This is a genomic window from Dactylosporangium sp. NPDC049742 (genome assembly GCF_040674675.1).
Taxonomy (GTDB): Bacteria; Actinomycetota; Actinomycetes; order Mycobacteriales; family Micromonosporaceae; genus Dactylosporangium; species Dactylosporangium maewongense.
The window spans coordinates 166920-222023 of sequence record NZ_JBFANF010000007.1 but is presented as its reverse complement, the minus strand read 5'-3'; the positions used below and the strand labels follow the sequence as shown (position 1 = coordinate 222023).

Below are 55104 nucleotides of genomic sequence, written 5' to 3'. Positions count from 1 at the left end.
GGTTCTCGGCGAACGCGTCTGCGCCTACATCGTCACCCGCGACGAGCTGACCCTCGACGCCCTGCGGGTGCACCTGGACGCGGCCGGGGTGTCGAAGCAGAACTGGCCGGAGTACCTGGTCGCCCTGCCGTCGCTGCCCCTTGGCACCGGCGGCAAGGTGGACAAGGCGGCGCTGCGCGCCGACGCGGCCCGGCGCTTCACCGCCTGACGTCCGTGGCGCCGCGGGCACCGGACAGCGTGGCGGCCTGGCCGGTGACGTCACCACGTTGCGACTGCTCGCGCCGGGGCGGGAACCTGGATGCAGGGCACCGCCGACATCGCCGCCTTCCTACTGCGCCTCGCCCGCGTCGAGGACGAGGGGCTCACGGCCGCCGTCGTCGACCGGCCGGACCAGTGGTGGGCCGTGCCCGCCGAGCGACGCGTCACCGGGCGGCGGTGAAGCTGGCCCAGGTAGGTCAGCTTCAGTGCCTGATGAGGGTCTGGGCCACCTGGCCGTCACCGATGGGGCGGCCGTCGAGGGTGGCGTGCACGTCGAAGAGGTAGCGCCGGCCGCGGACGTCGGCGAGGACGGCCGTCACCACGAACTGCTGGCCGGTGCGGGCCGGGCCGGTGTGCCGCACCCCGATCCAGGTGCCCAGTGACGCGGTTGCCGGCGCGAAATGCGGGCGCAGGACGTCGGCGGCGGTGTCCTCCAGGCAGGCGATGAGCGCCGGGGTGCTCAGCACCGGCTCGGTGTCCGGGACGTGGTCGGTGGTCTGGTCCGCGGTGACCGTGAAGGTGCGGGTGCGGGAGGCGCCTGGGCCGAGGTCGGTGCGCAGCAGCCGGTGCGGTGCCTCGTCGCGGGGTGCGCCGTGGCGCACGCGGAGGTCGGCGACGAGCCGCTCACCCCGCACCAGCCGCAGCATCACCACCCGGCCGCCGGTCGCACCCTCCATGGAGGTGAGCCGCAGCGGGTCGTCGCCGTGACCCGCTGGGTCGCCGTGCCAGATGAGCTGCTCCACGTGGGCGTCCGCCGGGATGGGCAGCAGCGGCAGGATGCGAAGGTCCGCCGGGGTACCGGCGGGGGCAGTCCAGAGGTCCGGCACGCGGCGCTCCCTACCTTGACATGCTCGAAGGGCCAGGAACAGAATGGCACAACCAAGCGCTTGTTTGGTAGAGGTCTGGGGGTTCTTCGTGCACGACCTGTTCCCCGCCGGAGCCGCGCCGGCGCCCGGCAGCGTCCACGAGCGATACGTCGCCGACCGCCTTGCCGAGGTGCGGGACGGCGAGACGCTGCCCGACACCGTCCGCCGGCACGCCGCGGCGCAACCGGACGGCATCGCCTTCGTCGCCGGCGACGACCGGCTCACCTGGGCGCAGTTCGACGCCCGCTCCACCGCCTTCGCGCAGCGGCTCGCCGACGCCGGGCTCCCGCGCGGCACCCGCGTCGGGGTCCTGCTGCCCGACGGCGTCGAGGTGCACGTCGTGTACCTCGCCGCGATGAAGGCCGGCATGATCGTCGTCGCGATCGGCCCGCGGGCGGCCCGTCTGGAGGTCCGGCACCTGCTCACCGTCGGGGGTGCCACCGCGCTCGTCAGTCTGGCCCGGCACCGCGACGAGCCGGTCGCCGCGCTCGTGGAGGGGCTCGGCATCGTCGTACACCTCGAAATCCAGAAACTCGAGGACGGCACGGTCGCGCCGAAAGGGGCGCACGAGCTGCGCCGCGACGAGATCCACCTGCTGAACTCGACGTCCGGCACGACCGGCATGCCCAAATGCGTGGTGCACAACCAGGACCGCTGGTTCTACTACCACGAGCTCGCCGTCGAGTGTGGCGACCTGCGCCCCGACGACGTGTTCCTGACGCTGATCCCGGCGCCCTACGGCTTCGCGCAGTGGACCGCCAACTTCACCCCCACGCTGCTGGGCGCCCCGACCGTGGTCATGCCCCGCTTCTCCGCCGACGAGGCGCTGCGCCTCATCGAGCGCGAGCGGGTCACCGTCGTGTGCTGCGTCAGCACCCAGTTCATCATGATGCTCAACTCGCCGGTCGCCTCGGACGTGGACCTGTCGTCGCTGCGGGTCATGTTCACCGGCGGCGAGGCCGTGCCGTTCGAGCGGGCCGCCGAGTTCGAACGCCGCACCGGCGCCAGAGTGTTGCAGTTCTTCGGCTCCAACGAGACCGGCGCGCTGTCGCGGACCTCGGTCACCGACACCACCGACCAGCGGCTGCGCACCGCCGGGAAGGTCATCGACGCGATGCGGGTGCGGCTGTTCGCCGAGGACGGCACCGACGTCACCGCCGCCGGCGGCCCCGGCCAGGCCGCGTGCGCCGGCCCCGCCACGTGCCTGGGCTACTTCGCCGACCCGGCCGCCAACGAGGCGCTGTTCACGGCCGACGGCTGGATGCTCACCGGCGACATCTGCACCATCGACGCCGACGGCTACCTGCGGGTCGTGGACCGCAAGTCCGACTTCATCATCCGCGGCGGCAAGAACATCAGCGCCGCCGCCGTCGAGGACCACGTCGGCTCGCACCCCGCGGTCGCCATGGTCGCCGCGGTGGCAGTGCCGGACCCGACATTCGGCGAGCGGGTCTGCGCCTTCGTCGTGCTGCGCGACGCGGAGACCCTCGACCTCGACGGGCTCCGCCAGCACCTCGACGCGCGCGGGGTGTCCCGGGACAACTGGCCGGAGCGCCTGGAGATCGTGCCTGACCTGCCCCGCGGCTCCGGTGGCAAGGTCGCCAAGGCCCAGCTCCGCCAGCTCCTGCGTGCCTGAACGGCGTTGCCGGGCCGTCAGGCCTTCGGGTCGGTGAGCAGATCGCGCAGGCGGCCGCGCTGGATCTGGCCGGTCGCGGGGGTGCGGGGGATCGTGCTGGTCGTCGCGACTCGGCGGGGCACCTTGAACCCGGCGAGCCGGCCCTCCACATGCGACCGCACCTGGGCCACCGTCGGCGGCGGGCAGCCGTCGGGGACCACGAACACCGCGCAGACGACCTCGCCCCACCGGTCGTCGGGCAGGCCGACGACCGCCACGTCGAGCACGCCCGGCAGGTCGCGGAGCGCGTGCTCGACCTCCGCCGGGCCGACCGACTCGCCGCCGGTGCGGATCACCTCGCGGGTGCGGCCGGTCAGGAACAGGTAGCCGTCCTCGTCGAGGCGGCCGAGGTCGCCGGAGCGGTACTCGCCGGTGAGCGGGTCGGCGCCGAGGTAGCCGTTCATCAGCGCGGGGCCTTCGACGCAGACCTCGCCGTCGGCGGCCAGCCACAAGGCGTTCGGGGTCGCGGCCCGCCCGACGCTGCCGGGCTTGCGGGCCAGATCCCAGTCGTGCAGTGCCGCCATCCGGCCGGCCTCGGTGGAGCCGTACAGGATCGTCGTGGTCGTGCCGGGCAGCCTGGCCTTGATCCGTTCGACGAGGTCCGCGGCGACGCTGGACGTGCCGGTGTCGGCGTGCAGGAGCGAGCGCAGGTCGGCGGCGCGGTGCTCCCGGTCCAGCAGACGTTCCCAGACCGCCGGGATGCAGTACAGCGCCGAGGGGCGCTGCCGGCGGACCACGTCGATCACCTCGACGGCGTCGGCGCGGCGCACCAGGTGCACGGCGGTGCGGTGCTGCCAGGCCTCCATCACGTAGTGCCAGCCGCCGTAGTGGTACAGCGGGAACGTGCACACCACGCCGCCGTGCCCGCGCAGGCCGCTGGTGAACGTGCCGCCGCCGGGTGCCGCACGCAGCCAGCTCGCCCGGTGGCTGACCAGGGCGCCCTTCGGTGTGCCGGTGCTACCGCTGGTGAGGTACACGATGTGCGGCGCCGCGTCGTCCACCGGCCGCCGGTCCCAGACGCTGGAGCCGTTGCCGAGGGTTTCGTGGTGTACGACTCCCGCCTCGCCGAACGCCAGGTCCGACAGCACGAGCCGGGGGTCGAGGTACCGGCGGACCGCGTCGCGTTCGTGCACCGGCAGGGCGGGGTTCAGCGGGGCGAACACCGCGCCGAGCCGCGCGCAGGCGACGAACACGTCCAGGGAGCGCAGGGTGGGCGTCGCGCACCACAGCACGATGTCGCCGGTGCCGACCCCGCGGGCGGCGAGGGCGTTCGCGGTCCGGTTCGCGGCGACGTCCAGCTCCGCGAACGTCACCGCCTCCGCGCCGAGGGTGGCAGCGGTCCGTCCAGGGGCGGTGAGCGCGGCAAGCGTGACGATGTCCCCGATCAGCAGGCTCATGCGGCGTCCCAGGGGCCGATGCTGACCTGTGCGGGGCCGGCTGCGGCGTGCGCCGCCTTGTCGCGGGTGATCTCCAGAGCCTTCGGCAGCGCGTCGACGCCGTCGAGCCGGTGCGTCACCAGGCAGTCGAGGTCGACGTCGCCGCGGCGCACCAGGCGCAGCGCCTGCTCGAACGCGCCGCCGCCGGGGGAGTAGCCGCCCGCGCCGGACCGCGGGTGCAGCAGTGCCACGGCACGCTCCCGCAGCAGGCCCAGCGGTGCGCTCGCGTGCCGGGGCAGGACCGCGACCATGACGATCCGCCCGCCGCGCCGCACGCATTGGGCGGCCAGCTCCAAGGTGGACGTGCCGGCGAGTCCGGCGCTCGGCATGCCGCCCGCGGTCTCGAACACCACGTCGACGCCGATGCCGCCGGTCGCCTCCAGGACCGCGGCGTGGACGTCCTCGGCCGCGTCGATGACTGCATCGGCACCGGCCGCGAGAGCGAGCCGCCGTTTGGCGGGGCTGCGGCCGGTGACGATGATCAGGCCGGCGCCGCCGTGCCGGGCCACCTGCGTGTGCAGCACACCCATCACGCCGGCGCCGAGGATGAGGACGCTGTCGCCGGGCCGCACCTCGGCGATGGCGTGCCCGTGCAGCGCGCCGGCGAGGGGCTGCACGGCGGCGGCCTGCGCCGCGGTGACCCCGTCCGGGACGGTGACGACCGACTTCGCCGGCACGGCGACCCGCTCGGCGAACGCCCCCGCCCGGGTGAAGCCGAGCACACCGGGGGAGGGGCAGGCGTCCGGGCGGTCCCGGCGGCAGGCGGCGCAGGTGCCGCACGCGGCCGTCTCGACGGCGGTCACCCGGTCCCCGACCGCGTGCCCGCTTCCCGGCCCGGCGATGCTGATGACCCCGGCGAACTCGTGGCCGCCGAAGCGGGTCGGCCCGGCGGCGAGCCGGGCGGCGAGGACGTCGTGCATGGCGACCGGGTCACCGGCGATGAGCATGCACTCGGTGACGCTCGGCTGGACGCAGGCGACGTCGATGACGACCTCGTCCGGCCCGGGGACCGGGTCCGGGACCTCCTCGACGGTCGGATCGCCGAAGCCGTGCAGTACCAGTGCCCGCATCTCATGCTCTCCTCGGCCGTGCTTGACGGTGCGGTTAGATTTTGTATTCAATATTCAAATCTCGTCAAGGGAGGCTCGGATGGAGCGGGAGCTCATCGTCACCGGGGTCGGCGGGCAGGGCATCCAGCTGCTCGCGAAGACCCTCGCCCTCGCCGCCACCCGGGAGGGGCGCTATGCGATGCTCGCCGCGGACTACGGCGGCGAGATGCGCGGCGGGCCGTCCAAGGCCGGCGTCGTCGTCGGCGACGCCCCACTGCACGCCCTGCCGATCCTGCCGTCAGCCTGGTCCGCGATCTTCGCCCACCATCGCTTCGCCGAGGGCGTGCAGGACCGGCTCCGACCCGGCGGCATCGTCGTGGCCAACACCCCGCTCGTCGACCCCGACGGCTTCCGCGCCGACCTGCGGGTCTTCGCCGTCGACGCGATGGCCGCGGCCAAGGACTGCGGCGCGCCGAACGCGTCCGGGTTCGTCCTCCTCGGCGCCTACAACGCCCTCACCACGATGGTGGCGGCGGCGTCGCTGGTCGCCGCGATGGAGGAACTGCTGCCTCCCTACCGGCAGCAGCACGCCCCCGCCAACGCGCGCGCCCTCGAGGCGGGCGCCCTGACCGTGCAGGCCGGTGTGGCATGAGCCTGGAGCTGCTCGACGGCGGGGCCGCCATGGCTGAGGCGGCCATCGCCGCCGGGTGCCGGTTCTTCACCGGCTACCCGATGTCACCGTTCACCGGCCTGCTGGAGGAGATGTCACGGCGGCTGCCCAAGGCCGGCGGGGTCTGCCTCAACGCGGAGAGCGAGATCGAAGGCGTCAACATGACCCTCGGCGCCGCCGCGGCAGGAGCCCGCGCCGCGACCGGCTCGTGCGGGCAGGGCATCGCGCTGATGCAGGAGGCGATCGCCGAGGCCGCGCTCAACGAGACCCCGTTCGTCGTGTTCAACCTGGCCCGCAACCAGCAGGACTACTTCCAGGCCACCCGCGGCGGCGGCTGGGGCGACTACCGCACGATCACCCTCGCCCCGAAGGACGTCCCGGAGGCCGTCGAGCACACCCAGCTGCTGTTCCACCTCGCCGACAAGCACCGCGCGCCGGTCATGCTGTACGGCGACCCGCTGCTCGCGCAAACCCGCGTCGGCGTCGACGTCCAGGCCCTCGACTTCGGCCCGCTGCCGGCCAAGGACTGGGCGCTGGACGGCACCGGCGGCGGCACCGGCCGCAGCCGCCAGATCTGGACCTGGGCGATGGGCAAGGCCAACGACCCCGGGCCCGGCCCCGACGGGCACTGGCGCGCGGTCGCCGACAAGTTCGACCGGATCGCCGCGGAGGAGCAGCGCCACGAGGAGTCCATGGTGGACGACGCCGAGACCGTCGTGGTGGCGTTCGGCACGGCGGCGAAGTTCGTCGAGCACGTCGTGACCGAGCTGCGCGCCGAGGGCCACCGCATCGGCTGGTTCCGGCCCGTCACCCTGTGGCCTTTTCCCGGCGCCGCGCTGCGCCGTGCGACCACCGGCGCCCGCAACGTCCTGGTCTTCGAGCTCAACGCCGGGCAGATGCTCGACGACGTGCGCATCCACGCCGCCGACCGCGACGCCGTCCGGTTCGTCGGCGGGGTCAGCATCGCCGAGTCGGGGCTCTCCTACGGTCCCCTGCTCGATGCCCCCGTGATCCGCGAACGAATCCTAGGTGCGACATGATCATCGACACGTCCGGGCCGCCCGCCGTCCCGGCGAAACAGGTCGCCGACTTCAAGCCCAGTCTCCTGCTCGGCGAGCACTCGCTGTGCCCCGGCTGCGGCGAGCCCGTCGCCCTGCGGATCCTGCTGGAGGTGCTGCAGGAGCTCGACATCGTGCAGCGCAGCATCGGCGTCGTCGGGCACGGCTGCTACGGCAGCTTCGTGCGCATCATGGACGTCGACGTCCTGCAGTGCCTGCACGGCCGCGCCCCGGCGTGCGCCACCGGCATCAAACGGGTCCGCCCCGGCGTCGCCGTGTTCACCCTGCAGGGCGACGGGGACATGGCCAACGAAGGGCTGCAGGAGGTGCTGCACGCCGCCGCCCGCGGTGAGAACATCACCTGCGTGATGCTCAACAACGGGGTCTTCGGCGACACCGGCGGCCAGCAGACCGCCACCACCGTCCTCGGCCAGCGCACCAAGACCAGCATCGACGGGCGCGACCCGGACACCCACGGCTACCCGATCCCGGTCGCCGACCTGGTCGCGTCGCTGCAGGGCGTCGGCTACGTCGCCCGCGGCGCCGTCTCCAGCGCCGGTGGGGTGCTGCAGGCGAAACGGATGCTGCGCAAGGCGTTCGAGACGCAGCTCGCCGGCGGCGGGTTCAGCCTGGTGGAGATCCTCACCATGTGCCCGACCGGCTGGTTCGTGCCGACCGCCGAAGGACCGTCGTATCAGCAGGGCACCATGGAGCAGACGTACGGCATCGGCGAGCTGGTGACCCGGTGAAGCTGCAGCGGGCCAACACCAGCGAGGCGGTCGCGGCGCACGTGCTGGACCTGTTGTTCGCCGGTGAGCTGCGCAGCGGCCAGCGTCTCGACCTCGACGAGATCGCTTCGCGGCTCGGCGTGAGCCGGGTGCCGGTCCGCGAGGGCCTCATCCAGCTCGAACGCGACGGTCTCGTCGAACGCGCCCACTACAAGCGGGCGTTCGTCGCGGAGTTCGACGACGCCACCGTCCGGGAGGCGTTCGAGCTCTACGGCATGCTCAGCGCGTTGACCAACCGCCGCGTCGCCGCGCGCCGCGACCCGGCGGTCGTGGAGGCTCTGGGCAAGCTCGACGAGAGCCTGGCCGGCTGCGACGACCCGGCCGAATTCGAGTCCCTGGCCCGCGAGTTCCGCCGGGTCGTCAACGTCGCCGGCGCCCGCAACCACCTGCGGGCGCTGCTGCGCACCTTCAGCGGCCTGGTCCCGGCCGCGGCCCGGTTCTCCATCGACGACGCCCTGCCGGCCGAGCGCGCCGCCCTGCACGCCGAATACGCCGCGATCCGCGACGGGGACCCCGACGCCGCCGGCGCCGCGGCGCTCGCGCACCTGCGCCTCACCGCCGACAACGCCGTCGCCGCGCTGCGCCGCCGCGGCGTCTTCCCACCGTCCGTCGTGGACGGTGCAGAGTGGACGGACGCGGCGGCCGTCCTGAAGGGAACGACCCCGTGAGCCGTGGCACCCTCGTCATCGACACCGACCGCTGCAAGGGCTGCGAGCTGTGCCTGGCCGCCTGCCCACCCAGCGTGCTGAGCATGTCCGCGACCGTCAACGAGCAGGGCTACCGGTATCCGGAGCTGCACGACGGCTGCACTGGATGTACCGCCTGCCAGATCGTCTGCCCCGACTTCGTCATCGCCGTCTACCGATACACCCCGCCGCCCGCGTGAGGGCGGCGGGGCTCCCGACGGACGGTCAGTTGTTGGAGTTGGCGCTGATCAGGAAGCCGGCGTTGACCAGCGCGCCGCCGCTGTCGTAGCAGGCCACGTCGCGCGCATAGTCACACTGTGACGGTTTGCCGGCAGTCCGTGGCGCTGGTACTCGTTCACCATGTCCTTCGATACCTCGCGACGCCGCACCCGGCGCTGGTGGCTCGTGCTGGTGGCGGTCCTCGCCGTCGCCGTCGCCGCCGTGTGGTTCCTCGTCCGCGACGAGCCGGCCGCCCCCGACGCCGGTGACTGCCTGAGGAAAACCACCCCGTCGACGTTCGAGACGGCCGACTGCGGCGCTTGATGAAACGTCGTCTACCCGGTGGATCGGTGGTCCCAGCGGACCAGTATCCACCGGGTAGTCATGCTGCCGCCTTGCGCGGCGCCACGTCAGTGGCGAGGTGAATTCAACCAAGCGATTGCTTGATTTGCTGGCGGGGTGCGGCTTAATCTTCTAAAAGATTTGGAGGTGAGCCGTGACACTCACGACAGCACCGCCCGGCTCGACCGACGCGCCCATGCGCGACGGCGGGACCGCCACCTGGTCGCCCCGCATCACCCCGCCGATCGGCGTCGACCTCACCGACCGGCAGGCCCTGGCCTGCGCGTTCCGCATCCTGGGGAACAGCGGCTTCAGCGAGAACATCGCCGGCCACATCACCATGGTCAAAGACGGCCCAGGCGGCACCGAAGGTGCCATGTGGGTCAACCCGTGGGGCCTGTGGTGGGAGGAGATCTCCGCGTCCGACCTGTGCGTGGTCGACCGGGACGGCACCGTCCTGGATGGCCGGTGGGACGTCACCCCGGCCATCCACATCCACACCGAACTGCATCGGGTCCGGCCCGACGCCAGGGTCGTCGTGCACAACCACCCGTACTACGTCACCGTGCTCGCCGCGATCGGGGTGCTGCCGCAGATCGTGCACCAGACCGGGTGCATGTACGACGGCGACCTCGCGTTCGTGCACGAATACACCGGCGAGGTCGACGACGCCGCGCTCGGCGCCGACCTGGCCCGCCGGATCGGGGACAGCTCCGTGGTCATCCTCGCCAGCCACGGCATCATCGTCACGGCCCCGACGATCCAGGAGGCGACATACCGCTCGGCGAGCATCGACCGTGCCTGCCGCCTCGCCTACGACGTCATGCTGCTCGGCCGCGACCCCCTGGAGATCGCCCCCGGCCTGCGGCACGGCATGAAGAAGTCACTGCTGGAGCGCGGCACCGACGTGTTCTGGGCCGGCGCCGTGCGCTCACTGCTGCGCCGCGAGCCCGAAGTACTGGACTGAAAGGCAACGTCATGGCATCGATCGACGAGTTACTGCAGAACAGTTCGTTCACCATCGCCGACCGGTCGAAGGTGACCTTCCTGCCCGACCCGCCCCGCCAGCCCCGCAAGTACACGTTCATCTCCGTCGACGACCACATCGTCGAGCCGCCCGACGCGTTCGAGGGCCGCATGCCGGCGAAGTTCGCCGAGCAGACGCCCCGGGTCGTCGAACAGGACGGCAGCCACGTCTGGATCTACGACGGCAAGGAGTTCCCGAACGTCGGCTTCAACGCTGTCGTCGGCCGGCCGGTCGACGAGTACAGCATGGAACCGAGCCGCTTCGACGACATGCGCCGCGGCTCGTGGGACATCCACGAACGCATCAAGGACATGGACCTCAGCGGCGTGTACGCCTCGCTGTGCTTCCCGTCGTTCCTGCCCGGCTTCGCCGGCCAGCGCCTGCAACTGTCCACGAAGGACACCGAGCTGGCCCTCGCCGCCACCCGCGCCTGGAACGACTGGAACATCGAGGCGTGGTCCGGCGCCTACCCGGACCGCATGATCCCCTGCCAGCTGCCGTACTTCCTGGACCCCGAGGTCGGCGCCCAGGAGATCTACCGCAACGCCGAGCGCGGGTTCAAGGCCGTCACCTTCACCGAGGCACCGCACCTTCTCGGCATGCCGTCGCTGCACACCGGGCACTGGGACCCGATCATGCGCGCCTGCGAGGAGACCGGCACCGTCATCAACCTGCACATCGGCTCGTCGGGAACCTCGCCGTCCACCGCCCCGGACGCCCCGCCGGACGTCGTCGGCGTGCTGTTCTTCGGGTACTCGATGTTCTCCGCCGTGGACTGGTTGTACTCCCGTATCCCGGTGCGGTTCCCCGACATCAAGATCGTGCTGTCGGAGGGCGGCATCGGCTGGGTGCCCGGCCTCGTCGACCGGCTCAACCACATGCTGAGCTACCACGAGATGTACGGCACCTGGAAGGGCATCGACCTGACCCCAGCCGAGGTGCTGCTGCGCAACTTCTACTTCTGCGCGGTCGAGGACCCGTCGTCCTTCGCGCTGCGCGACGTCATCGGCGTCGACCACATCTTCCTCGAGCAGGACTACCCGCACTGCGACTCGACCTGGCCGCACACCCAGCGCACCATCGAGGAGGAGATCGGCGGCCTGCCCGACGCCGACGTGCGCAAGATGACCTGGGAGAACGCGTCCAGGGTATACCGGCACCCGGTCCCACCCGCGGTCCAGGACGACCCGGACGCCTACTAGACTCCGCCTCCATGGTCTCAGCCGACCGGCTCGCCGAGCAGGTGGCCGATCACATCCGCGGCCAGATCGTGCGCGGTGAGCTCGCAGACGGGGCCCCGCTGCCCAAGTCGGAGGAACTCATCCAGCGCTACCCGGTGAGCATGCCGACGTTCCGCGAGGCGATGCGCATCCTGGAGGCGGAAGGCCTGATCACGGTCCGCCGGGGACGGCTCGGCGGTGCGGTCGTGCACCGGCCCTCCCCGGCGAACCTCGGCTACAACCTCGGCCTCGTCCTCGCCGCGCAACGCGTCGGCATCGACGACGTCGCCACCGCGCTCCGCCACGTCGAGCCGGCCTGCGCCGCCCTGTGCGCCGGCCGGCCCGACCGGGCCGACACCGTGGTCCCGCGGCTGCGGGCGCTGCACGAGGAGTATCTGGCCCGCATCGACGACCTGGTCGAGGTCGTCGGCGTGTCCCGCCGCTTCCACGAGGCCCTCGTCGGTCTGTGCGGCAACCCGCCGCTGATCGTGCTCGCCGGAGCGCTGGAAGCCCTGTGGTCCAGTCACGAGCAGGACTGGGCCACCCGCATCCGGGAGACCACTGGCGTACCACTGCGCGAACGCCGCGCGGCCGGCGAGGTGCACGGCCGGATCCTCGCGCTCATCGAGCAGGGCGCCGCCGACGAGGTGCACCGGCTCGTCACCGAGCACCTGACGTCCGCGCAGCGCAACCCCAGCCCGGCCGGCCCGTCCGCCGTCATCGACGCGGCCCTGATCCGCCGGCAGCCACGCGGGTAGCGGTTTTTTTCGAACGCGGTTGGATCGCTGGCCTTTCGACACCCGCATGCGGTGCGATGCATTTGTAGGACCGCCCGGCGCGCGGGGTGGCGCTGTCACCTGAGCTCGGCGCGGTCCGGGACCGAGATCAACGTGGACTACCTGGCGGTGCACGGCTGCGACCTGACCGGCCGGACGCTCGTCGAGCGACGGGTCGGCTTCGACGCGCAGGGTCGCGACGTCGAGACCTGCCTGGCCGATCTGGCCGAGGCCGCCGCTCGTACCATCGCGGAACTGACGGATCATGGTGTGACGCCGGCGCAGCACCGACCGCGGCGGAGGAGACACAGCGGCACGTAACTACACGCCAGATAACCTCACCCCTGCCCCGACCGGAAGCAGGTAGTCACCGCTCCGTCGAAACGGGGGGAACTCAGATGGGCTAGGCGGGGATGGCGAGCTGGTCGAGCAGGGTGCGGACGCGGCGTTCGAGCTCGTCGCGGATCGGGCGGACGGCGGCGCCGACGAACTCGGCGGGGTCGTCCTCGACACGGCCATCGAAGTCCTCTCCGACGACGAGGAGAGCGGTACTACCTCCAGCAGTTGCGCATCATGGCCGCTACGGTGCTCGCCATGGTCGAGGCGTAGCCCGCAGGCTCCCCGGTGGTGTTGAACGCGGTGATGCGCGTCCCTTGCCGCGGCCAAGGACCGGCGTACCTGCGGGCGGAGCTAGCCGCGGGCATTGCTCACGACGAGGCGGTACACGGCGCTGGCCGCGGCGGTCGCCGGACGGTGTGCGGGGTCGATTAGTTCACTCGTTGGGTGAATTGTAGTGCCTGGGAGTGTGTGTAAGTTGGCGCTAGGTTTGCTGGTGTGAATCTTGCGGAGTGGGCGAAGGCGCAGGGTGTGCATCCGCATACCGCGTATCGCTGGTTCCGTGAGGGCACTTTGCCGGTGCCGGCCACGCGGGTCGGTCCGCGCACGATCCTGGTCAATGTGGACGCGGCGGTTGCCGTCCGAGAGTCGTCGGCTTCGGTCGGCTTGTACGCCCGGGTGTCGTCGCACGATCAGAGGTCGGATCTGGATCGTCAGGTGGTTCGTTTGTCGATGTGGGCGGCGCAGGCTGGGCTGCGGGTGGAGACCGAGGTCGGGTCCGGGATGAACGGTTCGCGGGTCAAGGTCAGGCGGTTGCTCGCCGACCCGGAGGTGGGCGTCGTGGTGGTGGAGCACCGCGACCGGCTGGGCCGGGTGAACATTGAGCTGGTCGAGGCGGCCCTGACCGCTGCGGGCCGGCGTCTGGTGGTGCTGGACGCCGGCGAGGTCGACGACGATTTGGTCCGGGACATGGTCGAGGTGCTCACCTCTTTCTGCGCGCGGCTGTACGGGCGGCGTTCGGCCCGGAACCGGGCGCTGAAGGCGTTGGCAGCGGCGGCCGGCGGTGGCTGAGAAGAAGCCGCTGCGCAGTATCGCTGCTGCGTTCGTGGCGCCTGGACCGTCCGGTGTGGCGATCCGTGACCGGCTCCGCGTGTCCGCCATCGACGCGGATGTGCTGCGCATGGTCGGCGTTCACTTGGGTTCGCTGGCGGGCCGGGATCTGGCGGCGCGCTGCCGCGATGGTATGGGGCACGACAAGGACAGCTGGGCGGTCCGTAAACGTGACCTGACTGCGGTGTCCTCGTCGCGGTGGGCCGGGTCGATCACCAAGTCCACCCACGATCAGTGGGCGCTGGCCCGCCGTGGCCTGGCCGCGCACCTGCAGCACCTGGACGCTGGGGTGGCCGCGGTGCGCCGGAGGCTGGCCCTGCCGGTTGGGGCGAAGGGCAGCTGCGGCGAGCCGGGCGGGTACCGGTCCCGGCGGGAGTGGCACGCCAAGTCCCGCCGCCTTGCCGTGCTGGAGCACCGCCGCCAGGCGGCCGGCGCGGACTGGCAGGCAGGCCGGGTACGGGTAGTACGCGGCGGTAAGAGGCTTGCCAACACCCGGCACCACCTCGACACTGCGCGGCTCACCGCGCAGCAGTGGCGCGAGCGGTGGACGCGGCCCGCATGTTCCTGTCTGCCGACGGGGAGTCCGGTAAGCGGTACGGCAACGAAACCATCCGTGTCACACCCGACGGGCAGGTGTCGCTGAAGCTGCCGGCGCCGCTGGCGCATCTGGCGAACTCGCCGCACGGCCGGTACACGCTGACGTGCGCTGTGGCGTTCCCGCACCGTGGCGAGGAATGGTGCGACCGGATCGAAACCAACGCCGCCGTCGCGTACACCATCCACCACGACCCGGACCGGGACCGCTGGTACGTCACCGCCGCCTGGCAGCGCAAAGCGCCGGTCACGGTGCCGCTGGACGCCGCGCTGGCGTCCGGCTGCATCGGCGTGGACACCAACGACGATCACCTGGCGGCGTGGCGGCTCGACCCGCACGGCAACCCGGTCGGCGAACCACGCCGCTTCTGCTACAACCTGTCCGGAGACGCCGAGCACCGCGACGCCCAGATCCGGCACGCCCTCACCAGGCTGTTGCACTGGGCCCGACGGACCGGCGTCGGCGCTGTCGCGGTCGAAGACCTCGACTTCTCCGACAGCAAGACCCGTGAGAAGTACGGCCGCAAGAGGCGGTTACGGAACCTGATCTCCCGCTTCCCCACCGCCCGGCTCCGCGCCCGCCTGATCTCGATGGCCGCCGAAGCCGGCATCACCGTGGTCGCGGTCGACCCGGCGTACACCTCCCGGTGGGGCGCCGAGCACTGGCGCAAGCCGATGACCACACCGACCCGCAACACCACACGTCACGACGCCGCGAGCATCGTGATCGCACGACGCGCCCAGGGGCATCCCGCCCGGCGTCGGACGTCACCGCCCCCACACCACCAGAGCGATGGTGCGGGGCATCGGAACGTCCAGGCCAGGCAGGACACCACCGGACGCGAGGAACCCCGCCGCCGCGACACCGGACCACGCCATGCAGACGTGTCACCGGACGCGGACCGAAAGCGGGCGACCAGCGCACCCAACACCGTTCGGGATGCGCGCACTGGCCAGGACTCAACCCTGCTCAGTGTCTAGGAACGGTTGGGGTCATGGCTGCTGGGGAGTGAGGACCTCCGTCAGGTCGCGGAGCATCTCGGAGGCGGTGACGGGGTCGAGGACGTCGAACGTGCGGGTCAGGGTGCGGGGGGTCCACGTGCCCCAGGGGTGGTCGTTGAGCCAGACGGTCCGGAGCTCCTGGTCGGTGAAGATGTCGTGGGCGCCGATCGGGATGCCGGGGTCCAGGTCGATGACGATGGCGCGGTTGTTCGGGGCGGGGCGCCAGATCCAGCACTGGACGCCGGCGTCCTGGGGCTCGCCGCGTTGCCAGCCGCGGCGTTCCAGGCCGAGGAGGGTCTTCGTGGGGACCTTCAGGTCGGTGAACCTGGCGAGGCTCGTCGACGCCCGCTCCGACGCGGTCAGTGTGTGCACCGTGCGGCCCAGCTGTGCGAAGGGCTGGAGGATCTCGTAGTCGGCGAACAGCGACACCCAGGCGGGCAGGTCCGCGCCGAGCAGGACGGGGTGGGCGAGGGCGACGGCCGCGGTGGGCGGGAGGGTGTACGAGTCGTCGGCGGCGTCGGCGAACGTGCCGTCCTCCGCGACACGGAAAGCGGTGACGCCGTCGCCCGCGACACGGAAAGCGGTGACGCCGCCGTCCGCGACGCCGAGCGTGGTCATGCCGCCGTCCGCGGCGCCGACGGCGGTCGCACCGGCGCTGGGCTCGGCCGGAGGGAGGGTGGCGGTCCACACCAGGCGACGGGCGATGTGCCGGAGCAGCGGGTGCGCTACGACGTGGTCCTGGAACGACGCGGCCGTCCAGCTGCGCTGGCTGACCATCGCGGCCTCCAGGCGGCGGATCTGGTCGGCGGCGATGGTGCGGACGTCCTTCTTGAGGCCGGTGTAGCGCTGGTACGCCGCGGGCGCCAGCTCCTGGTCGTCGCGCGCCCCCGGCTTCGGCAGGTCCTTGCGCGGCGCGCCGCCGTCCGCGGTGACATAGGGCTTGAGCTGCTCATCGAAGCCGACCACGAACTGGCGGGGTCCGTAGTCCAGCAGGAGCGAGCCGGAGGCGTCGAGGCCGAGGTCGGGGACCAGGCGGTCGGCGAGCTGCTCCTCGGTGAGGCCGAGCGAGGCGGCGACCTCGGCGACCTTCTCGGCAGCCCGCTCCTTGAGGCCCTTGAACTTGGCCTTCTGCGCGATCCCGCTCAGGTGCGCCAGCGCGAGGTCGGAGCCGATGCCGGCGAGGACGTCCAGGCCGGTGACGGCCTTCGCGTGGCCGCCCTCGCCGGGCCAGGCGCGGATCACGGGGGAGAGGCGGCGGACGGTGTCGTCGTCGCCGAGCCACTGCAGGGCGAGCAGGGGCCACGGCTCCTTCGGCGGGGCGCCGACCGACTGCCACTGGGTGAACACGGCCCAGGCGAACTGGGCGAGGGAGCGGCGGTCGAGCTGCTCGACGACGAGCGGCACACCCGCATACACCTCGTCGGGGCGGGAGATGGCGAGCATCGTGCACAGGTGGCGGGCCGGCTCGTCGCCGAGGGCGGCGGAGCGGTCCTTGAGCAGGATGCGGGGCATCAGCGAAGGGTCGGCCCAGGCCGGCAGGTCGGGGATCTTCGCCGGCAGGACGTCGAGGGTGCTGCCGCCGAGCAGCGCGTCCAGCGCCGCACCGGCGTCGGGGCCGGACGAGGTGCCGGCGGCGAGGACCTCGTCGCGGTGCCGGACCGCGAGCATCCGCAGCACCTCCTCGGCCGCCTGCCGGTCCGGGCCGGTCGGGCCCACCGCGGCCGGGGTCAGCGCCCGGGCCGCATACGCCGGATGCCGGTCGAGCCAGGCGAGCACGAGCGCCCGCAGGGACTTGAGCCGCCGCAGCGAGCGGGCCATGTGCGTGGCGACCTCGGGCGAGGCGAACGGCAGCAGCAGCTCGGTGCACGTCCCGGCCTGCTTGTCCGCGAGGTGCAGGGCGGCCGGCAGCGCGGCGAGGCCGAAGCGGGCGGCGATCGGCGGGAACCACTGCGGGGCGTCCCAGATCCGCTGGGGGCGCCAGCTGGGCAGCAGCTCGGCGACCACGTCGTCGGGGGCGGTCAGCATGAGCGTGACCTCGTGGTGCCCCTGCAGGGCGCCGGCGCGGTAGTGCTGCACCGCGGTCTCGATGGAGGTGTCGAGGGCCCACCAGGTCGCATTCGGCACGCGCCGCGCGGCCCACGCGTCCCGCTCGCCCGGTGCCCAGTCGAGCACGGGCTCGGCGGTGAAGGCGAGGCCGGGGACGACCTGCGGCCGCGAACGCGGGCGCCGCACCGTCCACGGCGGGGTGACCAGCAGCTCCGGCAGCGCCGGCGGCGACGCCAGGGGCACGGCGCTGTCGTCGGCCAGGATGGCCTCGACCCGCGCCTGCGAGGCGGGCGGCAGAGAGACGCCGGCGGCGAGGTCGCGGTGCGCGAGGACGTGCACCCGCAGCATGTCCTGCGCGGCCCGGCCGTCGTCGGCGGCGAGGATGCGCAGCGCCCGCTCCGGGAAGCGGCGGGCCGCGTCGAGGGCGGCGAGCGGCACGTACTTGCGGTCGAGGCGGGCGACCAGCCCCGCGAACGCCTCGTCGGTCGGGAACAGCGCCAGGGCGCTCACGAGCCGCTGCTGGATCTCGGCGTCGACGTTGCCCGTGTCCAGCCACTCCAGCAGGTGCGGCGTGACGGCGGGTCCGGTGCCGTCCACGGCGGTCGCGAGGGCCTCGGTGTCGCGGGCGAGCCACCAGCCGCCGGAGGCGGGCGCCGCCGTGGCCAGGTGCGCGCTGCCGGACGCCGCGCACCACAGCAGCTTGGCCCGGTAGTTGTCGGTGGTGCCGGCCAGCTCCGCGGCGACGCCGTCGACCCAGTCCCGCTGTGTGGGGACGAGGAACGCGGCGGCCGCCCGCCGGTAGGCCGAGTGGTCCCGGTGACCGGCGAGCATCGCGACCACCGCGGCGTGGTCGTCGTCGGACGCGACGGCGAGCGCCGCCCTGACCCGCCCGGCGAGCGCCACCCAGTGCGGGAAATAGCCCCAGCCGGGCACGGTCCGCCACGTCACCCGCGCCGGCACCTGGACGCCGTTGTGCATGTAGCCGCCGGTGTCCAGGTCGACCGCCTCCATCGTGGCGGCAGCGGCGAACAGCAGCCCCCTTGAGGGGATCCACAGGTCGGCGAGCCGGGCCAGCCGGCCCGTGTCCTTCCACGACACGTAGGGGGCGACGAGCGCCGCCACCACCCCCGCGCCGGCGGCGGGGCCGCTGGACGGGTCGGCGAGATACGCCCGCGCGGGCGCCACGAGCGAAGGGTCGCTGTCGGGATGGTCGAGCCGGGCGTCGATCATGCCCCGCGCGGCGGAGATGAGGTCCGTGCCCCGGGCCCGGTCGTGCTTCAGTGCGGGCCCGGGGGTGCCGCCCCGGCGGGGGATGAACACTTTGCGCCAGGAGGCCGGAAACTCGAAATCCACGCCGTCACACTAACGACGAGGTACGACAGAAAATCAGGCGCCGACGTAATCCGCCAGGTGCTGGCCGGTCAGCGTCGCACGGGACGCCACGAGCGCGGCGGGCGTCCCGGTGAACACGACCTGCCCGCCGTCGTGCCCGGCCCCCGGCCCGAGGTCGATGATCCAGTCGGCGTGCGCCATCACGGCCTGGTGGTGCTCGACCACGATCACCGACTTGCCCGCGTCCACGAGCCGGTCGAGCAGCCCCAGCAGGTGCGACACGTCCGCGAGGTGCAGGCCCGCGGTCGGCTCGTCCAGCACGTACACGCCGCCCTTGTCGCCCATGTGCGTGGCCAGCTTCAGCCGCTGCCGCTCACCGCCGGACAGCGTCGTCAGCGGCTGCCCGATCGTCAGGTACCCGAGCCCCACGTCGACCAGCCGGCCGAGGATCATGTGCGCCGGCGGCGTGTGCGCGTCGGTGCCGGGGCCGAAGAACTCGAACGCGTCGGCGACCGACATCGTCAGGACCTCGCTGATGTCCCGGCCGCCCAGGTGGTAGTCGAGGACCGACGCGTCGAAGCGCTTGCCCTCGCACACCTCGCAGACGGTGGCGACGCCGGCCATGACCACCAGGTCGGTGTAGATGACGCCGTTGCCGTTGCAGTTGGGGCAGGCGCCCTCCGAGTTGGCGCTGAACAGCGCGGGCTTCACGCCGTTGGCCTTCGCGAAGGCCTTGCGGATGGGTTCGAGGAGGCCGGTGTACGTCGCGGGATTGCTCCGCCGGGAGCCGCGGATCGGGCTCTGGTCGACGGACACGACGTCGCCGAACGCGGGAACGGAGCCGTGCACCAGTGAGCTTTTGCCGGAGCCGGCCACCCCGGTGACGACGCAGAGCACGCCGAGCGGGATGTCGACGTCGACGTCGCGCAGGTTGTGCGCGTTCGCGCCGCGGACCTTGAGATACCCGGACGGCGACCGCACGTCGGGCTTCAGCGCGACACGGTCGTCGAGGTGCTTGCCGGTGAGCGTACCGCTGTTGCGAAGGCCCGGCAGGGTGCCCTCGTAGCAGATCGTGCCGCCCCCGGAGCCGGCGCCCGGACCGAGGTCGACGACGTGGTCCGCGATCGCGATCGCCTCCGGCTTGTGCTCCACGACCAGCACCGTGTTGCCCTTGTCGCGCAGCCGCACCAGCAGGTCGTTCATCCGCTGGATGTCGTGCGGGTGCAGCCCGATCGTGGGCTCGTCGAACACGTACGTGACGTCGGTCAGCGGCGAGCCGAGGTGCCGGATCATCTTGACCCGCTGCGACTCGCCCCCGGACAGCGTGCCGGAGGGGCGGTCGAGCGACAGGTACCCCAGCCCGATCTCGACGAAGGAGTCCAGCGTGTGCCGCAAAGCCGCGAGCAGCGGCGCGACCGACGGCTGGGACGAGGACAACGAGCTGACCCACGACGCCAGGTCGCTGATCTGCATCGAGCACGCGTCGGCGATGTTCTTGCCGTCGATCTTCGACGAGCGGGCCTCCTCGCTGAGCCGGGTGCCGCCGCACTCGGGGCAGACCCCGAACACGACCGCCCGCTCCACGAACGCCCGCACGTGCGGCTGCAGCGCGTCGACGTCCTTGGACAGCATCGACTTCTGGATCTTCGGGATCAGCCCCTCGTAGGTCAGGTTGATCCCGTCGACCTTGATCTTGGTCGGCTCCTTGTGCAGCAGGTCGTTGAGCTCCCGCTTCGTGTACTTGCGGATCGGCTTGTCCATGTCGAAGTAGCCGCAGCCGCTGAAGATCCGGCCGAACCAGCCGTCCATGCTGTAGCCGGGGATCGTCAGCGCGCCCTCGCTGAGCGACTTGCTGTCGTCGTACAACTGCGAAAGATCGATGTCGTTGACCTTGCCGCGGCCCTCGCAGCGGCTGCACATGCCGCCCGTGATGCTGAACGCGCGGCGCTCCTTGATCGTCTGGCCGGCCTTCTTGACCGTGACGGCGCCGGCACCGCTGATCGAGGCGACGTTGAACGAGAACGCCTGCGGCGAGCCGATGTGCGGCTGCCCGAGCCGGCTGAACAGGATGCGCAGCATCGCGTTGGCGTCGGTGGCCGTGCCGACGGTCGAGCGGGGGTCCGCGCCCATCCGCTGCTGGTCGACGATGATCGCGGTGGTCAGCCCCTCGAGCACGTCGACGTCGGGCCGGGCGAGCGTCGGCATGAACCCCTGCACGAACGTGCTGTAGGTCTCGTTGATCAGCCGCTGCGACTCCGCGGCGATCGTGCCGAAGACGAGCGAGCTCTTGCCCGAGCCGGACACGCCGGTGAAGACCGTCAGCTGGCGTTTCGGGATCTCGATGCTGACGTCCTTGAGGTTGTTCACCCGTGCGCCCCGCACCCGGATCAGCTCGTCGGCCATCACATCTCCCTCTGTCGTCGGCTCCCGTCCACGCTAATGGGACTTCCTCGGACCGACTTCTCGATTCCTGATCTGATTTCCTGATCTGATCGGGTCGAGGCGCCGTAGGTTTCATGCGCCGACCGGGCGGCCGCCGGCTGCCGCGTCGACTACACCGTGCCCAGCTCCTGGCCCGGTGGCTTCAGCGCCAACGTCACCGTCAACTTCGGCTTCAACGGCTCCTGGAACGGCTCCAACCCGATCCCCACCGCCTTCCCGCTCAACCTTCTCGCTCAACGGCACGCCGTGCAACGGTCCCGTCGGCGGCTCACCGAGCGCGTCCGGCGGCTCCGGACCATCCAGCCTGACGGCGACTACGGCCTCCTGCCGTACCGGCCCGGCCTGCTCACGCTGCGCCCCTAGCCTCCGCGACCCGGCCGGCCACGGAGGTGGTGGCCGGCCGGTCACCGGAGCCGACGCCGGCGAGGAGGTCGGCGACGGTGTGCGCCCGCACGGCCGGCGGCGGCCCGTCGGCGAACCGCCCGGCGACCGCCCGCACGTGCTCCTCGGCGGTGCCGGCCAGCCCGTCGTACACGGCGGTGAACACCTCGAGGGCCGCCGCGCGTGGCCAGCCGGCCGGCAGGAGCGCCACCGGCAGCCGTGGGTCCAGCACGGCGAAGCGCCGGTAGGTGTCCATGACCTCGGTCCGGGCGCGCACCGCGTCGGCGCCACCGACCCGCCGGGCGGTGACGTCCGGCAGCAGCGGCCGCCACCGCCGCAGGAAGGTCTCGTAGTGCGCCGCGACCGCCGCGACGTCCCAGGCCCGCAGCGGCTCGCGGCCGGTCGTGGCGCCGAGCTCGACGTGCCGCGCCCGGAACACGGTGACCGCGCCCGGCGCGACCCCGGCGACCTGCGCCGTGGCGGCCGGCGTCAGCGGGTGCGGCGAGATCCACAGCCCGTCGTACAGCGGCGCGTACCCCAGCCACCGCAGCTGACCTCGCAGCGCCCGGCGGAGCGTGCGCTCCTGCTGCGGCAGGGAGAACGCGATCAGCGTCCACCACCCGTCCCAGGGCTCGGCCGTCGCCGCGGACCGCACGATCCAGCGCCCGCCCTCGGACAGGTGGGTGACGGCGGCCGGCGCGAGCCGGTACGAGCTGTGCCGCCCCTGCCGGCTGCCGTGCAGCACGCCGCGGCGGGCGAGCCGGCTGATCGCGGTGCGGGCACCTGCCTCGCTGACCCCGGTCTCGGCGAGCAGCGCCACGATGGCCGCCGACGGCAGCGAGGCACCGGTGCGCATGGTGTAGTCCGCGAGCAGGGTCACCGCCAGGCCCTGTGGTGCGGGGCCGGACTGCCGCCGGGGCAGCCGGACCGCCGCGGCGTCCTCGTCCGGGAAGATCTCCTCGATGTCGAACGGGCTGGACACGCGACCTCCGGCATGAGAGCGGGACCGGTCGACTGTAGCGAATCCCGTCGATTGACACTTACAGTGACCCAGGGCAGACTAAGTGCCACGCATGGTTGGGAGCCGCGCTGTCCTCATCGATCGACATGTCCGCGACACGGGTCGCGGCATCGGAGGAGATCGCGCATGCACATCACCTGGAAGCTCCTGATCGCCCCCGCCGCGGCGGTCCTCGCCGCCGGCCTGAGCCTGGTCGCCCTGCGACCCGCCTACGCGGCGACCCTCACCGAGGTCACCAACTTCGGCGCGAACCCCGGCGGCATGCGGATGCACGTGTACGTGCCCGACACCCGCCCCGCCAACCCGGCGATCGTCGTGGCCATGCACGGCTGCGGCGGGTCCGGGCCCGGCTTCTACTCGGGCAGCGAGTTCGCCTCGCTCGCCGACCGGTACGGCTACATCGTGATCTACCCGACCGCCACCCAGCAGGCCGGCTTCGGCAACTGCTTCGACACCTGGTCCGACACCGCCAAGCGGCGCGGCGCCGGCAGCGACCCGGTCTCGATCGTCTCGATGCTGACCTACGTCGAGCGGCAGTACGGTGGCGACCCGAACCGGGTCTACGCCACCGGCAGCTCCTCCGGCGGCATGATGACCAACCACATGCTCGCCCTCTACCCGGACGTCTTCAAGGCCGGCGCGGCGTTCATGGGCGTGCCGTTCAACTGCTTCGCCGGAGCCGCGGACTACCCGCCCGGCAGCAGCCGCTGCACCGGCAACGGCGGCCTGGACCGTACCCCGCAGCAGTGGGGCGACGCCGTTCGCCAGGCGTACCCCGGGTACACCGGACCCCGCCCCCGCATGCAGCTGTGGCACGGCACCAACGACACCCTCGTGCCGTACCGGCTGCTGCAGGAGGAGATCGAGCAGTGGACCGACGTGTTCGGGCTGAGCCAGACCCCCACGTCGACGGACACGCCGCAGTCCGGATGGAACCGCCGCCGCTACGCCGACGCGTCCGGCACGGCCCAGGTCGAGGCGTACAGCATCCAGGGCGCCGGGCACAGCCTGCCGTCCGCCGGCATGGCGGCCTACGCGGTCGCGTTCTTCGGCCTCACCACGCCCGGCGGCCCCAGCGGCTCGCCGAGCGCACCGGGATCGGCGAGCCCGTCGGTGCCACCGGTGTCCAGCCCGCCGCCCGGCGGCACCGCCTGCCGGGTCACCGACGTGGTCAATCCCTGGAACACCGGGCTGACCGAGAGCATCACCGTCACCAACACCGCCGCCACCGCCGTCAACGGCTGGGCGCTGGCGTTCACGCTGCCCGCCGGGCAGACCGTCACGTCGAGCTGGAACACCACGATCAGCCCCGGCAGCGGCCAGGTGACCGCCCGAAACGTCAGCTACAACGCCGTGCTCGCCCCCGGCGCGTCCACGACCATCGGCTTCCAGGCGACCCACACCGGCAACACCGCCCGCCCGGGCGCGTTCACCCTCAACGGCGCCGCCTGCACGCTCGCCTGACATCCTCGGAGGACCCAGATGGAGCTCTCCCGTCCCCGGCTGCGCGCGGTCGCCGTGCGCGTCGTCGAGTTCGACGCGGTCGAGTCGCGATTCAGCGCGATGCTCCTCGGCTGACAGCACCGGCCCGGTCGGCGGTTGCGCGCCGACCGGGCCGTCCAGCCTGGCGAACCCGCCGCGAGGACCGCGGTCGTCCGTCAAACCGGGGCAGGCCCGGCGGCGTCCAGCAGGCGGCGGCCGATGGCGCGGGCCGTGTGGCGCAGCTCAGGGCCGCCCACGATCCGGAAGTCACAGGGCAGGGCGGCGAGCTGCTCGGCGTACCACCACGGGTTGCCGGTGGAGCCGACCAGGCGGCATGACGCGTCGTCCAGGGGCTCGAGCCGCCCGAGCGCCGCCGGTACGCGACCCGACAGCTCGCCGAGCGGGCGGTGCAGGACCAGTTCGGCGGTGTACTCCCAGCCGACCGCGAGGTGCTCCTCCAGCACCGCGACCGGGTCGAACGACGTCGGCGGGTCGAAGCGGGTGTCGAGCGGCGCGACGTCCAGCATCCGGTCGACCCGGTACGCCCTGCGCGCGCCGGACGCGTGCGACCAGCAGATCAGGTACCACCTTCCGTGCCGGACGACGACCGCCCACGGGTCGACCTCGGCGTCCCACTGCGAGCCGGACTCCCCGCGGTACACCAGCCGCAACCGCCGCAAGTCGGCGCACGCCTGCACGAGCGTGGCCGTGATCTGCGGGTCGGGCCGGGCGGCGGCGCGGTCGGGGGCCGGTGCGGTCGCCCGCCGCACCGCGTCGGCCTGCGCGGCGACCTGCTCCGGCAGCGCCCGCACCAGCTTGCCGAGCGCGGCACCGACCGGGCTCGCCGGGTCGCCGGCGTCGTGGTGACCGTCGAGGACCGCCATGACCAGCGCGAGTGCCTCCGCGGCGGTGAACGTCAGCGGCGGCGGCCGCAGGCCACGACCCACCCGGTAGCCACCGTACGGTCCGCGGACCGACTCGATCGGGATCCCCGCGTCGCGGAGCACGGCGATGGACCGCCGCGCCGCCCGCTCCGACACGCCGAGCCTGGCCGCGAGCCGGTCGGCGGTGATGCCGGGGCTCGCCTGGACGAGCTCCAGCGCGAGCAGCGCCCGGGAGGCGGGACTTTCCACGTGGCCCTTCCGTGAATCCGGACGCGAATCGTCCGGAACCGATCCTACCGTGATCGGCATGATGCTGAATGAGCCACCGCCGGACGCCGGCGAGGCGGAGATGCAGCTGTTCGCCCTCGAACGGTCCCGCGCGCAGTTCGCGTGGAAGGCCGGCGGGCTCGACGAGGCGGGGCTGCGGCGCGCCCAGCCGCCGTCCACCCTGACCCTCGCCGGGCTGCTGAAGCACCTGGCGCTGGTCGAGGAGCTGTACACGATCGACTTCACCGGCAAGGCGCCCGGCCCGCCGCTCGACGCGCCCGAGGCGGCCACGGACCTCGACTGGGTGTGGCGCAGCGCGGCCGGGGACTCCGCCGAATACCTCTACGACCTGTGGCGCGGGGCGGTCGAGCGCTCCCGGGCCGCCATGGCCGAGGCCCTCGCCGACGGCGGGCTCGACCAGCCCGCGAAGTACCGGACGTTCGACGACGGCGCGCGGCCGAACCTCCGGCGGCTCGTGATGGACCTGCACGACGAGTACGCCCGCCACGTCGGCCACGCCGACCTGCTCCGTGAGGCCATCGACGGGCTCGTCGGCGAGGACCCTCCGCTTTCGTGATCGAAGGCCGTACGGCGGGCGCTGGTACGTCTCGTTCTGCGTCGAGGACGGCGTCGCCGAGGCCGCCGGGAACGGCAGGCCGCCCGTCGGCGTCGACCGGGGCGTGGCGGTTGCGGTCGCAACCTCCGACGGCGGCCTGCACGACCGGGCTTTCGCCACCCCGGGCGAGACGGCACGTCTCAAGCGGTTGCAGCAACGCCTGTCCCGATCGTTGCGTACCCATGGCCGTAACCGCCGCTCCAACCGACGTGAACGCGGCAAAGAACGTCCTGGCCGCCGGGCTGGCGGTCACCGGGCGTGGAGACCTTGCCGCCGGGCGGTCCGCGAAGCGCCAACCACCCGAACGGCTCGCGGCGTGAACATGCCTCAGCCACGGGAATCCCCCGGCTTCAGGCGTGGGGAGGAAGCCAACCTTTGGTCTTCATGAAGAGTCGCTCATGCGCCGTCACATCGATTGCCGAAAAGGGTTTCGGTATCGAATATGGACGGACATGGAGTTCAGAGCAAGGCGGCGCCTGATTGTCGGTGTCGTCGCCGGTACGGTGGCCGCCGTCGCACTCGCCGCGACCCTCTATGTCACGACGGGATCAGGCGGCGGCATCGACGGGGAGCGGCCGCAGGTCCAGGCGGCGGAGCAGGCCGGCCTACCCGCCGACGGCGCTCAGGGGGCCGGGCTCACCAGCGCCGGCCCGTCGGCCTCGGTGTCCGCCTCTGTGTCAGCCTCAGGGCAGACCGCCGGCGCCTGCTCCCGCCCGGTCGGCGCCGCGCCGGTCGTGAAGGTCACCGACGTCGCCACCGGCGTCAAGGTCACCGGCTACGGCCGCGAGGGCGACACCGACCCGCTGCCGATGGCGATCGCGGCGGCGCCCGGCGGCGGGTCGTGGCTGGCGTGGCTCGGCACCGACGGCCGCGTGTACCTCGGCCGGCTCGGCTGCGACGACAAGCTCGTCGGCAGCCCGACCAGCTTCACCGGCATCGACCTGCAGGACGTCGCCGCCGACGCGAACGGCGGCGTGCTGCTGCTCACCCGCAAGGGCAACTGCGGCGGCGGCACCCTCTGCGGCGGCTCGTCGAGCCCGTGCAACACCATGCACATGATCCGGTTCGACAACTCCGGCAAGCAGGTGTGGGAGCGGCAGGTGACGAACCTGACCGGCGACCGCACCGGCTACGACGACGGCGCCAGGTTCATCTGGTGGTACCAGCACCACGGCCGCCTCGCGTACGACGGCACGAACTACGCGGCCTACTTCGGCGTCGCCATCACCGTCAAGAACGGTGCCTGCGTCGACATCCACGAGGGCGACCGCATGCAGGTCGTCGGGCCCTCCGGGTCCCTCGTATCAGGTCGCGGTAGCTTCGAGGTCGGGTGTAGTCACAGCTGGACGACGCGCATCGCCTGGGACCCGCGGGTCTCCCGGTTCGCGATGGTCTGCGCCACCGACAACTCGTGCCGGATCGCGCAGCCCAACCCGTACCGGACCGTCGCCGCCGGCACCTGCGACGGCACGCTCTTCGGCGGTGACCTGGTCCTCGCCGCGTCGAAGGGCTACTGGACCGCGTGGAGCCAGGGCGGCAAGGCCCGCCTCGAGCGCTTCAACACCGGCGCGTCCGAATCCACCGTCACCACCCCGGCGAAGACGGCGCATCCGCACCTGGTGGCCTACGGCTCCGGCCGGATGCTGCTGGCGTGGGAGTCCGGCTCGTCGATGACGGCGCAGGTGTACGACACGGGCGCCGCCCGCGCCGTCGGCGGCACGTTCACCGTCGACGCGAAGGACCACGCGTACCAGGCGTTCAAGGCGTACCCGGACGGCAGCGTCGCCTACGCGGCGGCCGGCGCGAACGCGACCACGATCCGGATCGCCCGCGTGCAGCCGATGGCCTGACCTGATGGTGGTGGGGCGCCCCCTCGCACAGGGGCGCCCCACCGGCTCTCAGCCGACCGGACGCTCCGGCCAGGTGCCGAGGTCGACCAGGTCGTCGCTGAACGTCGCACCCTCGGCGAGCGCGAGCGCGTCCTGCTCGGTCACGTTCTCACCGTGCATGCTGACGAACAGGCTGCGCCCGCCGGTGCCCGGCACCGCGAGCTGATGTCCTGGCCCGCTCGGGTACCACATCGCGGGCCGCCCGTTGACGGTCCGGTTGGGCACGAACTTGTCGCCGTCGGCGTCCCAGTCGCTGACGTTGCCATAGGTGAGGATCAGCGAGTCACCGCGCGGCCCGCGGAACGACACGGACCCGGACTGCCACGACCGGCCGTCCGTGCCCGCCGGCCCCATCGCCGTCGTGCAGCTGTTCCACTCGGTGCCGGCAGGCACGGCACCGACCCGGATCGGCACCGCGCACCGCAGGGACCGGTCGAGGTGCACGCCCGCGGCAGCGGCGGTGACGACCGAGGCAGCGTCGGCGGTCTCCATCGTGAGCACGGCCCACAGCCCGTCGACCGGCTGCCACCACAGCACCCACGTGACCTTCCCCATGGTCCACCCGTCCGGGAACTGCTGGATCGTCCCGGCCCGGCCGGCCACGGTGACCGCGACCGGCGCCGGGCTGTTCGGGGGGCCCCCGCCGGCGGCCGGCCCGCCGAGCTGCGCCTGGTCCAGGTCCTGGCTGAGCACCACGTTCGCGGTGTGGTCGGTGGTGGATTCCCGGGTGCCGGAGCCGGTCCAGACCTCGGCCCGCTCCACCCCGGGGCCGGACCGCCACCAGGCGCCGGTGCCGCCGAACACGGCCAGGTCGACGTCGAAGTGCAGCACCGCCAGGTCCGTCCCGACCGTGTCCGGTCGTTGCGCCGCACCCGGCACGTTCGCCGGCGGCAGGGCCGCGGCCCTCGGGCTCGACCTGTTGGCCGACACGTTCGGCGGTGCGGCGACCGTCGGTGTCGTGCCGCCACCGGACAGGAGCCGCGGGGCGGCCATCCCGCCCACGGTGAGCGCCGCGGCGGTGCCGGCCGCGGCGAACGCGAGCCTGCGCCGCCGGGCGGCCCTGACCCGGGCCATGGTGCCGGCACGCAGCGCCGCCACGTTGACGTCGCCCTCGCCGTGCGGCCGCAGTGCGTCGGCGATCGAGTCCGCGAGCTCCGTGTGGTTCATCCGGTCCTCCCCGTCAGTACCGGCTCGGTCGCCCCGAGCCGGAGGCGCAGCGCCTGCAACGCGCGGGCCGCGTGCGTGCGCACCGTGGCCTGGCTGCAGCGCATGATGTCGGCGATCGTGGCGTCGTCGAGGTCCTCGTAGTAGCGCAGGACCAGCACGGTGCGCTGCCGCTCGGACAGCCGGCGGATCTGCCGCCACATCGCGTCGCGCTCGACCGTCTCGGTCCCGTGGTCCCCGGCGGCCGGCCCGTCCACCGGCTCGCCGACCGCGGGCTCCCGGTTGCTGCGCCGCCGCCACCACGAGTGCGCCGCGTTGGCGATGACCCGCCGCACGTACACGTCGGGCTGGTCGGTGCGCAGGATCCGGCCCCACCGCGGGTACGCCTTCGCGAGGGCCTCCTGCACGAGGTCCTCGGCGCGGTGCGGGTCACCGGTCAGGACCCGGGCGAACCGGATCAGACTCGGCCCGCGCGCCGCGATGTACTCCTCGAATGTCACGCTGGGAACCTCCTTCGCGGGTCCAGACGCAACACTGCCCTCCGCCTGTTGACACGCGTTCTGTCGCCGATGCGACGCTGTGTCGTTCGGGGGCGAAAAGCGGCAGCCGCCACCGGGACGGTGACGGCTGCCGGACGGGGCAGGGTGGAGCTACTGCACGACGTTGTAGGCGTTGATCTCGCCGGCGCCGTAGAACCCGTTACGGTTCCCGCCGGAGCAGGTGGCCTCGAAGCCGACCAGCTTCGGGACCGGGTTGTAGATGCCGCTGGGGCACGGCAGGCTGACGGCGGTGCGCTCCAGGTACGAGGCCAGGGCGCCGGGCGTGAGGCCCGGGTGGGCCGACAGCGCGAGCGCCGCGACGCCCGCGGCGTGCGGGCCGGCCATCGAGGTGCCCTGCTTGTAGCCCCAGCCGTTGGTCTTCGTCACCGTGTTGAAGGTCGTCGACAGCACCCCGTCGGTGATCGTCGACGGGCTGCCGCCGGTGCGGAAGCGCGTGTCGCCGCCGGGCGCGGTCACGTCGACGACGCCCTGGCCGTAGGAGGAGTAGTAGCTCTTCTGCTTGGTCGGGCCGACCGCGGAGACGGTGAGCACGCCCGGTGCCTCGGCGGGCAGGTCGACGCAGGCGCCGGTGATGGTGCGGTCCTCGACCGGGAAGCTGCCGTCGTTCGGGCTGCCGCTGTCGACGAACTTGTGCTGCAGGTCGACGTTGGAGTTACCGGCCGACGCGACGTTGAGCACACCCTTGCTCTGCGAGTACCGCAGCGCGCGCTGGACGGCGGTCCAGACCGGCCGCTGCCGCTCGTCGTTGCGGCAGTTGAACTCCCACGGGTCGATGAAGTAGCTGTTGTTGGTGACCCGCATGCCGTGCTCGGCGGCCCAGATGAACCCGCACACGGCGGCCTCCGGGTAGATGAACCCGTCGTCGTTGACGACCTTCACGGAGGCGACCTTCACGCCGGGCGCGACACCCGCCACGCCGACGCCGTTGATGGCCGCGGCGATGGTGCCGGCGACGTGCGTGCCGTGGTCCGACGTGGTCGGGTTCCAGGCGGCCTCGGTCGTGTCGACGACGCCGCCGATGCAGGACGCGCTCTTGTCCTTGGCGATCTGCGTGACGAGGTCCGGGTGCGTGCTCGAGATGCCGCTGTCGAGCACACCGACGACGACGTCAGGGCTGCCGGTGGTGACCTTGTGCGCCTGCGGGACGTCGATCTGCGTCATGTCCCACTGCTGGCCCCACAGCGGCTCGCCCGTCGGGTCGCCGGTCGCCTGCACGGTCGCGGAGTCGACGACGGCCACCGTCTCGTCGTCGTCCAGCGCGGTGGCGAGCCCTCCGGTGGAGGCGACCGAGTCGACGCCGGCACCGGCGACCGCCGACTGGAACGCCGGGTTGGTCGTGCGGGCCACGAGCACGCCGATCTGGTCGTAGCGCGCCACGACCGTGCCGCCGGCCGCGGCGACCCGGCTCACCGCCTTGGCGGTCGACTGCCCCTGCGGCGCCAGCACCAGGAACGTGCTCTCCGACCCGGCCGCCCACGCCGGTGCCGAGGTGGTGGCCACAGCCCCGGCCCCGGCAACCAGCGCCGACACGACTGCCAGCGTAGTTCGACGAGAATGTCTCACCGTGTTCCCTCCGTCAGGAATTTCCGGTTGACGACGCGACGCGGTAGCGCCGCACGCCGGAAAGAGCGCCACACCGGCCCCTCGCGTTACACCACCCACTCGCGTCGCACCCGCCCGGGAGCCGGCGGTGCCGGAAACGCCTGATGAACGGTTGCCGGGGCTTCTGCGCGACCTGCGGCTTGCCGGCTCGTCACACCAGACGGTCGGGTGTCGAACCCCGCGGCGGCGGCCTGGGTCACCGCGTTGATCAGCACCCGGTGTTCGCGGCCGAGCCAGCGCTGCGCGGCCTCCCGGTCGGGCAGCCGCTCCGGGGTCGTGTCCGCGCGGCGCTCGGTGACGGCGATCCGGTCCCGCGCCGGTGGAACCGGTCAGAACGGGTGGAACTCGGTGAAGGGCGGCTCGACCAGGGCGTCGGGCAGCCGGAGAGCGCGGCAGCGGGGCACCGCCTCGGCCGCGGGGTCGTCGGCGACGTGCCGCAGGGTGCCGGCGGCGAAGGCACCGGGAACCGCCGTCCAGCCCAGGTTGCGCTCGTAGTAGCGGACCGCGGTGCGCACCGACGGCGTCCAGTCGTCGTCCATGACGACCAACCCGCCCGGCCGGACGAGCTTGCGCAGGAAGTAGAGGTCCACGAAGACCTCGTGGAAGCGGTGGCTGCCGTCCACGAACGCCGCGTCGGCGGTGAACCCCCCGGAGACGAGCTCCGGCAGCGCGACGGAGGACGGCGAGCGCATGAGCGTGGCGACGGAGTCCAGGCCCGCGGCGCGCAGCAGGTCCCAGCCGACATCGGAGTACGCCTGGTCCTGGTAGGGATCGACGATGACGTGCCGGGGGTGCGGCCGGTCGACCGTGACCAGCGCCTCGCCGACCGCGAGGGCTGAGCTGGCGTAGGCGAGCCCGACCTCGACGACCGTCCCGACGCCCTCGGCGATCAGCAGGTCGCGGAGCAGGTCGCAGTCCCGCTCCGGCATCGTGACCGTCTCGAAGTCCAGCTCGTGGCCCCGTGTCCACGGCGGGCCGTCCTGGGCGAGGCGGCGGCGCACCTCGCGGACCCGTGCCCCGCGCTCACTCATCTGGATCCCGCCCCCCGATCGACCAGCACCGTAACACGGTCTGGTGTCGGGTTTCGGGCGTTGTCGCGGGGGTCGCGGCGCGTAGCGTACGCGGCATGTAGGTGGTGCGGGTGCTGGGGCCTACGGCGGTGGTCGGGGAGGGCGGGCGGGAGATCGCGCTCGGCGCCCGGCGGCATGCCGAGGTGCTGGCGCTGCTGGCGGCGCACCGGGGGCGGCACGTGAGCGCCGAGGCGCTCGCGGACCTGGTGTGGCGGGGGGATCCGCCGCCGTCCGCGGCCACCACGCTGCAGGGGTACATCTCGCGGCTGCGGCGGCTGCTGGAGCCCGCGCGGGAGGCCAGAGCGACGTCGATCGTGACGGTCGGCGACGGGTACCGGCTGGACCTGCCGACCGACGCCGCGCGGTTCGATGCCGACCTGAAGGCGGCGCGGGAGCTGCTCGACACGGCGCCGGACCAGGCGGCCGAGCTGCTGGGCGACGCGCTCGCGTGGTGGCGGGGCGAGGCGTACGCGGAGGTGCGCGACGTCGAGGCCGTGCTGCCCGAGGTGCACCGCGTCGAGGAGCTGCGGGTCGTGGCGCGGGAGGCGCACGCCCAGGCGCTGCTCGCGGCCGGGCGCGACGCGGAGGTGGTGCCGGACCTGCGGCGGCTGGTCGGCGAGCACCCGATGCGGGAGCGCGGCCCGGCGCTGCTGGCGACCGCCCTGTACCGCAGCGGCCGGCAGGCGGACGCCCTGGCGGTGCTCCGGGAGCTGCGGGAGCGACTCGTCCAGGAGCTGGGCATCGACCCCGGGCCCGAGATCACGGCGCTGGAGAAGCGCCTGCTCAACCAGGACCCGGACCTGTCCGTGCAGAAGCCGGCGCATCGGCAGAAGTCCAGGGAGCTGTTCGCCGGCCGGCGGCAGGAGCTCGCCGCGCTCAGGCAGGCGGGGGAGCGGGCACGGGCCGGGCACACGACGACGGTCGTGGTCCGCGGGGAGGCCGGCATCGGCAAGACCCGGCTGGTCGAGGAGGCATTCGAGCAGGCGAAGTGGGGTCGCTGCCCGGCCGCGCCCGGCGCCCCCGCGTACTGGCCGTGGGCGCAGGTCCTCGGCGGGCTGCCGGCGGTCGACGCGGCGATGGAGGCCGGACGGTTCGCGTTCGGGCTCGACCTCGCCGGCAGGCTGCGCGAGCTGGCCGCGAACCCGGCCGGCGGGCGGCGGGAAGGGACCGGCGACCCGGCCGTCGTCGTGCTCGACGACGCGCACTGGGCCGACCCCGACTCGCTCGTCGTGCTGGAGATCGCGCTCGACGCGCTCGGCGACGCCCGGCTGCTGCTGGTCCTCACCGCCCGGGACGACCCGCCGCGGGCACCGGAGGAGCTCGGCAGGGTCCTCGCCGGCATGGCCCGCCGCCGGGGGCACCTCGACCTCCGGCTCGCCGGCCTGACCGGCGACGAGACGACGGAGCTGCTCGCCGGCCACCCGTTCGCGCCGGGGCAGGTGGCCGCGCTCGCCGCCCGTACCGGCGGCAACCCCTACTTCCTGGGGTCGCTCGCGGCGCTCGGCGCGGACGCCGAACTGCCCGGCGACGTTCGGGACACCGTGCGGGCCAGGGTCGCGGCGCTGCCCGCCGGCGGCGCGGACCTGATGGCGGCCCTCGCGCTCGCCGGCCGGGACCTGCGGGTCACCGTCGCCGCCGCGGCCGCCGGACGCAGCCCGGAGGCGATCGAGCAGGCCCTCGCGGCCGCCCTGCGCGCCGGCCTCATCGACGAGCCGGGCCCCGGACGGCTCCGCGTCGGCCACGACATCGTCCGCGAGGCCGTGGCCGCCGACATCGGGCCGGTCCAGCGCATCGCCCTGCACACCCGACTTGCCGACGCGCTCAGCGAGAAGAGCGCCGTCGCGGAGCACCGGCTGGCCGCGCACGACGATCGGGCCGCCGGGGCCGCCCTCGACGCCGCCCGGGAGGCACTCGCCCGGGCCGCCCTCGACGACGCCGCCACCTGGGCCGCCCGGGGACTGGAACAGGCGACCGACGACGGCGTGCGGGCCGACCTGCACCGCGTCGCCGGGGTCGCCGCGCGCCGCGCCGGGCGCCTCGAGGCCAGCGAGGCCGAGCTGCGCCAGGAGGCGGACATCGCGCGCCGCCAGGGCGACTGGGTGCGGTTCGCCGAGGCGACGCTGGAGTCCGCGCCCGGCGGGATCGGTGGCTACTGGGCGATGTTCGGCATGATGCTCGGGCCGAGCGTGCTGCTGCGGGAGGCGCTGACCCAGCTCGACGCGGTGCCGGCGCCGCTGCGGGCGCGGCTGGTCGCCGCGGAGGCGACCCAGCGGGCCGGCACCGACCGGCCCGGCGCCGCCGACCTGGCCGCCCGCGCCCTGGCGGAGGCCGGCGACGACCGCGATGCCTGGGCCCGCGCGCTCGTCGCGTCGATCCAGGCGGCCTGGACCCCGGACACCGCGCAGCAGCGGCTCGGACAGGTCGAGGAGCTGCTCGCGATGAGTGCCCACGACGCCGGCCTCGAAGCCACCGCATTACATCTGCATCGGTGCGTGCTGCTGGAGCTGGGGCGGCTCGCGGAGTCGGAACGGGCGGCCCGCCGGTTCACGGCGATCGCGGAGCGCGCCCAGGACCCCGACCTGGAGCTGCTCGACCGGTGGTGGCGGGCGGGGCTGCAGCTCATGCGCGGCGACCTCGAGGCGGCCCGCGCGACGGCGGAGGAGGCGAGCGAGGCGGCGGCCCTGGCGTCACCGGCGGCGGCCGCGCTCAGCGTCGTGTCCCACTCGACCGTCGAAGGCATCGCCGCGTGGCACGCCGGCCGGCTGATGGACGCGGTCGGCAACGCCGCGGACCTCGCCGCCGGCACCGACCCGGCGTTCCTGCTCGTCGTCGCGCTCGGGCACGCCGAGGCCGGGCACCGCGACGTCGCGCTGCCGCTCATCGACCGGCTGCTCGCCGCCCCGCCCGAGGGCCAGCGCCGCACCCCGTGGGCCGTCATGCTCAGCGCGGCGCTCGCCGCGCTCGGCGACGACGAGCGGCTCGCCCACCTGGTGCCGACGCTACGCTCGTACGGGCAGCAGATCGTCGTCCTGTGGCCCGGCGTCGTGATCCTCGGCCCCGCCCAGCTGTACCTCGGCGCCGCGCTGCACGACAGGCAATTGCTGACGAACGCGCTGGAGCAGGCCGAGGCGCTCGGCGCCCAGCCGTTCGTGGACCGGGCGCGGAGGCTGCTGACCAGTTAGGCACCAGCGGCGCACCACCGCGGCGGTCCACCGTTCACGGCATGACCACTGCCAAGTCCGAAGCGACCCGCTTCGTCGTCCTTCAGTTGCTGCTCGCCCTCGCCACCACCGCCGTCGCCGTCGCCGAAGGCGTCGACGTGCGGCGGATCGAGGAGGCGTCCGCCCTCGGCCAGGCCGCCACCTACGGCACGGCCCTGACCCCCCTGATCGCCGCGTTCGTCGCCCGCCGGGGCTTCAAGGGCTGGGGCTTCCGCCGTACGTCGTGGCGCACCCTCGCCGTCGCGTGGGCGGTCGGCGTCGCGCCGGTCCTCGTCGCGTACGCCGCCGTGTGGGCCACCGGCGTCGGCCGGTTCACCGGCGACGCGGGCACCGCCGCCCTCGCCGGGACCGTGCTGGTGCTGCCGTACGTCCTGCTCGCGCTCGCCGAGGACATCGGCTGGCGGGGGCTGCTCGTCACGCGCCTCGCCGAGGTCGCCCGGCCGCGCACCGTGTACCTCGTCAGCGGCTTCCTGTGGAGCCTGTCGCACGTGTGGCTGCTGCTCTTCCTCGGCGGCACCCCGGAGGGCGTCGCACCCCTGTTCGCCATCGCCATGTTCACCATCGGGACCACCGCGTTCGGGACGGTCCTGGCGTCGATGCAGCTGCGCTGGGGCATGTGGCCCGGCGTCGTCGCGCACGCGGCCTTCAACGCCGTCATGTACCACTTCGCCGACGCCTCCACCGCGTCCACCGGCTCCGCCACCGACTGGATCGCGACCGAGACGGGCCTCGGGTACGCCGTCGCCATGCCGCTCGTCGCCGTCGCCTGGTTCGCGGTTGCGGCGGCGCACCAGCGGCGCACCAGCGGCACCGGCGACGCTGCTCGGCACCAGCAGGAACTCATTCGTAGGAGCTCATAATGAACCCGCTCACCCTCCGCCGCCTCAGCGACGCCGCCGCCTTCGCCGCAGGCCCGCTGTGCATCATCGGCGGGCTGCTCCACCCGATCGAGGAAGGGCACGCCCACAGCCCGGAGGCGCTCCTGCAGCCGCACACGCTCGGCTCGGCGGCGTTGCTCGCCGGCACGGTGCTGCTGCTGTTCGCCCTGCCCGGGGTGTACGGGTGGGTCGCCCCGCGGGCCGGAAAGCTCGGCCTCGCCGGCTTCGTGCTGTACTTCCTCGGCAACCTGCTCAGCGCGGTGCCGCACCTGGTGCTGATGACGTTCGCCGCGTCGGACCTGGCCGAGCACCACCCGGGCATGGTCTCCGAGCAGGACGCGGTCATCGCCGCGCCGGCGTTCGAGACCGAACAGATCGTCGCCGGCATCGGCCTCGTCCTCGGGCTGCTCGTCTTCTCGATCGGCGTGGTCCGGGCCCAGGGCCTGCCCCGCTGGGTCGGCTGGACGGGGATCGCCGGCGCGGTCGCCGTCTTCGTGCCGCTGCCCGTCCTGCCGGTGGTGACCGGCCTGCAGATCGAGCTGCTGCGCGGCGTCATGCTCGCCGGCCTCGGCCTGCTCGCGATCCGGTCCGCCCGGTCGGCCACCACCGCCGCCGCTCCCGCGCCGGCGCTGGTGTGACCGCCGTGACCGTGCTCGTGGCCGGCGCGACCGGCAGCATCGGCAAGGAGGTCGTGGCGGCGCTGCTCGCCCGCGGCGCCGGGGTGCGGGCGCTGGTCCGCACCGCCGGCCGCGCGGACGTGCTGCCGCCGGGCGTCGAACCCGCGGTCGGCGACCTGCGCGACCCGGCGGCCGTCACGGCGGCGCTGACGGGTGCGACGGCGGCGCTGTACGTCTCCCCGCACGACCCCGACGAGGAGCGGATGGCGGACGTGTTCGTCACCGCGTGCGACGCCCTCGGCGTCCGGCTCGTCTTCGCCGGGGTCGCCCTGACCGCCCGCAGCCGGCTGGCGCGGCTGTCCATGGAGGCGCTCGTCAGCACGTTCCTGCCGCACTACCGCGGCAAGCTGCGGGTCGCCCGCCGGGTCGCCGCGGCCCGGCAGCGCCCGACGGTGCTGGGTGTCGCGAACTACTACCAGAACGACGAGGTGGTCCGCGCCGAGATCCTCGACGGCCGGTACCCGCTGCCGACGCACCGCAACGGCGTGAACCGCGTCGACCTCCGCGACGTCGGCGAGGTCGCGGCCCGGGCACTGACCGACGACGCGTTCCCGGCCGGCGCGTTCGCCCTCGCCGGCCCGGAGTCCGTCAGCGGCGCGCGGGCGGCGCGGGTGTGGAGCGAGGCGCTCGGCCGTCCGGTGCGCTATGACGGCGACCGGCCCGACTGGCCGGACGTCCTCGCCCGGCACCTGAGCGGGGCGAAGCTCGCGGACTACCGGCGTTCGTACGGCTTCGTCGCCAGGTTCCACCTGCCGGCCCCGGCCCGCGACATCGCCAGGACCGCGGAGCTGCTCGGCCGGCCGCCCCGCACCTACGAGTCGTACGTCCGCGACACCGCCGCCGACTGGAGCTCCAGTCAGCGACCCGTGGCGGACTGAGCCTTGTCGACCATCTGCTGAGGAGACTCCTGACCGGGCAGCGACGCCCCGCCGCTGCCCTTGGTCATGGCGAGGCTGCTCGCGACGTCACCCACGTTCGCGCCGCCCTTGGAGTAGCTCTGGGCGTCGTGCTCGTCGGCGCCGAGATTCCTGGCGACGTTGCCCGCGTACGCCGCGGCCGCGGAGTGGGCGGCGTCGTCCAGCGTCTTGAGGGTGTCCGCGTGGGTGGCGCCGATGGCGGGCATCTTCTCGAGCTCGGCCTGCTGGGCGGCGCCTCCGGCAGCACGGGGATCCACTCCGGTCCGTCCCTGCGCGCGTGCACCCGCTCGCCCCGCCGGCGGATCGCGTCGTTCCACTCGGCGGCGGCCGTCTCGTACCGCCGCCGCTCCTGCCTCCTCGCCCGGCGGAACGGCGCCTCGAACTCCCGCTGGTTGCGCAGCGCCACGTAGTACGCGCCCATCCGGGGCAGCACCTTGAACGCCAGCACGAGCAGGCCGAGCCCCGCGAACAGCCGCACGGCCTGGTAGGCGTCCCCCTCGAACCCCTGCTCGACCAGCCACTGCCGCACCCGCGGCAGCAGCACGGCGGCCGCGACCAGCCCGCCGAACACGGCGAGAACCTGCCCGATCAGCGCCCAGAACGCGACCGCCACCGCCCGCCGCAGCTCACTGGTGTCCGGCCGCGGCGGCTCCACCCACTCCGGCCGCTCCGACAGCACGAGCCCGTCGTGCCGCTCGCTCTCCACGACGTCGACGCTGCGCCACCCCCACCGCCCCGGGGTCACGAAGAGCCGCTCACTCAGCTCCGCCGCCCACGGCACCGCCTCGTCACCCATGCCGCGAGTCTCCGGCCGCCGCCCGACCCTCAGAAGAGGAAAACTCCCTATCTCCGGCCGACCGTGCGGGCGGTGGGATTCGCGGGGGTCTGGGAGGATCCGGGGATGTACCGAGCGGTTCGTGCTGTCGTCGTGGTCGCGATGATGCTGAGTGTCGGCGGGTGCGGGCAGCAGGTCGGGGACGGCGGGTGGAGCGCCGACACCGAGGGGCGGAAGGGGCTCGGAAAGGTGCCGGCGACCGAGCTCGGGTTCGTCAGGCACGGCGGGGCGGTCGAGTGGCCGGCGGTGTCCGACTGGATCCCGCAGGGGCAGGGGTTGCAGCGGCTGCTGCCGGTCGGGGCGTGCGTGCTCGGGATCGGCACGTACCAGAACGGGTTCCGGGCGGTCGGGGCGAACTGGACTGGGAACGAGGCGTGTGACCGGCTGGCGATCGACCCTGCGCCGGGCGGGAGCGACGCCGGTGGGGACCGGCCGCCCGGGAAGGGCGGCGGGTGGGCCGGTGGCGGGGTCGGCGGGGACGGGTTCGTCGTCGAGGCGGAGGGGAGCGTCCTCGCCGCCGGGGGCTCCGGGCTCTACCGGTACCGCGGCGGCGAACCCCAGCAGCTGGCCAGGCTCGACCTGTCGACCACCGGGTTCGAGGGGCAGGGGTCGCGGAGCCTGGTCAGGGGGATGGTCAGGACGGCGGGCGGCAGGATCGTCGTCAACGCCGACCTGACCGCGAAGAAGGAGCAACCGCCGGCGGTCCTCGTCTCCGACGACGGGGGCGTGACGCTGCGGCGGGTCGACCTGCCGGCGGCGCCGCGGCAGGGCCGGGCGGAGCGGCAGCTGCTCGCGGTGCTCGCGGCCGACGGCGACACCCTGGTCGCGATCGGCTACGGGTGGGACCAGCCGGGGGCGTGGCGGTCCACCGACGGCGGCCGGACCTGGCAGGTGTCCACAGTGGAGGGACTGCCGGCGAGTCTCGTGCTGACCCGGCTGGTGAAGGCCGGCGACCGGTGGCTGGCGTTCGGCGGGATCGAGGGCGGCGGGCAGCAGGACTCCACGTACGTGCTGACCAGCGCCGACGGGCTGACCTGGACACGGGGCACGGTGGACGGCATGGGAGCCGGACGGGTCTCCGACGTCACCGTCGGCCATGACGGGACCGTGGTGGTCGTCGGCGTCATCGACGACTCCCGGCAGCACAAGGTGGACGAGCGCAACGACTACTGCGGCGTCGTCTGGCTCGGCGACGGCGCCGGGGCGTGGCAGCGCGGGGAGCTGGGCTGCGGTGACGCCCCGCCGCAGGCGGTCGCGACGCTGCGCGACGGGCGGGTCGTCATCGCCGGCAACCGGGACCTGTGGGTGCGGGCGGCGACGTAGGTCAGCCGGAGGGCACCAGCAGCACCTTGCCGATGTTGTGGCGCTCGCCGAGGCGGCGGTGCGCGTCGGCGGCGCGGTTGAAGGGGTACACGCCGTCGATGCGCGGCTTCACCACGCCGGCGTGCCACAGGTCCATGAGCGCCGACAGCTCCTCGCGGAGCAGGTCGGGGCGGCCCCACAGATGGCCGAGGTTCACGCCGCTGACCGTGCGGTTCTGGTCCATCAGGCCGAGCGGGGTCAGCAGCGGCACGCCCACCGCCTGCCGGGCGAGCCGCAGGATGCTGCGCCGCTCACCGGAGGCGGCGTTCGCGAAGCCGTACGCGATGAGCTGCCCGACCGGTCGCAGCAGCCGCATCCCGCGCTTCCAGTCGCGGCCGCCGAGCGGGTCGAGGACGATGTCGACGCCGTCCCCGCCGGTGAGGGCACGGACCCGGGCGGCGTAGTCCTCGGTGCGGTAGTCGATCGGATGCGTGCAGCCGAACTCGCGCAGCACCTCGTGCTTGCCGGCCGACGCGGTCCCGAACGTCACCACGTCCGGCACGGTGCGGCACAGCTGCAGCACGGCGAGGCCCACGCCGCCGGCCGCCATGTGCACGAGGATCCGGTGGCCGGCGCGGAGGTTCGCCACGCGGAAGAGCATGTGGTACGCCGTGAGGTAGTTGACCGGGATGGCGGCGGCCTCCTCGAACCCCAGCGCGTCGGGCAGCTCGACGACCTGCGCGACGGGGGCGCACACCAGCTCGGCGTGCCCGCCGAAGCGCACGAGCGCCAGCACCCGGCTGCCGATCGCCGGGCCGTCGACGCCTGGGCCGTGCGCGTCGACCACGCCCGCGACCTCGTAGCCGACGACGCACGGCAGGCGCGGCGCGTCGGGGTAGAGCCCCTGCCGGGCCATCACCTCGGCGAAGTTCAGCCCGGCCGCGTGCACCCGGATGCGGATCTCGCCCGCGGCGGGCGACGGGTTGGGCGTCGTGCGCACCTCGAGCACCTCGGGGCCGCCGGCCCTGGTGATCCAAACCGCTCGCATACACCGACTCTAATGTGTCCTGGGTCACACCCGCCGCCGGGTCCGCTGCCGGCCCCGGTTATCGTCGGTCAATGGGCCACCCCATCATGTTCGACGACGCCGACCCGATCCTGGGCCGGGTGCGGGAGCTCGCGCTCGCCCTGCCCGACGCCGCGGAGAAGATCTCCCACGGGCACCCGGCGTTCTACACGACGAAGGTGTTCGCCTACTACGGCGGCTCGGTCAAGGTCGACGGCACCTACCGGCAGCACGAGCGCTCGGTGCTCGTGCTGGTCGACCCGGCCGAGCGCGAGGCCCTGCTGGAGGACGCGCGCAGTTACGTTCCGGCGTACCTCGGCCCGTCCGGCTGGATCGGCGTGGACCTGGACGGCGACACCGACTGGGCCGAGATCGCCGAGCTGCTGGACGCGAGCTACCGGCGGACCGCGGGCCGCCGCCGCGTCGCCCTCCTGGACCAGGGCGCCTGATCCTGTCTGCCGTCTACCGGCCCACGCAGCGTTGTCGTCTACCGGTCCACGCAGCGTTGTCGTCTACGGTTTGCGCAGCCAGAGCGTGGTGCCCCCGACGGCGGCGACGCGGCCGTCGGCGAGCTGGGCGAGGGAGGCCGGCACACCGTGGCAGCCGAGCGGCTCCGCCACCCAGGCGTCCGGTTCGCGCCGCCACACCGTGGCGCACTCGCCGTCCGCGCTGACGGCGTAGACGGACGGCGGTGGCGCCGGCGGGCCGCCGAGGTCGAACGCCGGCCGAGCGGGTGAGCGCAGCGCGTACACCGAACGGAACGGCCTTGCGCCGGCCGGCACCGTGCGGGGATCCCGCTGCCAGGTGACGCCGTCAGCGGAGGTGAGGACCACGGCGTCGCCGCCCGGGCCGGCGCCGGTGGCGACGAACACCGAGCCGTCGTGGACGACGCCGGTCAGCTCGGCCGCCTCCGGGTGCGCCCGCACCTGCCAGGTAACGCCGCCGTCGGCGCTGGACCAGATGACGGCGACGCCGCCCGCCCGGCCGACCACGACACCCGGGCCGATGTCGAACGCGGAGCGCTCCGGGCGGAACACGTCGGGCGCGCCCGCGACGCCGAGCGGCTCCGCCGGGCCGGTGCCGGGCAGAGGCAGCGGGCGGTCCCACCAATGGCTTCCGCTGGGCGACAGGTACACCGTCGGCTCGTCGCCGTGCCGCCCGACGACCGCGTATTGATCGTGGATGGCGCCGACGGCCACCGGCACGTCGCCCCGGTCGTCGAGGGGTTCGCGCAGCCGGCCCGACACCCCGCCGGACGGGCCGCCGTGGATCAGCTCGCCCCAGGCACGATCGCCGGCGGTGGTGGCGACGACCGTCAGCCAGGTGCCGTCGCCGTTCGGGTCGGTCGCGGCCACGACCGTTTCGCGCTGGGTGATCTGCGGGTTCGTCGGCGGCACTTCCACGGGCCACTCGAGCCGCACGGTGTCGCACGCCCCGGCGGCGACCCAGACCCCGACGTGCCGGCGGATCCCTGCGTCGACGATTCCGGTGGCGGAGAAGCAGCCGTCCGCCGACGGGTACAGCAGGACCGCGCTCACGGTGGCCTCCGGCGGCGCCGCGAAGGCATCGGGGATGCGCCGCCACAGCGCGTCCTGGCCGTCCCGCCCGCCGGCCGGTCCGCCGGCCGGTCTGTGCCGGGCCGTGACCGCGATCGTGACCGCGATCGTGACCGCGGCGCCGGCGAGGACCGCCAGCGTCGCCGCGCCCGCCCCCACGAGCCGCCACCCCACACCCTCGACGGTACCGGCGATCAGGCGACGAGATGCCCGGCACTCTGATCTTGACGGTCAACCTCACACGTGGGTGAAATAGCAGCAATTGTCCGCAGAGGTTCCCAGGTTGCGGCAGCGTCGCCGGTACGGGGTAACGCCTGCTCGGGCCGCCGGTCGCGGGCAGCGCGCTCGCAGCTTTCTGTCAGACGGCGCGGGTAGGCTTCCCGGCGGGGGGCTTCGAACGATGGGGGATGGCAGCATGGGATTCTTCGACCAGCTCAAGAGCCGGACGCAGGAGATGAGCGGGCAGCTCAAGACGCGGGCCGGTCAGTTCAAGAGCAAGGAGTTCGCCAACGCGAGCATGGCGATGTGCGCGCTCATCGCCGCCGCCGACGGCAGCATCGACCCGTCGGAGCGCCAGCGCACCGAGGGCGTCATCACCAGCAACGACATCCTGGCGGTCTTCCCGCCCGACGAGCTGCGGCAGAAGTTCGCCTTCTACGCCGACCGGCTGGTCCGCGACTTCGAGTTCGGCAAGGTCGAGGCGATCGCCACGATCGCGAAACTCAAGTCGAAGCCAGACCACGCCCGCGCCGTCATCCAGATCGGCATCATCATCGGCGGCGCCGACGGCAACTTCGACGACAACGAGAAGAGGGCGGTCCGCGAGGCCTGCTTCGCCGTCGGCATCCCACCGGCGGAGTTCGACCTGTAGCGAGCCCTGTGCACCCGGCGCGGCGCCCCCGGGCCCGCGCCGGCTCGCGTTGTCGTGGTTCCCGTGCCGGTGCGGTTGGGATCTCGTATCGTTACCGAGTGTGCGGATGAAGGTGCTGAAAGTAGTCGGGTTGCCGACACCACATCGGCCGTCACCAGTGCCGGGCAGATCCATTGGCATCGACGATGTACGCTGCGGCCGTGCCTGCAACGGGGAACGTGAAGAGCAGGCGGTCGCGCTGGACGGCGAACATCGTCATGCTTGTCGTGGCGGCGCTGGTGGCGATCGTCGTGCGCACATATCTGGTCCAGACGTTCTTCATCCCGTCAGGCTCGATGGAGCAGACCCTGATCATCGACGACAAGGTGCTCGTCAACAAGGTGCTCTACCGCTTCCGTGACCCCGAGCGCGGCGAGATCGTCGTCTTCCGCCCGCCGGCCGCGTGGTCCGCCGGCCCCGACGAGGACTACATCAAGCGCGTCATCGGCATCGCCGGCGACCGCGTCAAGTGCTGCGACGACAAGCACCGGGTCACCATCAACGGCACCGCCCTGGACGAGGACTACCTCTACCCGGGCGACGAGCCGTCCATGACCCCGTTCGACGTCACGGTGCCCGCCGGCCGCCTGTTCGTGCTCGGCGACCACCGCAGCGCGTCCGCCGACTCCCGCGCCCACCTCGGCGCCTCCAGCGGCACCATCCCCGTCGACCGCGTCGTGGGCCGCGCGTTCGTCACCTGCTGGCCCCTCCCCAGATGGCGCAGCCTCTCGGTGCCCTCGACCTTCGCCGGCGTGCCCAACCCGCACTGACCCACCACCGCCACGATCTACGCTGCCGGGATGCGGATCATCGAAGGCGCGGGGGAGTGGAAGGCGCCCGCCGGGGCGGCCAACGACTGGGTGGAGCACCTGCGGGTGCCGGACCTGTCGGTGGGGACGTACTGCATCCCGGCGGGCGGGCTCGACGACCAGAGCCCGCACACCGAGGACGAGATCTACGTGGTCACCAGGGGCCGGGCCAGGATCGTCACGCCGGGCGGGTCGGCGGACGTGGGCCCGGGGTCGGTCGTGTTCGTGCCGGCGGGCGAGGAGCACCGGTTCGTCGACGTCACCGAGGACCTGGCCCTGCTCGTCGTGTTCGGCCCCGCGTACGGCAGCCGCGCCGGCGGATGAGGCCCGCTGATCGGCTCAGCGGCCGCGGTGGCGGGCACGGGCGGCCTGGCGGGTGAGGTGGTCGCGCTCCGGAACGCTGGTCGCGGCGCGGGACGCCTCGGCGTAGAGGTCCGCGGCGCGGGCCAGGTCGCCGGCCCGCTCGTGCAGATGGGCCGCCACCGCCGCGTACGGGGGGGACGGCGGGGTCGACGCCACCCAGGGCCGCCAGGCCGGCCCGCGGGCCGTCGGCCTCGCCGACCGCGACGGCCCGGTTGAGGCGCACCACGGGGCTGTCGCCGGTGAGCGGGAGCAGCTCGTCGTACCACTCGACGATCTGCACCCAGTCGGTCGACTCCGTGGTGCGCGCGTCGGCGTGCAGGGCGGCGATCGCGGCCTGCGCCTGGTATTCGCCGAGCCGGTCGCGGGCCAGCGCCGCCTGGAGGATCTCGACCCCCTCGGCGATGAGGGCGGTGTCCCAGCGGGACCGGTCCTGTTCGCTCAACGGCACCAGCCGGCCGTCGGCACCGGTACGGGAGGCGCGCCGCGCATGGTGCAGCAGCATCAGCGCGAGCAGGCCCGCGACCTCAGGCTCCCGGGTCAGCGCGAAGAGCTGGCGGGTGAGCCGGATCGCCTCGGCGGCCAGGTCGACGTCGCCGCTGTAGCCCTCGTTGAACACGAGGTACAGCACCCGCAGCACCGTGCGCAGGTCGCCGGGGCGGTCGAGGGACTGCCCCGCGATGCGGCGCTTCGCGCGGCTGATCCGCTGCGCCATCGTCGCCTCCGGCACCAGGTAGGCGAGGGCGATCTGCCGCGTCGTCAGCCCGCCCACGGCGCGCAGCGTGAGGGCGACGGCCGCGGCGGGCGGCAGCGCAGGGTGCGCGCACAGGAAGTACAGCTGGAGCGTGTCGTCGCTGCCGGGCACCACCCCGGCGGGCGGCTCGTCCTGCACCGCCAGCTCCCGGTCCCGCCGGGACGCCTCGGAGCGGGCGGCGTCGACGAACTTGTGCCACGCCGCGGCGACGAGCCAGGCCTTCGGATCGCGCGGCGGGTCGTCCGGCCACAGCTTCAAGGCCCGGATCAGCGCCTCCTGCACGGCGTCCTCGGCCGACGCGAACTCCGCTCCGCGCCGGACGAGGACACCGATCACCGCGGGCACGAGCTCCCGCAGCAGGGACTCGTTCATTCGCCGGCCGAGGGCAGCTCGGTGTAGAACGGCCGGACCTCCAGCCACTCGAGGATCGGCTCGCCGCCGGGGCCGGGAGCGGCGGACAGTTCACCGGCCACCTCGACCGCCCGGTCCCACGACTCGACGTCGATGACGTACCAGCCGGCGATGAGGTCCTTCGTCTCGGCGAACGGACCGTCGGTCACCGCCGGCCGCCCCTCCCCGTCGTGCCGCACGAACGCGCCCTCGGGCGACAGCGCCTGCATCTCGACGAACTCACCGGACTTCTCCAGCTTGGTCGCGAAGTCGCGCATGTACTGGATGTGCGCGTCGACGTCCTCCGGCGCCCACTGATCCATCGTCGGGTAGTCGACCGCCGGCGCCGGTCCACCACGGTAGTGCTTCAGCAGCAGGTACTTCACGGTGTGCTCCTTCGTTCTCGACCGGTTGTCCCCCTGGGACGGAGCCGGCTCCCCGTTCTCGACACCGTCAGACACCCCGGCAAAAAATATGTACCCCGCTCCGCCGACGACACCCAGCCCCCACGCCGCCAATCGGGCAAATCTCCGGCCAGAAGCTCGCAGCTCGGCTAGGTGCTGATCCGGCAGGGCAGGGTCGGAACCCGGCCGGTGCGGCCGGGTGGTCACCGTCGCGGGCAGCCGCGCCTGACTTGGTCCTGCCAGCTGCTGCCGTTCAGCTGGAGCGCGGTCGTCACCGGGCGGCGGACCCCGTCCTCCGTCACCGCCACCAGTCCGACCCGCAGCGGGCGGCTCGCGGCGTCGTCGGTGCAGGGGATGGTGGCGTTGACGCGGAACCAGCCCGCCGCGCCGGGCTCGATCCGGTGATCGCCCCAGACCATGACGTCGGCCACGACGTCCGCGCCGGTCACCTGGACCGGCCTCGGGCCGCCGTTGAGCACGGTCACGGTGCCGTCGATGGTCAGGCGGGTGCCGTCGCCCTGGGCCGACTCCGTCCCGGCCACCGTCACGAACAGCGAGACCTCCGCCGCCCGCCGTCCCTCCTGCCGTGCGGCCTCCCATCGCTGGCCGGCGACGGCACCGACCAGGACGCCGAGCACCACGAGCGCCACCGCCTTCACCGGCACCCGGCGCCGCCACCGCGCGACCGCCGACGGCCGTGCGGCCCGTTCGGCGGGCTCGTCGAGATTGATGACGTTGACCGCTTCCCCCATCGACCCACAGTACCGGCGGGGCCGCGTCGTGCAGGATGGACAGATGACCGGCTACTGGGATCCGCTGCCCACCGCGCGGAGTGTGGTGGAGCGCCTCGGCGAGCCCGTCGATCGGCTCTTCACCGGGCGTTGGGAGCAGCGGAACTGGCGCAACGTGCCGGGGCCGTTCTACGCGGGCGAGACCGACAGCCTGGCCATCGGGCGGCGGGATGCCCCGGACCACATCTGCTATGACGACGATCTCGGCGGCGGATTCGGGTTCGAGTTCATCTACCGGCAGCCGGTGGACGAGCGCGAGACCGAGGCCGTGGTGCACGGCTGCCGGGCGGAGCTGTACAGCGGCTACAACTGGGACGGCGACGAGCACTGGACGGCCGGCGCCGTCCGCGAGTGGTGGCGGGACCGGGGCCGCGTGCGGGAGTGGGCGGTCGCGACAGCCGCCGACTGGGGAGCGGACACCCGTCCGCATTGGGGCTACAACGCCGACCCCCAGTTCCTGGGCCACTACCACGATGCCGCCCGAGGGCAGCGCGAATTCGTCGCCTACCTCGACGACGGCCTGGAGGGGTGCCTCCGCGGTTATCTGTTCTGGCTCGACCTGCGGCGCGAGCCACGACCCGGCGAGGCACTTCCCCGGCTGTAGGCCGACGCGGCCGGTCAGGCGCGCATGGCCGGGGAGTTGTAGATGGTCGGGACGCGGAAGCCCGCGCACCACTGCGTCAGGCGGTCGGCCTCGGCGGACAGCAGGCGGCGGGCGTCGGCGGGGACGTCCTCGAGGAGGCGGAGCTGCACGACGCCGGCCGGGTCCTGGGTCCAGCAGCCGACCACGCGGCCGGAGCACCAGGCGGTGGTGCCGGCGTTGCCGCGGCGGTCGAAGATGCCGGCGCGGTGCGGGCCGAGGTAGAAGTCGCGGTGCTGCCAGCCCATGACGGTCGGGTCGAGGACGGGGAGCAGGGCGGCCCACGGGCCGGGGTCGGGGAGGTCGTCGAGGTCGTCGGGCAGGAGCCAGCCGGTGCCGCCGCCGTCGAGGGAGACCTGGACGGCGCCGAGAGCGGCGAGGGCGGCCCGGACGATGCCCTTGGTGGCGCCGAGCCACCAGACCAGGTCGTCCTCGGTGCCGGGGCCGAAGGTGAAGAGCCAGCGCCGCACGAGCTCGCGGTAACCGTCGGCGGCCGCGGCCCAGGTAAAGCAGGTGCCCGCCGGGGGCAGCCACGACGACATCAGAGTCCAGCGCGGGCGGGACAGGTGCCAGCCGCCGGCGTTTACGGCCCGGACGATGTCGCCGGCGGCGCCGAGATAGGTCAGGACGCGGGTCGAGACGCGCGGGTCGGCGGTGGTGATGTCGAGCGTGACGTCGATCGTCGGTACGGCGCGGCGGATCTCGGTCGGCTGCAGGCCGTCAGGAGCGGCGGCGAGCGCGGCGAGGACCTCGGCGCGGGCGCGGTCGAGCCATTCGTCGCCGTCGGTGGTGGTACCGGTGGCGACGAGGTCCCTGACCAGGCGGGTGCGTTCGCCGGCGGCGACCCGGGCGGACGCGCTCGGCCAGGCGGCCGGAAGCAGGTCGCGCGGGAACACGAAGAGTGTCCGGCGCATCGCGAGCTGTTTGACCAGGGTGCGTTCCTGGTACAGGGCGCGGTCCACGTCGGCGGGGCGCAGCTCCGTGGTCCGGGCCTGGCACGACAGGTGGACCGTGGCGGGCTCGGTGGCGTGCAGGACGGTCATCGCCCCGGTGACGGCCTCCGGGGTCGCCACCCTGAAGTCAGGGGCGAGCGCGTGCCGGACCGCGAGCCGGGCCCGGCGCTGGTCGTCGGACACGTGACGCACCCGGACATGCTGCCACAAGGCCGGACGGCGGGCCGGGTGGCCCGCCGTCACGAGCGGGCGTCAGGTGCGGGCGGTGCCGAGCGCGGTCTGGATGGCCTGGACGAGGACGCTGACGACGAGCGCGACCGACGGGCGGATCGAGGACTCCTCCATGCTGATCGCGCCGGTGAAGCCGGCGTTGTCGCTGATCTCCTCCAGCCGCCGGTGCGCCGCCGCGATCTCGTCGCCCGACAGGTAGAGCGCCGGCTCCATCCGCGCCGCCGCGACCAGCGCCGCGAGGGCCGCGGTCCGCTCGTCGGGGACGTCGTCGCCGGTCAGGGCGCGGCCGAGGCGGGCGCGCAGCTCGGTCTCCACGGTCGCATCGGCCATCGGGTAGCGGTGCACGTGGATGAAGCCGAGCTGGACCTCGTCGACGTCGGTGAGGATGCCCCGGGAGCAGAGGTCGGCCAGGACCCGGTCGCGCAGGCCGTGCCGGAGCCGCTGCAGCCACGAGGCCGGGGTGTGCGGCGTGTCGCCGACAATCCGGGCGAGGGCCTCGTCGGCGATCGGCTCGCCGGTCGGCGCGTCCTTGACGACGACGATCATCCCCCCGGCGTACGCCAGCCGCCCCGCGAGCGCGAGGTCGACCAGGACGCCCGCGGCCATGGCGAGGTCGAGGCCGATGTGGGAGCCGGTGGCCTTCCCGGTGTCGTCATCGTAGGCGAGCAGGAGCAGCTCCTCCGCCAGTGCAACGGAACTCATGGCTCGGAACGGTAGCGCGCGCCCGCTCGTCCCGCATTACCGTGTCGGGTACGTTGCGGTGCGCGACGGTCTGACCCACATGGCGGTGACGACGAGCAGCAGGAACCCGGTGCCCAACAGGGCGGTGCTCATGCCGAACGCGGACCGGTAGCCGAAGTGCGCGGCCACGCCGAACAACGGGCCGGCGACGATCGACCCGATCGGGAACGTGTTGGTGTACAACGTGGTGGCCCGCCCCGGCTGACCGGGCAGCAGGTTCTGGACGTACGTGATGCCGACGCCGGAGATGGCGGAGATGAACAGCGCGTTGACCACCTGCCCGGCGGCGAGCACCCACAGGTTGGGCGCGACCCAGGCGATCGCGTAGTAGGCGGTCCCGCACGCTCCGCCGATGAGGATCAGCGTCTGCAGCTTGAAGCGGGTGGTGAGCGCGCCGAGGCCGAGCATCAGCGGGATCTCCAGGGCGGCGCACAGGCCGAGGATCAGACCGGCCCGGGACGCGTCGCTGTGCAGGTCCTGTTCGATGTACAGCGGCAGCGCCTGCACGCCGAGCGTCATCGGCACCTGCATCAGCACGAACGCCACGATCGTCAACCACAGCACCCAACGCGGCCCGGCCGCCGCGCCGGCCGAAGGTCCCGCTGCCGCGTCGGCGGAAGGTTCCGCCGTCTTCGAAGGGGCCGGCGCTTCCACTTCCTCGAGCCAGACCACCGAGATCAGGGCGGCGAGGGCGTACGTGGCGGCGGCCAGCCCGTACACCAGCCGGAACCCGCCGACGTCCAGCAGCACCGCGGCGAGCGCCGGGCCGCCGACCCACGAGAGGGAGAACACGGTCCGTAGCGCGCTGATGCCCATCGCCGCCTGGCCGGGGCTGTCCCGCTCGAGGATCTGCCGGGCGTACGCGAAGGACTGCGGGAACAGTGAGCCCGCGAACGCGTAGGCGGTCATGCACAGCGCGAACAGCACCCAGTAGTCGCGGACGAACATCGCGACCAGGCTGCCCACGACACCGAACAGGGCGGCACCGACCAGGATCTTCCGGCGGATCGGCCACCGGTCCGACACCCGGCCGACCACGGAGGAGACCAGCACGCCGGTCAGCGGTGACGCGATGAGGAACACGGTGACCTGGACGGGGTCCGCGTGCACGGCCGTGCTCAGGAACAGCGACAGGAACGGGAAGACGACGGCGACGGAGATGCCGACGGCGAAGAACATCAGCCCGAGCGGTAGGAGGGCACGACTGAGCGGCCGCTGGCGCGGCGGAGCGGCCAAGGTCATTGCCGGACTGTACCGCTACAGCCAAACCCCGCGCGACCCCGTTTCGCGGGGGTTTCACGAGCGTGGCCGTACCAGACCCGCATCGAAGGCGGTGATCACCAGCTGCGCCCTGTCCCGCGCCGCGAGCTTCGCCATGAGGTGCGTGATGTGCGACTTCACGGTCTTCACCGAGATCGACAGCGCGGTGGCGATCTCGTCGTTGGACAGCCCGCCGCCGATGAGCGTGAGCACCTCGACCTCGCGGCCGGTGAGCCGCCGCAGCGCCGCGGTCGGCCGGTCCGGGCGGGGCGCGGCCACGTAGTGCGCGACGAGCCGGGTCAGGATCGACGGCGCGAAGAGCGACTCGCCGCGGTGCGTGCGGCGGATCGCCTCGATCAGCTCGGCGGGCCGGGCGTCCTTGAGCAGGAAGCCGGAGGCGCCCGCGTGCAGGGCCTCGTAGACGTACTCGTCGAGCTCGAACATGCTCAGCACCAGCACGCGCGCCGCGGCCAGCGACGGGTCGGCGCAGATGCGGCGGGTCGCCTGCAGGCCGTCGAGGTGCGGCATCCGCACGTCCATGAGGATCACGTCGGGCCTGGCCGCGCGGGCCTGCGCGACGGCGTCGGCGCCGTCGCCCGCCTCGGCGACCACGCGGAGACCGGCCTCGTTGTTGATGATCATCGCGAGGCTGTGGCGGAGCAGCGGCTGGTCGTCGACCAGCATGACCCTGATGTCCGCGATATCCGTCATGTACGTCATGCCGCGTCATCCGGGATCCGCGCGGCGACCCGGAAGCCGCCGTCGACCGGCTCGGCCGTCAGGGTGCCGTCGAGGCTCGTCATCCGCTCCCGCAGGCCCACGAGGCCGTGCCCGGCGCCCGGCGTGGCCCGCCACGCGGGGTCGGACGGCCCCGCGTCGGTCACGGCCGCCACGACGAACCGCCCGTCGCGGTGCACGGTCACCCGGACGTCGGTGGGGCCCGCGTACCGCGCGGCGTTGCTGAGCCCTTCCCGGACGGTCTTGCACACCGCCACCTGCACGCCCTGCGACACCGCGCCGAGCTCCGGGTCGACGGCGAGCCGGGTCCGCAGGCCGGCGACCGCCGCGCCGCCGACGATCGCCGGCAGGTCGTCCAGGCCGTCCAGCGGCGCGCGCAGCCCGGCGGCGGACGGCTCGCGCAGGACCGTCAGCATCCGCCGCAGCTCCGCGGTCGCGTGCCGGCTCGCGTCCTCGATGTCGGTGAGTGCCGCCTCGACCTCCGCCGGCTTCGGCAGGTGCCGGGTCGCCGCGGCGCGGACCGTGATGAGCCCGAGACCGTGCGAGACGATGTCGTGCAGGTCGCCGGCGATCCGCAGCCGCTCGGCGAGCACCGCCTCCGACGCGGCCCACGCGGTCAGGCGCGACTCGTAGGCGGTCCGGTCCGCGCGGGCGCGGCGCACCGCCCACGCCGCGGCGGCGAGCGCGGCGCCGACCATCGCCCACGGCAGCACGACCCGGCCCGGGCCGTCCCCGCCGACCGTGCACATCGCCGCCAGCAGCACCATGCCCACGATGACGAGCACCGGCAGGACGCTGGAGCGTCCCGACGGACGCGGATGGGCGTTCACGCCGCCGACTGTAGTGCTCAGACCAGGGTCTGACGGCCCACGGTCGCACGCCGCCGCGACGATCCGAGCCGGGCCCGATGCCCGCGGCCGGGCGCCCCGGTTGACTCGGCCTATGATCACGATCGATCGCGTCAGCAAGCGCAAGGGCAGGGCGCGGGTCCTGCACGACGTCACGTTCGAGGCGCGCCCCGGACGCGTCACCGGGTTCCTCGGGCAGAACGGCGCCGGCAAGACCTCGACGCTGCGGGTCCTGCTCGGGCTGGACCGCCCGGAGCACGGCACCGCGCTCGTGTGTGGCCGCCCGTACCGCGAGCTCCACCGCCCCCTCACCGTCGTCGGCGCGCTGCTGGACGGCAGCGGCGCGCACCGCGCCCGGACGGCCCGCGCGCACCTGCGCTGGGTCGCCGTGAGCAACGGCCTGCCGGTGTCGCGCGCCGACGAGGTGCTCGAGGTCGTCGGCCTCAGCGGCGACGCCCGCAAGCGGGCCGGCCGCTACTCCCTCGGCATGAGCCGCCGGCTCGGCCTGGCGACCGCGCTGCTCGGCGACCCGGCGGTGCTGGTCCTGGACGAGCCCGTCAACGGCCTCGACCCCGCCGGGATCCGGTGGATGCGCGAGTTCCTGCGGGACCGGGCCGCGCGGGGCGGCACCGTGCTGCTGTCCAGCCACCTCATGGGCGAGCTCGCCGAGATCGCCGACGACGTGGTCGTCATCCACCAGGGCCGGATCCTGGTGCAGGGCGGCCTCGCCGAGGTCACCGGCGACCACGCCACCCTCGAGGACGCGTTCCTCGCCCTGACCGCCACCGCGGGTGCGCCGTGGTGAGCGCCTTCCGCTGGGCGGTGGCGGCCGAGGTCCGCAAGCTGCTGGGCCTGCCGACCGCCTGGATCGGCATCGTCCTTGGCACCCTGCTGGCGCCCGTCATCGTGCTGCTCAACGCGTCGTACATCCGCCGCGGCATCGACGACGGCACCATCACCGACACGTCCGACCTGGGACTGCAGGACCTCGGCGTCGGCCTCATCGGCCCGATGGTGCTCGGCGTGGTCATCATCAGCAGCGAATACACCAACACCGGCCACGACGCCCCGCGCGCCCGCCAGCTGACCGCGACGCTCGCAGCCGTCCCGGGCCGGCTGCGCCTGCTCGCCGCGAAGACCACCGCGCTCGTCCTCGTCGCCGCGACCCAGGCCGCGATCACCGCCGCCGCCGCGCTCACGCTCACCGAGGTCCTGCACGGCGACCGGGTGTCCGCGCCCGCGTCCGGCCGGGTCGCCGCCGCCGTCCTGTACTGGACGCTGATCGCCCTGTTGTCGTTCGCCATCACGCTCATCACGCGCAACGGGATCGTGCCGCTCACGTTCCTCATCGTGAACAGCACCGTCGTCTCCGTGTCGTACCTGCTGACGAAGGTCACCGACGCGGCCGCGTACCTGCCGGACATCGTCGGCGCGCAGATGTTCCTCCACACGCCCGACTTCCCGGTCCGCATCGCCCCGCTCACCGCCGGCCTGGTGATGACGGCGTGGATCGCGGCCCTGCTCGCGATCGGCGCCGCGCTCTTCCACCGGCGCGACCCGTGACACTCCGGACGCTCTTGCACGCCGAGCTGCGCAAGCTGCTGACGCTGCCGTCGCTGCGGCTGACCGTGCTGCTGACGGTCGCCGTCGCGCTTCTGCTGGCGTCCCTGGACGCGGCGCAGCCCGTCCGCTACGTCCAGGCGGGGTTCCTGGTGCTCGGCGTCCTGGCCACCGCCTCCGAGCACCAGGGCGGCGACCAGATCCGTGCGACCCTCCTCGCCATGCCGCGCCGGCTGCCCCTGTACGCCGCGAAGGTCGTCGCGCTGGCCGCGGTGACGCTGCCGGTCGCCGCGCTGGTCGCCCTCCACTCGACCGCGCACCTGACGCTCACCACCCTGCTCGCCGCGGCCGCCGGCACCCTCGTCCGGCGCACCGAGGCGGCCGTGGTGCTGGTGCTCGTCGTGTACTACGTCGGCCCGCTGCTCCGGACCACCTACACGCCGGACACCACCGCGGTCGCAACGGGCACACTGCTCGCCCTCGCCCTGGCCGCGTACGTCTTCCACCGCCGGGACGCATGACAAACACTTAAGCCATCACTTGAGCTTTGCCGGTACGGCGGCTACGGTTAAGTGCATGCTTAAGCATGAGGCGGGGGCGACGGGCCGGGTGTTCCACGCGCTCGCGGACGGTAACCGGCGGGCGGTGATCGAGCGACTGGCCCGCGGCCCGGCGACCGTGAGCGAGCTGGCCGCCCAGCTCGGCGTGACCGTCGCCGCGACGGTCCAGCATCTCCAGGTGCTGCAGGACAGCGGGCTGGTGCGGTCGGAGAAGGCCGGCCGGGTCCGCACCTGCCAGATCGATCCCGCCGGCCTCCGCGACGCCGAGGCGTGGTTGCAGCGCCAGCGCACGACGTGGGAGCACCGCCTGGACCGCCTCGGCGCGGTCCTCGACGACGAGCAGAAGGAGCCAGGATCATGACCGACCACTCGGTGAAGCACAGCACGTTCACGCTGGAGCGGACCTACGCCGCCGCGCCCGCCACGGTCTTCGCGGCCTGGTCCGACCGCGACACGAAGGCGAAGTGGTTCGCGGCCGAGGACGGACGGTATTCGCTGGACTTCCGGGTCGGCGGCACCGAGGCCGTGCACGGCGGCGCCGGGACCGACCTCGTCGCGCGGAGCGAGTATCACGACATCGTCCCCGACGAGCGCATCGTGTACACGACAGCCCTGTTCACCGGCAGCGTCCTGTCGACCGTGTCGCTGACCACCGTGCAGCTCGCCCGCGAAGGCGACGGGACCCGCCTGGTGCTCACCGAACAGGGAACCTTCCTGGACGACCAGGAACAGCCCGAGTGGCGCGAGCAGGGCACCGGCGACTGGCTGGACGCCCTCGGCCGTCAGGTGGCCCAGCGATGACGGCCGGCAGCGAACAGCAGATCCGCGCGCTGCT

The 55104-nt window shown here is 73.3% G+C and carries 57 protein-coding genes and 1 pseudogene (2 of these 58 running past the window's edge); 36 read left to right on the top strand and 22 right to left on the bottom strand.

The features are described from left to right. Together AB0J72_RS12585 and AB0J72_RS12580 are read left to right on the top strand one after the other, a co-directional pair. Positions 1–208: the final stretch of a class I adenylate-forming enzyme family protein gene (locus AB0J72_RS12585; RefSeq protein ID WP_363397992.1), read on the top strand. It extends 1334 nt beyond the left edge of the window; 208 of the gene's 1542 nt are visible here — the last part of the coding sequence; its start codon lies off the left edge, out of view; the stop codon is at positions 206–208. A 90-nt stretch (positions 209–298) separates the two neighbouring features. Beyond that, positions 299–439, top strand: a complete 141-nt coding sequence (locus tag AB0J72_RS12580; protein WP_363397990.1) for a hypothetical protein — start codon at positions 299–301, stop codon at positions 437–439. 22 nt (positions 440–461) lie between these two features. On the opposite strand, the gene AB0J72_RS12575 is transcribed toward AB0J72_RS12580, so the two are convergent. Next, positions 462–1085, bottom strand: a complete 624-nt coding sequence (locus tag AB0J72_RS12575; RefSeq protein ID WP_363397988.1) for a hypothetical protein — start codon at positions 1083–1085, stop codon at positions 462–464. 64 nt (positions 1086–1149) lie between these two features. On the opposite strand from AB0J72_RS12575, the gene AB0J72_RS12570 reads away from it, so the two are divergent. Next, a complete protein-coding gene (locus tag AB0J72_RS12570) occupies positions 1150–2760 on the top strand; it encodes a class I adenylate-forming enzyme family protein (protein WP_363397986.1) in 1611 nt (536 codons plus the stop codon). 17 nt (positions 2761–2777) lie between these two features. Here AB0J72_RS12570 and AB0J72_RS12565 read toward each other — a convergent pair whose 3' ends face one another. Further along, positions 2778–4196, bottom strand: a complete 1419-nt coding sequence (locus AB0J72_RS12565; RefSeq protein ID WP_363397984.1) for a class I adenylate-forming enzyme family protein — start codon at positions 4194–4196, stop codon at positions 2778–2780. After that, positions 4193–5305 (bottom strand): zinc-binding dehydrogenase, encoded by a 1113-nt coding sequence (locus tag AB0J72_RS12560; RefSeq protein WP_363397982.1) that lies wholly within the window; start codon positions 5303–5305, stop codon positions 4193–4195. Before AB0J72_RS12560 ends, AB0J72_RS12565 begins: the two co-directional genes overlap by 4 nt. Positions 5306–5384: 79 nt before the next feature. On the opposite strand from AB0J72_RS12560, the gene AB0J72_RS12555 reads away from it, so the two are divergent. The 13 genes from AB0J72_RS12555 (at position 5385) to AB0J72_RS12495 (ending at position 15091) form a co-directional block, all read left to right on the top strand. After that, positions 5385–5936 (top strand): 2-oxoacid:acceptor oxidoreductase family protein, encoded by a 552-nt coding sequence (locus AB0J72_RS12555; RefSeq protein WP_363397980.1) that lies wholly within the window; start codon positions 5385–5387, stop codon positions 5934–5936. Beyond that, on the top strand, positions 5933–6994 hold the full coding sequence (locus AB0J72_RS12550; protein WP_360558787.1) for a 3-methyl-2-oxobutanoate dehydrogenase subunit beta: 1062 nt from the start codon (positions 5933–5935) through the stop codon (positions 6992–6994). The genes AB0J72_RS12555 and AB0J72_RS12550 overlap by 4 nt, the downstream gene beginning before the upstream one ends. Further along, positions 6991–7761, top strand: a complete 771-nt coding sequence (locus AB0J72_RS12545) for a thiamine pyrophosphate-dependent enzyme (RefSeq protein WP_360558785.1) — start codon at positions 6991–6993, stop codon at positions 7759–7761. Before AB0J72_RS12550 ends, AB0J72_RS12545 begins: the two co-directional genes overlap by 4 nt. After that, complete coding sequence (locus tag AB0J72_RS12540; RefSeq protein WP_360558783.1) at positions 7758–8468, top strand: GntR family transcriptional regulator; 711 nt, start codon at positions 7758–7760, stop codon at positions 8466–8468. Before AB0J72_RS12545 ends, AB0J72_RS12540 begins: the two co-directional genes overlap by 4 nt. Continuing rightward, positions 8465–8686 (top strand): 4Fe-4S dicluster domain-containing protein, encoded by a 222-nt coding sequence (locus AB0J72_RS12535; protein WP_344499742.1) that lies wholly within the window; start codon positions 8465–8467, stop codon positions 8684–8686. The genes AB0J72_RS12540 and AB0J72_RS12535 overlap by 4 nt, the downstream gene beginning before the upstream one ends. 160 nt (positions 8687–8846) lie before the next feature. After that, a complete protein-coding gene (locus AB0J72_RS12530) occupies positions 8847–9029 on the top strand; it encodes a hypothetical protein (protein WP_363397977.1) in 183 nt (60 codons plus the stop codon). Between the two features lie 172 nt (positions 9030–9201). Next, a complete protein-coding gene (locus AB0J72_RS12525; protein ID WP_360558780.1) occupies positions 9202–10014 on the top strand; it encodes a class II aldolase/adducin family protein in 813 nt (270 codons plus the stop codon). A gap of 11 nt (positions 10015–10025) precedes the next feature. Beyond that, the gene (locus tag AB0J72_RS12520) at positions 10026–11276 is read left to right on the top strand and encodes an amidohydrolase family protein (RefSeq protein WP_360558778.1); all 1251 of its coding nucleotides are present in this window, start codon (positions 10026–10028) and stop codon (positions 11274–11276) included. An 11-nt stretch (positions 11277–11287) separates the two neighbouring features. Next, positions 11288–12052, top strand: a complete 765-nt coding sequence (locus tag AB0J72_RS12515) for a GntR family transcriptional regulator (RefSeq protein WP_344499749.1) — start codon at positions 11288–11290, stop codon at positions 12050–12052. Positions 12053–12184: 132 nt separating this feature from the next. Beyond that, complete coding sequence (locus AB0J72_RS12510; RefSeq protein ID WP_363397974.1) at positions 12185–12391, top strand: hypothetical protein; 207 nt, start codon at positions 12185–12187, stop codon at positions 12389–12391. A 513-nt stretch (positions 12392–12904) separates the two neighbouring features. Further along, complete coding sequence (locus AB0J72_RS12505; RefSeq protein ID WP_363397972.1) at positions 12905–13477, top strand: IS607 family transposase; 573 nt, start codon at positions 12905–12907, stop codon at positions 13475–13477. Continuing rightward, complete coding sequence (locus AB0J72_RS12500) at positions 13470–14159, top strand: hypothetical protein (RefSeq protein ID WP_363397970.1); 690 nt, start codon at positions 13470–13472, stop codon at positions 14157–14159. The genes AB0J72_RS12505 and AB0J72_RS12500 overlap by 8 nt, the downstream gene beginning before the upstream one ends. After that, a complete protein-coding gene (locus AB0J72_RS12495) occupies positions 14075–15091 on the top strand; it encodes an IS200/IS605 family accessory protein TnpB-related protein (protein WP_363397968.1) in 1017 nt (338 codons plus the stop codon). Before AB0J72_RS12500 ends, AB0J72_RS12495 begins: the two co-directional genes overlap by 85 nt. A 12-nt stretch (positions 15092–15103) precedes the next feature. On the opposite strand, the gene AB0J72_RS12490 is transcribed toward AB0J72_RS12495, so the two are convergent. Further along, entirely contained in the window at positions 15104–18511 is a 3408-nt protein-coding gene (locus tag AB0J72_RS12490; RefSeq protein ID WP_363397966.1) for a DUF4132 domain-containing protein, read from the bottom strand. 33 nt (positions 18512–18544) lie between these two features. Next, entirely contained in the window at positions 18545–20893 is a 2349-nt protein-coding gene (locus tag AB0J72_RS12485) for an excinuclease ABC subunit UvrA (protein ID WP_363397964.1), read from the bottom strand. 156 nt (positions 20894–21049) lie between these two features. On the opposite strand from AB0J72_RS12485, the gene AB0J72_RS12480 reads away from it, so the two are divergent. After that, the gene (locus AB0J72_RS12480) at positions 21050–21295 is read left to right on the top strand and encodes a hypothetical protein (protein WP_363397962.1); all 246 of its coding nucleotides are present in this window, start codon (positions 21050–21052) and stop codon (positions 21293–21295) included. On the opposite strand, the gene AB0J72_RS12475 is transcribed toward AB0J72_RS12480, so the two are convergent. Next, positions 21279–22295, bottom strand: coding sequence for a PaaX family transcriptional regulator C-terminal domain-containing protein (locus AB0J72_RS12475; protein ID WP_363397960.1), 1017 nt, complete (start codon positions 22293–22295; stop codon positions 21279–21281). The genes AB0J72_RS12480 and AB0J72_RS12475 overlap by 17 nt on opposite strands. 165 nt (positions 22296–22460) lie before the next feature. Between AB0J72_RS12475 and AB0J72_RS12470 the strand changes: the two genes are divergently transcribed. After that, the gene (locus AB0J72_RS12470) at positions 22461–23798 is read left to right on the top strand and encodes a PHB depolymerase family esterase (RefSeq protein ID WP_363397958.1); all 1338 of its coding nucleotides are present in this window, start codon (positions 22461–22463) and stop codon (positions 23796–23798) included. A gap of 194 nt (positions 23799–23992) precedes the next feature. Here AB0J72_RS12470 and AB0J72_RS12465 read toward each other — a convergent pair whose 3' ends face one another. Further along, complete coding sequence (locus AB0J72_RS12465) at positions 23993–24949, bottom strand: WYL domain-containing protein (protein ID WP_363397956.1); 957 nt, start codon at positions 24947–24949, stop codon at positions 23993–23995. Positions 24950–25007: 58 nt separating this feature from the next. Between AB0J72_RS12465 and AB0J72_RS12460 the strand changes: the two genes are divergently transcribed. Both AB0J72_RS12460 and AB0J72_RS12455 read left to right on the top strand, forming a co-directional pair. Further along, a complete protein-coding gene (locus tag AB0J72_RS12460; RefSeq protein WP_363397954.1) occupies positions 25008–25544 on the top strand; it encodes a DUF664 domain-containing protein in 537 nt (178 codons plus the stop codon). Between the two features lie 491 nt (positions 25545–26035). Further along, complete coding sequence (locus tag AB0J72_RS12455) at positions 26036–27433, top strand: hypothetical protein (protein ID WP_363397952.1); 1398 nt, start codon at positions 26036–26038, stop codon at positions 27431–27433. Between the two features lie 48 nt (positions 27434–27481). Here AB0J72_RS12455 and AB0J72_RS12450 read toward each other — a convergent pair whose 3' ends face one another. From AB0J72_RS12450 to AB0J72_RS12435, 4 genes are all read right to left on the bottom strand, one after another. Continuing rightward, positions 27482–28639 (bottom strand): hypothetical protein, encoded by a 1158-nt coding sequence (locus AB0J72_RS12450; RefSeq protein WP_363397950.1) that lies wholly within the window; start codon positions 28637–28639, stop codon positions 27482–27484. Continuing rightward, positions 28636–29136, bottom strand: a complete 501-nt coding sequence (locus AB0J72_RS12445) for a SigE family RNA polymerase sigma factor (protein WP_363397948.1) — start codon at positions 29134–29136, stop codon at positions 28636–28638. The genes AB0J72_RS12450 and AB0J72_RS12445 overlap by 4 nt, the downstream gene beginning before the upstream one ends. A 150-nt stretch (positions 29137–29286) precedes the next feature. Next, complete coding sequence (locus AB0J72_RS12440) at positions 29287–30726, bottom strand: S8 family serine peptidase (protein ID WP_363397946.1); 1440 nt, start codon at positions 30724–30726, stop codon at positions 29287–29289. Positions 30727–31127: 401 nt separating this feature from the next. After that, a complete protein-coding gene (locus AB0J72_RS12435) occupies positions 31128–31829 on the bottom strand; it encodes a class I SAM-dependent methyltransferase (protein WP_363397944.1) in 702 nt (233 codons plus the stop codon). Positions 31830–31939: 110 nt separating this feature from the next. On the opposite strand from AB0J72_RS12435, the gene AB0J72_RS12430 reads away from it, so the two are divergent. The 4 genes from AB0J72_RS12430 to AB0J72_RS12415 are packed head-to-tail and all read left to right on the top strand — an operon-like array spanning position 31940 to position 37522. After that, positions 31940–35050, top strand: coding sequence for a BTAD domain-containing putative transcriptional regulator (locus AB0J72_RS12430; protein WP_363397942.1), 3111 nt, complete (start codon positions 31940–31942; stop codon positions 35048–35050). 41 nt (positions 35051–35091) lie between these two features. Beyond that, positions 35092–35949 carry a CPBP family intramembrane glutamic endopeptidase gene (locus tag AB0J72_RS12425; RefSeq protein ID WP_363397940.1) on the top strand — a complete coding sequence of 286 codons (858 nt, stop codon included), beginning with the start codon at positions 35092–35094 and terminating at the stop codon, positions 35947–35949. Further along, complete coding sequence (locus AB0J72_RS12420; protein ID WP_363397938.1) at positions 35949–36605, top strand: hypothetical protein; 657 nt, start codon at positions 35949–35951, stop codon at positions 36603–36605. Before AB0J72_RS12425 ends, AB0J72_RS12420 begins: the two co-directional genes overlap by 1 nt. Positions 36606–36610: 5 nt before the next feature. Beyond that, a complete protein-coding gene (locus AB0J72_RS12415; protein ID WP_363397936.1) occupies positions 36611–37522 on the top strand; it encodes an NAD(P)H-binding protein in 912 nt (303 codons plus the stop codon). A 64-nt stretch (positions 37523–37586) separates the two neighbouring features. Here the strand turns inward: AB0J72_RS12415 and AB0J72_RS12410 are convergent, their stop codons facing one another. Continuing rightward, positions 37587–38357, bottom strand: a complete 771-nt coding sequence (locus tag AB0J72_RS12410; RefSeq protein WP_363397934.1) for a hypothetical protein — start codon at positions 38355–38357, stop codon at positions 37587–37589. A 105-nt stretch (positions 38358–38462) separates the two neighbouring features. Between AB0J72_RS12410 and AB0J72_RS12405 the strand changes: the two genes are divergently transcribed. Beyond that, positions 38463–39719: a hypothetical protein gene (locus AB0J72_RS12405; protein ID WP_363397932.1), complete on the top strand. Its 1257-nt coding sequence runs from the start codon at positions 38463–38465 to the stop codon at positions 39717–39719. Position 39720: 1 nt separating this feature from the next. Here AB0J72_RS12405 and AB0J72_RS12400 read toward each other — a convergent pair whose 3' ends face one another. After that, positions 39721–40746: a medium chain dehydrogenase/reductase family protein gene (locus AB0J72_RS12400; RefSeq protein WP_363397930.1), complete on the bottom strand. Its 1026-nt coding sequence runs from the start codon at positions 40744–40746 to the stop codon at positions 39721–39723. 71 nt (positions 40747–40817) lie between these two features. Here AB0J72_RS12400 and AB0J72_RS12395 point away from each other — a divergent pair, with 71 nt between their 5' ends. Further along, on the top strand, positions 40818–41213 hold the full coding sequence (locus AB0J72_RS12395) for an MmcQ/YjbR family DNA-binding protein (RefSeq protein WP_363397928.1): 396 nt from the start codon (positions 40818–40820) through the stop codon (positions 41211–41213). A 63-nt stretch (positions 41214–41276) separates the two neighbouring features. Here AB0J72_RS12395 and AB0J72_RS12390 read toward each other — a convergent pair whose 3' ends face one another. After that, a complete protein-coding gene (locus AB0J72_RS12390; protein WP_363397926.1) occupies positions 41277–42494 on the bottom strand; it encodes a hypothetical protein in 1218 nt (405 codons plus the stop codon). 241 nt (positions 42495–42735) lie between these two features. On the opposite strand from AB0J72_RS12390, the gene AB0J72_RS12385 reads away from it, so the two are divergent. The 3 genes from AB0J72_RS12385 to AB0J72_RS12375 all read left to right on the top strand — a co-directional run bounded on the left by AB0J72_RS12385 (position 42736) and on the right by AB0J72_RS12375 (position 44363). Beyond that, complete coding sequence (locus tag AB0J72_RS12385) at positions 42736–43191, top strand: TerB family tellurite resistance protein (protein ID WP_344499798.1); 456 nt, start codon at positions 42736–42738, stop codon at positions 43189–43191. A 257-nt stretch (positions 43192–43448) separates the two neighbouring features. After that, positions 43449–44000, top strand: a complete 552-nt coding sequence (gene lepB, locus AB0J72_RS12380; protein WP_363398084.1) for a signal peptidase I — start codon at positions 43449–43451, stop codon at positions 43998–44000. A gap of 30 nt (positions 44001–44030) precedes the next feature. Then, entirely contained in the window at positions 44031–44363 is a 333-nt protein-coding gene (locus AB0J72_RS12375) for a cupin domain-containing protein (RefSeq protein ID WP_363397924.1), read from the top strand. A 15-nt stretch (positions 44364–44378) separates the two neighbouring features. Here AB0J72_RS12375 and AB0J72_RS12370 read toward each other — a convergent pair. The 3 genes and pseudogenes from AB0J72_RS12370 to AB0J72_RS12360 form a co-directional block, all read right to left on the bottom strand. Then, positions 44379–45525 (bottom strand): annotated as a pseudogene (locus tag AB0J72_RS12370) (DUF6596 domain-containing protein). After that, a complete protein-coding gene (locus AB0J72_RS12365) occupies positions 45522–45929 on the bottom strand; it encodes a YciI family protein (protein WP_363397922.1) in 408 nt (135 codons plus the stop codon). Before AB0J72_RS12365 ends, AB0J72_RS12370 begins: the two are co-directional and overlap by 4 nt. 221 nt (positions 45930–46150) lie before the next feature. Next, complete coding sequence (locus tag AB0J72_RS12360) at positions 46151–46699, bottom strand: hypothetical protein (RefSeq protein ID WP_363397920.1); 549 nt, start codon at positions 46697–46699, stop codon at positions 46151–46153. A 43-nt stretch (positions 46700–46742) separates the two neighbouring features. On the opposite strand from AB0J72_RS12360, the gene AB0J72_RS12355 reads away from it, so the two are divergent. Then, positions 46743–47342 carry a hypothetical protein gene (locus tag AB0J72_RS12355; protein WP_363397918.1) on the top strand — a complete coding sequence of 200 codons (600 nt, stop codon included), beginning with the start codon at positions 46743–46745 and terminating at the stop codon, positions 47340–47342. 14 nt (positions 47343–47356) lie between these two features. On the opposite strand, the gene AB0J72_RS12350 is transcribed toward AB0J72_RS12355, so the two are convergent. The 5 genes from AB0J72_RS12350 to AB0J72_RS12330 are packed head-to-tail and all read right to left on the bottom strand — an operon-like array spanning position 47357 to position 52131. Then, positions 47357–48523 (bottom strand): winged helix DNA-binding domain-containing protein, encoded by a 1167-nt coding sequence (locus AB0J72_RS12350; RefSeq protein WP_363397916.1) that lies wholly within the window; start codon positions 48521–48523, stop codon positions 47357–47359. A gap of 60 nt (positions 48524–48583) precedes the next feature. Beyond that, positions 48584–49264, bottom strand: coding sequence for a GPP34 family phosphoprotein (locus tag AB0J72_RS12345; RefSeq protein WP_363397914.1), 681 nt, complete (start codon positions 49262–49264; stop codon positions 48584–48586). A 36-nt stretch (positions 49265–49300) separates the two neighbouring features. Next, a complete protein-coding gene (locus AB0J72_RS12340) occupies positions 49301–50545 on the bottom strand; it encodes a sugar efflux transporter (RefSeq protein ID WP_363397912.1) in 1245 nt (414 codons plus the stop codon). A gap of 54 nt (positions 50546–50599) precedes the next feature. Further along, positions 50600–51247: a response regulator transcription factor gene (locus tag AB0J72_RS12335; RefSeq protein ID WP_363398082.1), complete on the bottom strand. Its 648-nt coding sequence runs from the start codon at positions 51245–51247 to the stop codon at positions 50600–50602. Positions 51248–51279: 32 nt separating this feature from the next. After that, a complete protein-coding gene (locus AB0J72_RS12330; protein WP_363397910.1) occupies positions 51280–52131 on the bottom strand; it encodes a histidine kinase in 852 nt (283 codons plus the stop codon). 112 nt (positions 52132–52243) lie between these two features. Between AB0J72_RS12330 and AB0J72_RS12325 the strand changes: the two genes are divergently transcribed. The 6 genes in view from AB0J72_RS12325 to AB0J72_RS12300 are tightly spaced (at most 55 nt apart) and all read left to right on the top strand, a layout consistent with a single transcriptional unit that may run on beyond the window. After that, entirely contained in the window at positions 52244–52954 is a 711-nt protein-coding gene (locus AB0J72_RS12325) for an ATP-binding cassette domain-containing protein (protein WP_363397908.1), read from the top strand. Then, positions 52951–53712, top strand: coding sequence for a hypothetical protein (locus AB0J72_RS12320; protein ID WP_363397906.1), 762 nt, complete (start codon positions 52951–52953; stop codon positions 53710–53712). The genes AB0J72_RS12325 and AB0J72_RS12320 overlap by 4 nt, the downstream gene beginning before the upstream one ends. After that, positions 53709–54230: a hypothetical protein gene (locus AB0J72_RS12315; RefSeq protein WP_363397904.1), complete on the top strand. Its 522-nt coding sequence runs from the start codon at positions 53709–53711 to the stop codon at positions 54228–54230. Before AB0J72_RS12320 ends, AB0J72_RS12315 begins: the two co-directional genes overlap by 4 nt. Before the next feature lie 55 nt (positions 54231–54285). Then, the gene (locus AB0J72_RS12310) at positions 54286–54630 is read left to right on the top strand and encodes a metalloregulator ArsR/SmtB family transcription factor (protein ID WP_344499824.1); all 345 of its coding nucleotides are present in this window, start codon (positions 54286–54288) and stop codon (positions 54628–54630) included. Further along, entirely contained in the window at positions 54627–55070 is a 444-nt protein-coding gene (locus AB0J72_RS12305; protein ID WP_354894294.1) for an SRPBCC domain-containing protein, read from the top strand. Before AB0J72_RS12310 ends, AB0J72_RS12305 begins: the two co-directional genes overlap by 4 nt. Then, a protein-coding gene (locus tag AB0J72_RS12300; RefSeq protein ID WP_363397901.1) for a nuclear transport factor 2 family protein crosses the window boundary here: on the top strand, positions 55067–55104 show its 5' portion. Its footprint extends 391 nt past the window's final position; the window shows 38 of its 429 coding nt (coding positions 1–38); it begins with the start codon at positions 55067–55069; the stop codon falls past the right edge of the window. The genes AB0J72_RS12305 and AB0J72_RS12300 overlap by 4 nt, the downstream gene beginning before the upstream one ends.

Excerpts from the sequence above, each read along its gene's own strand:
- AB0J72_RS12555 (WP_363397980.1), top strand. The coding sequence starts at position 5,385 with ATGGAGCGGGAGCTCATCGTCACCGGGGTCGGCGGGCAGGGCATCCAG.
- AB0J72_RS12400 (WP_363397930.1), bottom strand. The coding sequence starts at position 40,746 with ATGCGAGCGGTTTGGATCACCAGGGCCGGCGGCCCCGAGGTGCTCGAG.
- AB0J72_RS12425 (WP_363397940.1), top strand. The coding sequence starts at position 35,092 with ATGACCACTGCCAAGTCCGAAGCGACCCGCTTCGTCGTCCTTCAGTTG.
- AB0J72_RS12495 (WP_363397968.1), top strand. The coding sequence starts at position 14,075 with ATGTTCCTGTCTGCCGACGGGGAGTCCGGTAAGCGGTACGGCAACGAA.
- AB0J72_RS12310 (WP_344499824.1), top strand. The coding sequence starts at position 54,286 with ATGCTTAAGCATGAGGCGGGGGCGACGGGCCGGGTGTTCCACGCGCTC.
- AB0J72_RS12355 (WP_363397918.1), top strand. The coding sequence starts at position 46,743 with ATGACCGGCTACTGGGATCCGCTGCCCACCGCGCGGAGTGTGGTGGAG.
- AB0J72_RS12335 (WP_363398082.1), bottom strand. The coding sequence starts at position 51,247 with ATGCTGGTCGACGACCAGCCGCTGCTCCGCCACAGCCTCGCGATGATC.
- AB0J72_RS12470 (WP_363397958.1), top strand. The coding sequence starts at position 22,461 with ATGCACATCACCTGGAAGCTCCTGATCGCCCCCGCCGCGGCGGTCCTC.
- AB0J72_RS12545 (WP_360558785.1), top strand. The coding sequence starts at position 6,991 with ATGATCATCGACACGTCCGGGCCGCCCGCCGTCCCGGCGAAACAGGTC.
- AB0J72_RS12385 (WP_344499798.1), top strand. The coding sequence starts at position 42,736 with ATGGGATTCTTCGACCAGCTCAAGAGCCGGACGCAGGAGATGAGCGGG.
- AB0J72_RS12405 (WP_363397932.1), top strand. The coding sequence starts at position 38,463 with ATGTACCGAGCGGTTCGTGCTGTCGTCGTGGTCGCGATGATGCTGAGT.
- AB0J72_RS12515 (WP_344499749.1), top strand. The coding sequence starts at position 11,288 with ATGGTCTCAGCCGACCGGCTCGCCGAGCAGGTGGCCGATCACATCCGC.
- AB0J72_RS12420 (WP_363397938.1), top strand. The coding sequence starts at position 35,949 with ATGAACCCGCTCACCCTCCGCCGCCTCAGCGACGCCGCCGCCTTCGCC.
- lepB (WP_363398084.1), top strand. The coding sequence starts at position 43,449 with ATGCTTGTCGTGGCGGCGCTGGTGGCGATCGTCGTGCGCACATATCTG.
- AB0J72_RS12460 (WP_363397954.1), top strand. The coding sequence starts at position 25,008 with ATGATGCTGAATGAGCCACCGCCGGACGCCGGCGAGGCGGAGATGCAG.
- AB0J72_RS12560 (WP_363397982.1), bottom strand. The coding sequence starts at position 5,305 with ATGCGGGCACTGGTACTGCACGGCTTCGGCGATCCGACCGTCGAGGAG.
- AB0J72_RS12580 (WP_363397990.1), top strand. The coding sequence starts at position 299 with ATGCAGGGCACCGCCGACATCGCCGCCTTCCTACTGCGCCTCGCCCGC.
- AB0J72_RS12345 (WP_363397914.1), bottom strand. The coding sequence starts at position 49,264 with ATGAGTTCCGTTGCACTGGCGGAGGAGCTGCTCCTGCTCGCCTACGAT.
- AB0J72_RS12550 (WP_360558787.1), top strand. The coding sequence starts at position 5,933 with ATGAGCCTGGAGCTGCTCGACGGCGGGGCCGCCATGGCTGAGGCGGCC.
- AB0J72_RS12395 (WP_363397928.1), top strand. The coding sequence starts at position 40,818 with ATGGGCCACCCCATCATGTTCGACGACGCCGACCCGATCCTGGGCCGG.
- AB0J72_RS12520 (WP_360558778.1), top strand. The coding sequence starts at position 10,026 with ATGGCATCGATCGACGAGTTACTGCAGAACAGTTCGTTCACCATCGCC.
- AB0J72_RS12435 (WP_363397944.1), bottom strand. The coding sequence starts at position 31,829 with ATGAGTGAGCGCGGGGCACGGGTCCGCGAGGTGCGCCGCCGCCTCGCC.
- AB0J72_RS12340 (WP_363397912.1), bottom strand. The coding sequence starts at position 50,545 with ATGACCTTGGCCGCTCCGCCGCGCCAGCGGCCGCTCAGTCGTGCCCTC.
- AB0J72_RS12455 (WP_363397952.1), top strand. The coding sequence starts at position 26,036 with ATGGAGTTCAGAGCAAGGCGGCGCCTGATTGTCGGTGTCGTCGCCGGT.
- AB0J72_RS12530 (WP_363397977.1), top strand. The coding sequence starts at position 8,847 with ATGTCCTTCGATACCTCGCGACGCCGCACCCGGCGCTGGTGGCTCGTG.
- AB0J72_RS12360 (WP_363397920.1), bottom strand. The coding sequence starts at position 46,699 with ATGGGGGAAGCGGTCAACGTCATCAATCTCGACGAGCCCGCCGAACGG.
- AB0J72_RS12565 (WP_363397984.1), bottom strand. The coding sequence starts at position 4,196 with ATGAGCCTGCTGATCGGGGACATCGTCACGCTTGCCGCGCTCACCGCC.
- AB0J72_RS12325 (WP_363397908.1), top strand. The coding sequence starts at position 52,244 with ATGATCACGATCGATCGCGTCAGCAAGCGCAAGGGCAGGGCGCGGGTC.
- AB0J72_RS12305 (WP_354894294.1), top strand. The coding sequence starts at position 54,627 with ATGACCGACCACTCGGTGAAGCACAGCACGTTCACGCTGGAGCGGACC.
- AB0J72_RS12375 (WP_363397924.1), top strand. The coding sequence starts at position 44,031 with ATGCGGATCATCGAAGGCGCGGGGGAGTGGAAGGCGCCCGCCGGGGCG.
- AB0J72_RS12450 (WP_363397950.1), bottom strand. The coding sequence starts at position 28,639 with ATGAACCACACGGAGCTCGCGGACTCGATCGCCGACGCACTGCGGCCG.
- AB0J72_RS12485 (WP_363397964.1), bottom strand. The coding sequence starts at position 20,893 with ATGGCCGACGAGCTGATCCGGGTGCGGGGCGCACGGGTGAACAACCTC.
- AB0J72_RS12410 (WP_363397934.1), bottom strand. The coding sequence starts at position 38,357 with ATGGGTGACGAGGCGGTGCCGTGGGCGGCGGAGCTGAGTGAGCGGCTC.